The sequence below is a fragment of the uncultured Paenibacillus sp. genome (genome assembly GCF_963515335.1).
Classification (GTDB): Bacteria; Bacillota; Bacilli; order Paenibacillales; family Paenibacillaceae; genus Paenibacillus_I.
On record NZ_CAUPYC010000032.1, the window covers coordinates 1 to 44,522 of the forward strand.

General features: G+C 56.8%; 44 protein-coding genes. 32 read left to right on the top strand and 12 right to left on the bottom strand.

Features of this window, described 5'->3' with window-relative positions:
- Nucleotides 1-97: 97 nt before the first annotated feature.
- From RWM61_RS11690 to RWM61_RS11725, 8 genes are all read left to right on the top strand, one after another.
- Nucleotides 98-547, top strand: coding sequence for a cupredoxin domain-containing protein (locus tag RWM61_RS11690; RefSeq protein ID WP_314000876.1), 450 nt, complete (start codon nt 98-100; stop codon nt 545-547).
- A 15-nt stretch (nt 548-562) separates the two neighbouring features.
- Nucleotides 563-1,240 (top strand): hypothetical protein, encoded by a 678-nt coding sequence (locus RWM61_RS11695; protein WP_314000878.1) that lies wholly within the window; start codon nt 563-565, stop codon nt 1,238-1,240.
- 183 nt (nt 1,241-1,423) lie between these two features.
- Entirely contained in the window at nt 1,424-1,906 is a 483-nt protein-coding gene (gene greA / locus RWM61_RS11700; protein WP_314000880.1) for a transcription elongation factor GreA, read from the top strand.
- Nucleotides 1,907-2,576: 670 nt separating this feature from the next.
- Nucleotides 2,577-3,632, top strand: coding sequence for a 23S rRNA (adenine(2503)-C(2))-methyltransferase RlmN (gene rlmN, locus RWM61_RS11705; RefSeq protein ID WP_314000882.1), 1,056 nt, complete (start codon nt 2,577-2,579; stop codon nt 3,630-3,632).
- Nucleotides 3,633-3,942: 310 nt separating this feature from the next.
- Nucleotides 3,943-4,554: a TetR/AcrR family transcriptional regulator gene (locus RWM61_RS11710; protein WP_314000884.1), complete on the top strand. Its 612-nt coding sequence runs from the start codon at nt 3,943-3,945 to the stop codon at nt 4,552-4,554.
- Nucleotides 4,541-5,005, top strand: coding sequence for a cupin domain-containing protein (locus RWM61_RS11715; protein WP_314000886.1), 465 nt, complete (start codon nt 4,541-4,543; stop codon nt 5,003-5,005). Before RWM61_RS11710 ends, RWM61_RS11715 begins: the two co-directional genes overlap by 14 nt.
- Before the next feature lie 135 nt (nt 5,006-5,140).
- Nucleotides 5,141-6,907: a SulP family inorganic anion transporter gene (locus RWM61_RS11720; RefSeq protein WP_399538465.1), complete on the top strand. Its 1,767-nt coding sequence runs from the start codon at nt 5,141-5,143 to the stop codon at nt 6,905-6,907.
- On the top strand, nt 6,882-7,241 hold the full coding sequence (locus tag RWM61_RS11725; RefSeq protein ID WP_314000888.1) for a metalloregulator ArsR/SmtB family transcription factor: 360 nt from the start codon (nt 6,882-6,884) through the stop codon (nt 7,239-7,241). Before RWM61_RS11720 ends, RWM61_RS11725 begins: the two co-directional genes overlap by 26 nt.
- A gap of 27 nt (nt 7,242-7,268) precedes the next feature.
- Here RWM61_RS11725 and RWM61_RS11730 read toward each other — a convergent pair whose 3' ends face one another.
- Together RWM61_RS11730 and RWM61_RS11735 are read right to left on the bottom strand one after the other, a co-directional pair.
- The gene (locus tag RWM61_RS11730; protein ID WP_314000890.1) at nt 7,269-7,559 is read right to left on the bottom strand and encodes a hypothetical protein; all 291 of its coding nucleotides are present in this window, start codon (nt 7,557-7,559) and stop codon (nt 7,269-7,271) included.
- A 145-nt stretch (nt 7,560-7,704) separates the two neighbouring features.
- A complete protein-coding gene (locus RWM61_RS11735) occupies nt 7,705-8,769 on the bottom strand; it encodes a glycoside hydrolase family 15 protein (RefSeq protein ID WP_314000892.1) in 1,065 nt (354 codons plus the stop codon).
- A gap of 372 nt (nt 8,770-9,141) precedes the next feature.
- Between RWM61_RS11735 and RWM61_RS11740 the strand changes: the two genes are divergently transcribed.
- From RWM61_RS11740 to RWM61_RS11765, 6 genes are all read left to right on the top strand, one after another.
- Nucleotides 9,142-10,338 (top strand): ParM/StbA family protein, encoded by a 1,197-nt coding sequence (locus RWM61_RS11740; protein WP_314000894.1) that lies wholly within the window; start codon nt 9,142-9,144, stop codon nt 10,336-10,338.
- Between the two features lie 5 nt (nt 10,339-10,343).
- The gene (locus RWM61_RS11745; protein WP_399538482.1) at nt 10,344-10,820 is read left to right on the top strand and encodes a hypothetical protein; all 477 of its coding nucleotides are present in this window, start codon (nt 10,344-10,346) and stop codon (nt 10,818-10,820) included.
- Nucleotides 10,821-11,229: 409 nt separating this feature from the next.
- Complete coding sequence (locus tag RWM61_RS11750) at nt 11,230-11,790, top strand: ECF-type riboflavin transporter substrate-binding protein (RefSeq protein WP_314000899.1); 561 nt, start codon at nt 11,230-11,232, stop codon at nt 11,788-11,790.
- A gap of 58 nt (nt 11,791-11,848) precedes the next feature.
- A complete protein-coding gene (locus RWM61_RS11755; RefSeq protein ID WP_314000901.1) occupies nt 11,849-11,983 on the top strand; it encodes a hypothetical protein in 135 nt (44 codons plus the stop codon).
- Between the two features lie 240 nt (nt 11,984-12,223).
- Nucleotides 12,224-12,994, top strand: coding sequence for a TerC family protein (locus RWM61_RS11760; RefSeq protein WP_314000903.1), 771 nt, complete (start codon nt 12,224-12,226; stop codon nt 12,992-12,994).
- A gap of 109 nt (nt 12,995-13,103) precedes the next feature.
- Nucleotides 13,104-13,559 carry a hypothetical protein gene (locus RWM61_RS11765; protein WP_314000905.1) on the top strand — a complete coding sequence of 152 codons (456 nt, stop codon included), beginning with the start codon at nt 13,104-13,106 and terminating at the stop codon, nt 13,557-13,559.
- A 274-nt stretch (nt 13,560-13,833) separates the two neighbouring features.
- Here the strand turns inward: RWM61_RS11765 and rbsK are convergent, their stop codons facing one another.
- Nucleotides 13,834-14,760, bottom strand: a complete 927-nt coding sequence (gene rbsK, locus RWM61_RS11770; protein ID WP_314000907.1) for a ribokinase — start codon at nt 14,758-14,760, stop codon at nt 13,834-13,836.
- 167 nt (nt 14,761-14,927) lie between these two features.
- On the opposite strand from rbsK, the gene RWM61_RS11775 reads away from it, so the two are divergent.
- The 6 genes from RWM61_RS11775 (at nt 14,928) to RWM61_RS11800 (ending at nt 22,898) form a co-directional block, all read left to right on the top strand.
- Complete coding sequence (locus RWM61_RS11775; RefSeq protein ID WP_314000909.1) at nt 14,928-16,691, top strand: LytS/YhcK type 5TM receptor domain-containing protein; 1,764 nt, start codon at nt 14,928-14,930, stop codon at nt 16,689-16,691.
- Nucleotides 16,678-17,460: a LytTR family DNA-binding domain-containing protein gene (locus RWM61_RS11780; RefSeq protein WP_314000911.1), complete on the top strand. Its 783-nt coding sequence runs from the start codon at nt 16,678-16,680 to the stop codon at nt 17,458-17,460. The genes RWM61_RS11775 and RWM61_RS11780 overlap by 14 nt, the downstream gene beginning before the upstream one ends.
- A gap of 196 nt (nt 17,461-17,656) precedes the next feature.
- The gene (acsA, locus tag RWM61_RS11785; RefSeq protein ID WP_399538484.1) at nt 17,657-19,330 is read left to right on the top strand and encodes an acetate--CoA ligase; all 1,674 of its coding nucleotides are present in this window, start codon (nt 17,657-17,659) and stop codon (nt 19,328-19,330) included.
- A 23-nt stretch (nt 19,331-19,353) separates the two neighbouring features.
- Complete coding sequence (locus tag RWM61_RS11790) at nt 19,354-19,665, top strand: DUF485 domain-containing protein (RefSeq protein ID WP_314000915.1); 312 nt, start codon at nt 19,354-19,356, stop codon at nt 19,663-19,665.
- Nucleotides 19,666-19,671: 6 nt separating this feature from the next.
- A complete protein-coding gene (locus RWM61_RS11795) occupies nt 19,672-21,186 on the top strand; it encodes a cation acetate symporter (RefSeq protein ID WP_314000917.1) in 1,515 nt (504 codons plus the stop codon).
- Nucleotides 21,187-21,371: 185 nt separating this feature from the next.
- Entirely contained in the window at nt 21,372-22,898 is a 1,527-nt protein-coding gene (locus RWM61_RS11800; protein WP_314000954.1) for a cation acetate symporter, read from the top strand.
- A 600-nt stretch (nt 22,899-23,498) separates the two neighbouring features.
- On the opposite strand, the gene hxlB is transcribed toward RWM61_RS11800, so the two are convergent.
- Both hxlB and hxlA read right to left on the bottom strand, forming a co-directional pair.
- The gene (gene hxlB, locus RWM61_RS11805; protein ID WP_314000919.1) at nt 23,499-24,059 is read right to left on the bottom strand and encodes a 6-phospho-3-hexuloisomerase; all 561 of its coding nucleotides are present in this window, start codon (nt 24,057-24,059) and stop codon (nt 23,499-23,501) included.
- A 10-nt stretch (nt 24,060-24,069) separates the two neighbouring features.
- Nucleotides 24,070-24,705, bottom strand: coding sequence for a 3-hexulose-6-phosphate synthase (hxlA, locus tag RWM61_RS11810; RefSeq protein ID WP_314000921.1), 636 nt, complete (start codon nt 24,703-24,705; stop codon nt 24,070-24,072).
- Between the two features lie 161 nt (nt 24,706-24,866).
- Here hxlA and RWM61_RS11815 point away from each other — a divergent pair, with 161 nt between their 5' ends.
- The 3 genes from RWM61_RS11815 (at nt 24,867) to RWM61_RS11825 (ending at nt 27,627) form a co-directional block, all read left to right on the top strand.
- On the top strand, nt 24,867-25,229 hold the full coding sequence (locus RWM61_RS11815; RefSeq protein WP_314000923.1) for a winged helix-turn-helix transcriptional regulator: 363 nt from the start codon (nt 24,867-24,869) through the stop codon (nt 25,227-25,229).
- A 177-nt stretch (nt 25,230-25,406) separates the two neighbouring features.
- On the top strand, nt 25,407-26,753 hold the full coding sequence (locus RWM61_RS11820) for an MFS transporter (RefSeq protein WP_314000925.1): 1,347 nt from the start codon (nt 25,407-25,409) through the stop codon (nt 26,751-26,753).
- Nucleotides 26,722-27,627 (top strand): polysaccharide deacetylase family protein, encoded by a 906-nt coding sequence (locus tag RWM61_RS11825; protein ID WP_314000927.1) that lies wholly within the window; start codon nt 26,722-26,724, stop codon nt 27,625-27,627. Before RWM61_RS11820 ends, RWM61_RS11825 begins: the two co-directional genes overlap by 32 nt.
- Before the next feature lie 59 nt (nt 27,628-27,686).
- Here the strand turns inward: RWM61_RS11825 and RWM61_RS11830 are convergent, their stop codons facing one another.
- Nucleotides 27,687-28,688 carry an LLM class flavin-dependent oxidoreductase gene (locus tag RWM61_RS11830; protein WP_314000929.1) on the bottom strand — a complete coding sequence of 334 codons (1,002 nt, stop codon included), beginning with the start codon at nt 28,686-28,688 and terminating at the stop codon, nt 27,687-27,689.
- A 635-nt stretch (nt 28,689-29,323) separates the two neighbouring features.
- On the opposite strand from RWM61_RS11830, the gene RWM61_RS11835 reads away from it, so the two are divergent.
- From RWM61_RS11835 to RWM61_RS20280, 4 genes are all read left to right on the top strand, one after another.
- Complete coding sequence (locus RWM61_RS11835) at nt 29,324-30,013, top strand: futalosine hydrolase (RefSeq protein WP_314000931.1); 690 nt, start codon at nt 29,324-29,326, stop codon at nt 30,011-30,013.
- Nucleotides 30,010-30,849 carry a 1,4-dihydroxy-6-naphthoate synthase gene (locus RWM61_RS11840; protein WP_314000933.1) on the top strand — a complete coding sequence of 280 codons (840 nt, stop codon included), beginning with the start codon at nt 30,010-30,012 and terminating at the stop codon, nt 30,847-30,849. The genes RWM61_RS11835 and RWM61_RS11840 overlap by 4 nt, the downstream gene beginning before the upstream one ends.
- Nucleotides 30,850-30,992: 143 nt before the next feature.
- Entirely contained in the window at nt 30,993-31,280 is a 288-nt protein-coding gene (locus RWM61_RS11845) for an alpha/beta-type small acid-soluble spore protein (RefSeq protein WP_314000935.1), read from the top strand.
- A gap of 34 nt (nt 31,281-31,314) precedes the next feature.
- Nucleotides 31,315-31,848: a hypothetical protein gene (locus tag RWM61_RS20280; protein WP_399538474.1), complete on the top strand. Its 534-nt coding sequence runs from the start codon at nt 31,315-31,317 to the stop codon at nt 31,846-31,848.
- Between the two features lie 193 nt (nt 31,849-32,041).
- Here the strand turns inward: RWM61_RS20280 and RWM61_RS11855 are convergent, their stop codons facing one another.
- The 4 genes from RWM61_RS11855 to RWM61_RS11865 all read right to left on the bottom strand — a co-directional run bounded on the left by RWM61_RS11855 (nt 32,042) and on the right by RWM61_RS11865 (nt 35,123).
- Nucleotides 32,042-33,406: a TrkH family potassium uptake protein gene (locus tag RWM61_RS11855; RefSeq protein WP_314000937.1), complete on the bottom strand. Its 1,365-nt coding sequence runs from the start codon at nt 33,404-33,406 to the stop codon at nt 32,042-32,044.
- A 160-nt stretch (nt 33,407-33,566) separates the two neighbouring features.
- The gene (locus RWM61_RS11860) at nt 33,567-34,619 is read right to left on the bottom strand and encodes a phosphotransferase (protein WP_314000939.1); all 1,053 of its coding nucleotides are present in this window, start codon (nt 34,617-34,619) and stop codon (nt 33,567-33,569) included.
- Between the two features lie 35 nt (nt 34,620-34,654).
- The gene (locus RWM61_RS20285; RefSeq protein ID WP_399538477.1) at nt 34,655-34,906 is read right to left on the bottom strand and encodes a type II toxin-antitoxin system RelE/ParE family toxin; all 252 of its coding nucleotides are present in this window, start codon (nt 34,904-34,906) and stop codon (nt 34,655-34,657) included.
- A complete protein-coding gene (locus RWM61_RS11865) occupies nt 34,890-35,123 on the bottom strand; it encodes a hypothetical protein (protein ID WP_314000941.1) in 234 nt (77 codons plus the stop codon). Before RWM61_RS11865 ends, RWM61_RS20285 begins: the two co-directional genes overlap by 17 nt.
- A gap of 290 nt (nt 35,124-35,413) precedes the next feature.
- Between RWM61_RS11865 and RWM61_RS11870 the strand changes: the two genes are divergently transcribed.
- Nucleotides 35,414-36,913: an IMP dehydrogenase gene (locus tag RWM61_RS11870; protein ID WP_314000943.1), complete on the top strand. Its 1,500-nt coding sequence runs from the start codon at nt 35,414-35,416 to the stop codon at nt 36,911-36,913.
- 127 nt (nt 36,914-37,040) lie between these two features.
- Here RWM61_RS11870 and RWM61_RS20290 read toward each other — a convergent pair whose 3' ends face one another.
- Entirely contained in the window at nt 37,041-37,847 is an 807-nt protein-coding gene (locus RWM61_RS20290) for an HNH endonuclease (RefSeq protein ID WP_399538479.1), read from the bottom strand.
- Between the two features lie 218 nt (nt 37,848-38,065).
- On the opposite strand from RWM61_RS20290, the gene RWM61_RS11880 reads away from it, so the two are divergent.
- Both RWM61_RS11880 and RWM61_RS11885 read left to right on the top strand, forming a co-directional pair.
- Entirely contained in the window at nt 38,066-38,305 is a 240-nt protein-coding gene (locus RWM61_RS11880) for a YwbE family protein (protein WP_314000956.1), read from the top strand.
- Nucleotides 38,306-38,337: 32 nt separating this feature from the next.
- A complete protein-coding gene (locus RWM61_RS11885; protein ID WP_314000946.1) occupies nt 38,338-39,213 on the top strand; it encodes a DMT family transporter in 876 nt (291 codons plus the stop codon).
- 90 nt (nt 39,214-39,303) lie between these two features.
- Here the strand turns inward: RWM61_RS11885 and RWM61_RS11890 are convergent, their stop codons facing one another.
- Complete coding sequence (locus tag RWM61_RS11890; protein WP_314000948.1) at nt 39,304-39,459, bottom strand: DUF1540 domain-containing protein; 156 nt, start codon at nt 39,457-39,459, stop codon at nt 39,304-39,306.
- Nucleotides 39,460-40,034: 575 nt separating this feature from the next.
- On the opposite strand from RWM61_RS11890, the gene RWM61_RS11895 reads away from it, so the two are divergent.
- Nucleotides 40,035-41,777 carry an ABC transporter transmembrane domain-containing protein gene (locus RWM61_RS11895; protein ID WP_314000950.1) on the top strand — a complete coding sequence of 581 codons (1,743 nt, stop codon included), beginning with the start codon at nt 40,035-40,037 and terminating at the stop codon, nt 41,775-41,777.
- 336 nt (nt 41,778-42,113) lie between these two features.
- Nucleotides 42,114-44,216 (top strand): ABC transporter ATP-binding protein, encoded by a 2,103-nt coding sequence (locus RWM61_RS11900; RefSeq protein ID WP_314000958.1) that lies wholly within the window; start codon nt 42,114-42,116, stop codon nt 44,214-44,216.
- The last annotated feature ends 306 nt before the right edge of the window (nt 44,217-44,522 follow it).

Below are 44,522 nucleotides of genomic sequence, written 5' to 3' on the forward strand. Positions count from 1 at the left end.
CCACAAACCCTTGCTACATCAACACTTGGAAATAAATGTCGCCAAACTCGGGTTTCAATGATAAAATTTGGGTTGGAAATTTAAGGGGGTTATGCGGATGAAAGCAAGGAAAATGTCCTTTATCATTGCATTGGTGGTTTTATCCCTGATTGTAAGCGCCTGCGGAAACAGCGGCGGCGGAAACCAGAACAAGGGCGGCATGGACATGGGCAACAAAGATATGGGCAACATGGACATGGGCAACTCGCAATCGGGTTCGGATGCAGGTAGCGCCGGCGAAGTCACCGCGGTGGCTTCCAACTGGAAATGGGAATTGTCCCAAACGGAATTTAAGGTAGGGGAGACCGTTACGTTTTCCGTTCAGAGCAAGGAAGGTGTTCACGGGTTTTCAATTGAGGGCACTGACATCAATCAGCAAATCGCTCCCGGAGAAACCAAGACGGTAACGTGGACGCCCGATAAAGCCGGAGAATACACGATAGCATGCAGCGTGGCGTGTGGAGCGGGCCATAATGACATGGTACAGAAAATAACGGTCAGCGAATAGGAGTTAACTGCTGTTATGGCTCAGAATCAACAGCTTCATTTCAAGCGGCACATCTTGGTCGGCGCGGCAGGAGCGCTATTGGTGTGGTTTTTTTGGCTGACTCGTCCCGAATGGAGCGGCGAGATGAGAATGTGGCGCTCCTTCGGCGATGCTTCCCTGATCCTGTTGTTTTTCACACTGGCGATCGGACCTTTGTCCCGACTTTGGCCGGGCGCGGCTATTCTGCAGCGATACCGCCGCCAAGCCGGGATTTGGTTTGGTGTTCTCGCTTTGATCCACGGGTTTTTGATATGGGACGGGTGGGCGCGCTGGAGTATTTCCCGCTTTCTAGGGTATGAATTTATTCCCCAGCTGAATCGTGTGGTACGTTTGGAGCCCGGGTTCGGATTGGCGAACGTAATCGGCATGATCGTCTTGTTTTTTGCCGTCGTATTGATGGCTACGTCGTCCGAGCGTGCGCTCAAAGCCTTGGGACCTTCATGGAAATGGCTCCACCATAGCGCCAATACCATTTTTTACTTAAGTGCGGTGCACACCGGGTATTTCCTCTATATTCACTACACCGTATCCTTTCATAAAAATCCGGCACCGCCGAATTGGTTCAGGCTGCCTTTCTTAGCCCTGGTCGCCTTTTTATTGATGATCAAGCTGCTCGCCTTCATAAAGACCGTCAGAAAACGAAAAGCTGTGTAACGGGGCGGGCAAGGCGGCTCCGCCCGAATATAAGCGAGGAAAGGCTCGCGCCCGGCATCATCGCAGGATGGTGCTTTTTGCTGTGCGCATATGCGGTTCTCATCAATTGTTTACCGGGTATTTAACTGCTCCTGCTTCGAATAGGGTAAAATGATACGACTACAGAGAAATGGAGTTGGCACAATGAACAAAGATGAAGTGCTTTTGACGCAAGAGGGTTTGGCGAAAATAGAGGAGGAGCTTCGCGAGCTCAAGACCGTCAAGCGCAAGGAGCTGGCCGAGCGGTTAAAGGTGGCGATCAGCTACGGCGATCTCAAAGAAAACAGTGAATACCATTCGGCCAAGGATGACCAGGCATTCATGGAAACCCGGATTCTGATGCTGGAGCGGATGTTGAGAAACGCGCGGATTGTGGATGAGAAGAGCCTGAACTTGAACGAAGTGACCGTAGGATGTATCGTGATTTTGAATGACATTGAATTTGCCGAGCGGTTGGAGTACCGGATTGTCGGTCCTGCCGAGGCCAACGCGGCGGATAACAAAATTTCTTACGAAAGCCCGCTCGGGAAAGAACTTCTGGGCAAAAAAGTAGGCGATGTGATCAGTGTGAACGCTCCCATGGGCATCCTGCAATATGAACTTCTTAAAATCAAAGCGACCTCATAGCAACCGTGGCTTTCTCGCCAATCTGCGGAGTCGGGACTAGTCAATATCGGCATATAGGTCATCCTCATAAGGGATGGCCTTAAACTTGCGGTTACAGACAGTCCGGTCCTCAAACGGAAATGTAAAGCGCGGTGGTCAATCTTTACCTAATCCCAACTTGCCATCTCTTATCCATTATGGTTATGGTAAATCAGAAAAATTGGGATTTATGCTGATGCGCCGGTCTATGGCAGCATGCATGATCCTGTCTTTGATCGCAGTCGCGCCGCTCACGCTGATTCTGTATCCGATCTTGCGGTTGTTGTTCATTGGTTTCGGAATGGCAGGCATTCATTACTTGCTCATCATCCTTTTGCTATACGTTCCTTTGATTCTGCCGGCTGCGTTGTACCCAGAGTGGAAGAATTGATGCATGGAGTGCCTGGGAAGGTGGGGGCGATAAAAAAGTAATACGTTTAAGAAAGTATTACTTTGTATTTTTGGTAGTGATATGCTATTAGTAAATCTGGAGATCGAGGCAATCATTATGGTGGAAATACTGGTAAATCAGGGCACCCCTCATTTTATTTCGTAAAGTAGTGTGTCCCGCGAAAAAATGATTATGCAAGATGTTGGAGATATTATAGCGGCACGCGATTGGATTTAAAAGCTATGAAAAGAGGATAACGCAATGAATAAAGAGTCCATTTACGGATTGACCTTCGATCAACTGACGGTATGGCTTGCGGAACGCGGGCAAACGAAGTTTCGGGCATCGCAGGTGTGGGATTGGCTTTACCGGAAGCGGGTAACGGACTTCTCTGAGATGAACGACGTCAATGGAGAGTGCCTTCAACTATTGGCGGACCATTTTGTCATCCGAACCTTAAGCGAACACACGAGGCAGGAATCGGTGGACGGCACGGTCAAGTTCCTGTTCCAATTGCGGGACGGCAATCTGATTGAAACGGTATTAATGCGGCATAAATTCGGACTCTCGGTCTGTGTGACGACCCAGGTGGGCTGCAACATCGGGTGCAGCTTTTGCGCGAGCGGGTTATTGGCCAAAAGCCGCGATTTGTCCGCCGGCGAAATCGTGGAGCAAATTATGAAAGTTCAGTTTCACCTGGATCATGCGGGGCAGGATGAAAGAGTGAGCCACGTTGTGGTTATGGGGATCGGCGAGCCGTTCGACAATTATAACAATCTCGTTGACTTCATACAGGTTGTCAAAGATCACAAAGGGCTGGCTATCGGTCCGAGACATATCACCGTATCGACGAGCGGCCTTGCCGGCAAGATCCGTGAGTTCGCGGATAACGACCTGGGAGTCAATCTGGCGATCTCTTTGCATGCGCCGAACGATGAGCTGCGTACCCGGATCATGAAAATAAACCGCGCCATTCCAATCGGTCAATTAATGCAGGCCATCGATTACTATTTGGCAATAACGAACCGCAGAATTACGCTGGAATATATTCTGCTGAAGGATGTCAACGACCGCAAGGAACACGCCCTTGAGCTGGCCGGTCTGGCAGGCGATCGGCGGCAGCTCGTCAATGTCAACCTCATTCCCTATAATCCGGTGAATGAACACAGCCAATATCAAAGAAGCGAGCAGGAATCGATAAGCGCATTCTATGATACGTTGAAAAAGCAGGGCGTAAGCTGCAGCGTCCGCCTTGAGCATGGAGCCGATATCGATGCCGCTTGCGGGCAGTTAAGAAGCAAACAGCTGTCGGTTTGAAGCGAAAGAGGTGCCGTCATGCACAGTAGCTCGACGAAAAATGCTGACGTCGGCGAAATGCCAACGTCAGCAGCGTTAAATTCAAACTTGCCGCCGATCAGCTTCATATAAGCCGCAAAGCAACTTGCCAAGCAATAACAGTACTTGACATTACAATATTTTTCTAATTCAGAAACTCTAACCCAATCGGTTCGACTCGTTCTATCTTTTGTGAAAATTGAGTATAAGATAATAATATTTAATATTTACTTGTGTTAATTCGTGTATTGAGCCAGCACAGCTACAGACAACAGACTAAGGGTGAAATTCTTTGAGCAAAACAAAGCGCCAATATAACTCGGTGCGAAGGACGCAGGCGAAGCAGCAAACGATGCTGGATATCGTGGAGGCCGCGGTAACCATGCATTCCGCAGGGATTACTGCCGTTGAAGAAGTGGCGAAAGAGGCCGGTGTTTCAGCAGCCACCGTTCGCAAATATTTTCCTACCCAGGAAGATCTCTTTAAAGGCTGCACGCTGCATTTCTCCCGGAAATATAGTCCTCCGTCTCCGGAGCAGTGGGCCCAAATCGATGAGGCGTCCGAAAGAATAAGCGTTTGCGTCGAACAGCTGTATGCGTTTCTGGAGATATCCATGGGTGTTACTTGGCTGGCGTTTCGAACGCAAGACGAATCTCCTGTAATGAAACAAACACTCCTTCACATGGAGCAATACATAGATGTCGCAGTGAACGCCGTATTCGGCAAAAAACAACCGAAAGATGCCTTCGCAAGGAAGGCCGTGAGGTCCGTTTTACATCCTCTTTATTACCGCGCCCTGCGATTACATGGGGGATTTCAGCCGGATGAGTGCATCCGGTTTTCATCCAATACGATTGCAAGCATATTAAATAATGGAGGTATCGGGAAAAATGATTACATCTAATCTGAACACACTGGATCTGTTGGAATGTTGGTTTGAAAATGATCAAAATACAAGACAAAAAGCGGCATTTCCACTTTACAAAAGTACGGGCACCAATAACCTGGCGGTTGTTTACTTTGAAATAGAACCTGGTAATAACCTTGGTTCTCATACGGATAGTGCCGAGGAAATTATCCTCATCCTTGAGGGAGAAGCCGAGGCAACCGTTGGCGATGAACTAGGGAAGCTGTCTAAAGGGGAATTAGCTCTTATCCCCGCCATGTTGCCGCACGATGTTAAAAACACCGGTTCCGACACTTTAAAGGTTATTGGTTTCTTCTCGAGCCCTAATGTGGTTTCTACTTTTGTTGAACCGCTTATGCCTATCAATCAAAGAGCGGTAGGGACTCCTCCAATTGACAGTGAACAACCGCTGCCTTGGAACGAAATATTCAAAAAATTAATCGGATAAGCTGCACAACGAGCTGGCCACCCTACATCAGGGTGGCTTTTTGCAGGTTTTATCATTGACATAGAATCTGATTAGGGAGCATATTATTCTTGTATATTCAAAAATTCAAATATATCAAGATAAGAAGGGATCAATTTGTTTCCAGCAAAACGAAGCGGCAGATTTCACGGTTATTCTTCAGTCCATTTTCAGCGGGATTTGATCTCAGGTTTCACGGTGGCCATTATAGCTCTGCCGTTAGGGTTGTCCTTTGCTATCGCTTCTGGCGTAGCACCAGTGTACGGCATCTATACGACCATCATTGCCGGCATTCTGATTTCTTTGTTCGGGGGTTCGAGGTTTCAAATCGGGGGTCCCACCGGTGCATTTGTGCCCGTCCTGCTTGGTATTGTGTTGACGGAAGGGTATGAAAGTTTATTGCTGTCCGGGCTGATGGCGGGCGTCCTGCTGGTGCTGATGGGTGTATTTCGATTGGGGGCGCTGATCCGTTACATCCCTCGTCCGGTTACCGTCGGGTTTACGGCAGGCATAGCCGTCATCATTTTCGTCGGGCAGGTTGCGAATTTTCTCGGGCTAAGAGACATCGAAAAGCATGAAGCATTCCTGCCTAACGTCAGGGAAATCCTTGCAAATATTTCTACGATCAACGTATATAGTGTGCTGACAGGCGCGATCTGCCTTGCGGCCATCCTCCTTATTCCGAAAATGTCCCGACGATTGCCGGAGGCAATCATCGGGCTGGTCCTATCGACATTGGCGGCCGCATGGATTTATCCGGGCGAGGTGGCGACGATCGGCACAGTATTTGGAGCGATACCGAGCGAATGGCCGGCGATAAGTCTGCCTGCCGTAAGCGGGGAGAAAATCATCCGTTTGCTGCCTTTGGCCTTCGTGGTGGCCATGCTGGGAGCAATAGAGTCGCTGCTGTCCGCGGTTGTCGCCGACCGGATGGCCGGAACAAAGCATAACAGCAACCGTGAACTGATCGGACAGGGGATTGCCAATATCATAACTCCCCTGTTCGGAGGAATTCCGGCCACCGGAGCCATCGCCAGAACGGCGGCTAATATTCGTCATGGAGCCGCCACCCCTCTCGCGGGCATTATCCACGGCTTGGTCGTGCTCGTGATTTTACTGGTTTTTGCGGATTATGCCGCGAACATCCCTCTGGCGGCGATGGCCCCGATCTTGATGGTCGTCGCCTGGAACATGAGCGAGCGTAAAGAGTTCCGGCACTTGATCAGCGTAAAAAGCGGCGACTCGATCGTCATGGCGGTTACTTTTCTGCTTACGGTGCTTACGAGTCTGACGATAGCCGTCGGAGCGGGACTGGGTCTCGCGGCCATTCTGTTCATCAAGCGGATGGGCGAGGTGACCGGGATGACGAAGGCAGCTCCCGATCCGCATAGCACAAACCGCAAGGTACGGGCTAATCACTCGCACCCGGATCGGGAATGCCCTCAGCTGCAGATTTTTACGTTGGAGGGATCGCTGTTTTTCGGGGCGTCCGATCTGCTGGGAGAGACGGTGGCAAGCCAGTTGAGGAAGAACGCAAACGTCCTGATTTTGCGGATGGGCAGAGTGTTGTATATGGATATGACAGGGGAGTCCCAGCTTAGGCATACGGTTCGCGAATTGCGGAAACAGGGACTGGAAGTATACATTTCAGGGCTTCAAGCGCAGCCGAGGGAGATGCTTTCCCGCAGCGGGTTCATAACCGAAGTCGGGGCGTCCCGTTTTTTTGCGCACACGGGTGAAACGCTTGTATTTGCATTATCCCAAGGGATCGATCATGATAAGTGTAAAGGCTGTTCCCGAAACGTTTTTCAAGAGTGCGCCGGTCTGTCCAGATCCGCCGCGGTTACGGAGGTTGTGAATGAACTCAGAGCTTCAAAGGTTTAAAGCGGAGTTTTTTAAAGCGCTGGCCCATCCGTTGCGCATTCGGATTTTGGAAGTGCTGGCCGATGGCGTGAAAAGCGTCAATGAAATACAAGCCGTGCTTGGATCGGAAGGCTCGGCCGTATCCCAGCAGCTCAGCATACTGCGGTCTAAAAATATCGTACAGGGGCAAAAAGAGGGCAATCGGGTCCTTTATTCCCTTCGGGACCCGATGATTGTCGATTTGCTTACGATCGCGAAACAAATCTTCAGCAATCATTTGATCGATACGATCTCAATGCTGGATGAATTCAGCGAAGCGGCCTCGGATAAGACCGAGAGGCAGCCTGATGGTTAAGAGAGCGCCGCTGTCGGCGGGGACCATTCAAGCGATGTGATGCGGCCCCTCCGAATTGCGGGTTAATGGCCGTTTGTTCGTTCCGTCGGCATTTATTCGATACAGTTGGGTATTTCCGGCCGAATCCGGCGCGGCGAATAAAAGCGCCGTGCCCGAAGGGAACCACTGTGCGTCGGAAGCGCCCTCTTGGAAGATCGTGCTGCCGAAGCCGGTGAGAGTCCAATAAAGCCAAATGTCGAACATTCCTCCTTGGTCGGACGTATAGGCGATAGCCGATCCGGCTCCGCCGTCAAGCCGCGGTGTCTCATAACGATGCATCCGTAAATCCTCCCCCAATCATTTTCAAACCGTCATGCAGTTTATTCGGGGGCAAGGAAATGGGCGCACGGGCGCAGCAAAAAAACAAAACACCTCGCGGGTCGCGGTCGTCGCACGAAACCCGGCAAGGTGTTTTTCCATTCGGCTATTGTTCTTCAAACGCCTGTTTGGCGACGATGTACATCGCCTGCGTCCATGCGAGCGGGGTATTCCCGTTCCACGCGTTGGACCGGCTGTAGTACAGCTCGGGAATCGAGCCGTCTTCCAGCATCACTTCTTCTTGCTTGCGAAGGTAATATTCCGCTTTCGCCCGGTCGCCCAGCTGCATCCAGGCCAGCGCCAGGAAGGCAAATCCGAAGCACCATTCAGCCTCGGTTCCCCGGTAGCATTCTTCCGGCATATACCGTCCGAGTTCCTTCTCATACGTTGAATAATAGGAGTCGCATTCGTAGCGAATGACGCCTTTGTCCCGCACCAGCCGGTCTTCAACCTGTTTCAGCACCACCTCGGACATTTCATGCCCGAAAACCCGGTACGGATAGATCAGGCTAAGCTGAGCGAGATCGTATTTTCTCGTGGGCGTTTCGTATGGAAAAAGCTCGTATAGGGCGGTCATGCCCCTATCGATCATGGACTGCGGCACATCCACGATACCTTGTACGCTTCTCAGTCCCGCGACGCAAGCGGCGATGCTGCTCGATCGAACCTCGACATTTTCCTCCCAAGCGCCCGAATCCCCGCATTTCCAATACTCCAGTGTATGGAGGTATTGCACGAGCTTCTCGACGATCCGGACATCGTGGTCATCCCGAAGCGTCGTTTTGCCTTTCTTGATGCCCTCGCCGATGCCGAAAAGCAGGCCGCCGATCGCATCGTTCTGGGCATGGCCCCACGGCGTATGGATTTCCTGAACGTCCTTTGAATATCTGGCATGTATAAACTCATAAGGGTGAACCGGTTTTATGAGGCAATGGATATCGAGCTTCCACTCATATTCCTTCAGCATATCGAGCCAGCGGTGGTAAATGCCCTCATAATTACGGCAAGGCTTGTCCAGGTAAGCGAGGCTCACATACACGTTGTCCCGGATCCACACGTAGGCGTAGTCATTGGACGGCGCTGCCAGGAACAATCCGTTCTCCAATTTCAGGGTATCGAGAATCTCATAGGAACGGGCTATTTTGTCGTGCACCAACAGTTGAGTGTTCATGTCGGCATCCCCTCTCTCATTCACTCGCGATGCGTTTCGTGGTGATAGAGTGAAATATATCGTTATTATCGGTTCGACATCGTTCGACTTTTAGCGTTATGTAAATATTCGGCGATCCCGGACGATTCTAGCGTGTTTTTGAACGCTTAATACCAGTATGGGAAGTTTTGCTGAAAATGATACCTATGAATGATAGATAGTCGGTAATCCTGTAAAAAAGCAAAACCATTCCCGAGAACGGATAATATGGCCTGCTTGCGCCTTGGTTAAAAATCTTTAACCTCGGTCTGGGTCTAAAGCGGGATGCGGAATAACACTTCGTGTGGCAAAGTAATACCCGTGGTCAGTTGAGAACATGGGAGGTTCGTACCTATGAAATTCCATTTCTATGTGGGTAACGATAACGGCAACAGCGAGCACGATTTGATTATTGACGGGAAATTGATTCAGCAGCCGAACGTGAACTGCACGGTGGACGAGCTGCCGTGGAGCGAGGAGCAGTCGCCCGAGAGCTTTATTAAAAATCTGCAGGACCAGCTCGTCGTAACGGTCGATTCTCCGTCTGCGCGTCCCGGCATGTATTATGTCGGCAAGTTCGCGCTGGAAAGCGGACAGATTCTGGACAATCTGCAGATCGGCATCGATTTGAAAAGCGACATGGACCTGCCGGTGGTCAACACGCTGGCCCAGATCGCGGCGGTGGCCGTCCAGAAGGCGTACGAGGAAGAGAAGAAGATTCCGGACGGCATCGAGGTGGAGGCGGATATGGTGACGGCGCTGCCGGTGACGCAGCATACGGACGAAACCTCGGCCAAGTTCGAGAAAAGGTTCATGTCCGGCTCCCACAACGTGACGGTTCATCTCGGCATGCAGCGGGTGGGCGTCAAGATCGTTTTCCCGTTCGCGAAGGTTGTGCCGGAAGCGACGCCCGTTATTTTCACGCTTCAGAAGGATGCCGAAGGCAATTGGCGCGAAGGCGACATTTTTCAGGAATTCGTGCAGACGTATGAAATCGACAAAAAATTCAACGGCAGCTTTTTCAAGGATAAGCGTATTCTTCATGTCGACATCGGCGACGGATCGACCGAGTATCCGATCACGGAGGGGAACAAGTTTCTGCGGCAGTTCGTGTACGGGAGCCATCATGGAGCGGGGTATGCGATTGAGGAAGCGCTCGACGAGTTCAACCGGCTGATCCATCTGCCCGACAGCCCGCGGCAATTTTTCAGCGATGTGATCAAAAACCCGAAGCACAAGTATCATGCCCGCGCGATCAAGACGTTGAAAAGGCCGCTGGAGAGTCAGGTCAGGCAGATCGTCCAGAATGTAAAAAAGCAGCTGACCAAGGCGCGGAACGAAATCGACTTGATCTGCGTGTATGGAGGCGGCAGCATCCTGATGCGATCGATCCTGCATCCGCAGTTGACGGAGCTGTGCCAAGAGCGTGAAATGCAGCTGCTGTACATCCCGGCCGAGTACGCGGTTCAACTGAATGCGATGGGGCTGGATGCGTTCGTGCGCGGCAAAATCTACGAGGCATTGAAGAATAAAGCCGTTCAGCCTGCGTGATCGTGATGAAGAAGACCAAGCAGCCGGGCGACAACTTCAGCTTGAAAACGAAGAAAACGGAAGATCCGCTGGTCATGCAGTGGATTAACGCGCAAACGAATCTGATGGATTCGCTTCGATACCTCATCGAGAACGAAATCGTGGAAAATGGGGTGCGGAACCTTCAAGCCCATATTCCGACCGAAAGAAACGCGTTGAACGGAGGCTCCGCTTCGGAGCTTTCTCCGTTGCAGCGCGAAACGGCGGAGACCGACGTTCCAGCGGCTGCCCGGCCGTTGGAGACCGAACAGCCTGTAGAGCCGGAACAGCCGGTATCGGCCTCACATGATGACCCGACGCGGAAGGAAGCTCCCGCCGTGCCCATACGTGAGGAAACGCTATTGCCGGCGCAGCCGGCCGCCGACCATGAGCCGGAACCCGCCGAGCCCGAACCGCCGATCGAGGACGAAATCGACGACGAAGATATCGAGGCGTGGATCTGACATGAAAAAGCCCAAGCGTTGTTGTACGATGACAAATGCTTGGGTTTCTTTGTGCTTTTGCTCGATTTGTGTCATCTATCATTACATACCCTTCCTCTTTTTTCTGCACATAGACCGGTTTTGAGAGCTCGGCTTCCGCTTACAAAGTCATATCGAGCTATACAAAGTAGCATGAAGTCATGCTACATAATATAAAATAATACGTAGTAATACTTAATAATACTTGGCGTTACTCGGCAACTTCAACAAAATTGAGCATTCACCTTATCCAACAGGTGACTCGGTTCTGACCGGGCGCCTCCCAAGCATATAATCATACCAGCATATTCCATTGTCCCACCGTGTTGATATAATAGGCTTGGGAAAAATGTCGTTTTATATCGATAACCAATTCGGGGAGGGTTTGTGCATGGCAAACGGCAAGGGCATGTCCATCAAAACCATCGTGGCAATCGGCATCGGGTCGGCTTTATTCGTCATACTCGGACGCTTCGGTTCGATTCCTTCGGGCGTGCCGAACACCAACATTGAGACCGCATACGCTTTGCTCGCATTAATGGCACTGTTGTACGGCCCGGTCGCCGGACTATTGGTCGGTTTGATCGGCCACACACTGAAGGATGCCATTTTCTACGGTTCGCCCTGGTTCAGCTGGGTGATCGCTTCGGCAATCGTCGGCCTGATCATCGGGCTCGCTGCGCGAAACATCCGCATTCACGAAGGTGAGTTCGGCACCGGGGAGTTGATCCGGTTCAACATCTACCAGATTATCGCGAACGCGGCAGCGTGGTTCGTCATTGCGCCGGTGCTGGACATTCTCATTTACGCCGAGCCGTCGAACAAGGTTTTCACGCAGGGGCTTGTCGCCGGGGTGGCGAACATCGTGACGGTTGCCGTTCTGGGCTCTGTGCTGACGGTCGCTTACGCCAAGACGAGAACGAAGACGGGAAGCCTGACCAAACAAGCATAAAACGATGAGCCGGTGATCCAAGCACCGGCTTTTCCAATCTATCCAAAGGCTGTCGGAAATGGTGGGCACGGTGCTGCAGGACCCGGACAGGCAATTCGTCGGATTAACCGTGGCGGAGGACATAGCGTTCAAGCTTGAAATAAAGGCGTGCCGGCTGCAAGGCCCAGCTCGCGGCATGGGCGGATGGCCTTGATCATGCCGAAGCCGAAACGAACCGGCCTGCTTTGATTGAATTGGAGAATATTTGTTTCGGCTACGAAACGGACAAGCCGTGGCTCCTTGCGCTGAAGGAGCAGCTGTGGCTTTTTCTCCTTTGTACGTTTGGGATTTATGGGCTGACGTATGTATTGTTCCGATTCTGGTTTAATAAGGAATAGCGCAGCGCATAATATGCCCCATATGTTTAGAATTTGTCGAACAAGGAGTTGAACCGATGGACACGGGAATTTTGCTGGAATACGCATGGGTGCTGATCGTTCTGATCGGACTCGAGGGGATTCTGGCCGCGGACAACGCTTTGGTTATTTCAATCATGGTCAAGCACTTGCCCGAGAAGGAAAGGAAGAAGGCGCTGTTCTACGGCCTGGCCGGCGCGTTCGTATTCCGGTTTGCGTCTTTGTTCATCATTTCGTATTTGGCGAATGTATGGTATGTGCAGGCGATCGGCGCCGCCTATTTGCTGTATATTGCGATCAGCCATATGGTGAAAAGGCTGTTTGTCCGCCAGGAGAAGCATATGAAGGAGGCCGAGAAAAAGCCGGAGAACTTCTGGTTTACGGTGCTTAAGGTCGAGCTGGCCGACATCGCCTTCGCGATCGACGCCATCCTGGCGGCGGTCGCGCTGGCGATTACGCTGCCGGCAACCGATCTGCCGCAGATCGGCGGGCTCGACGGTGCCCAATTCCTCGTTATTTTGGCCGGCGGCATTATCGGCCTGGTAATCATGAGGTTTGCCGCATCCTACTTCGGCAATCTGCTGGTCAAGCGGCCCGGCCTGGAGACGGCGGCCTTCGCGATCGTCGGTTGGGTAGGCGTCAAGCTGGCCGTCTACACGCTCTCCCATCCCGATGTCGGGGTGCTGGATAAATACTTTCCGAAGAGCGCGGCGTGGAAAACGATTTTCTGGGGCGTGCTGATCGCCATAGCGGTCGCAGGCTGGTTCCTGTCGAAGGAACGGAAGACCGCGGAAGCCGACAGAATGTAACAAAATATAATGAGAAGATCTTCATGATTAAAAGCGTCTCATAAAACCCACAACCAGGACGCTCCCTTCGTATGCTATTATCGTATGGATGCGAAGGGAGTGTTTGTTTGTGGCGACCGATCAAGCGCAAGCGGTGCGCAATTTTACGGTGTCTACGGATATTTTCTATCAGCCGGATCTCGATATTTATGCCCAGATGATCTACATCGTGCTCAGCTCCAGCACATCCGAGAGCTCGATGCCGACGTTGTCCGCGATCGCGGCCAAAGGCCGGATGACGCCGAAGCAGGCGGTGAAAGCGATGCAGACGCTGGTCAAGCTCAAGCTGATTCCGCATAAGCTGTTCCGGCAGATGATCGGCGAATTCCAGGACGATCGGCTGTCGTGGGCGGCGAAAGGTTTGCTTACATACTGCAGGAAGCAGCCGACGATTACGATCGCCGAGCTGCTGGAGCTGTGCGACCAGTCGGGCGAGGACGAGCAAAGCATCCGGCGAGCGCTGGTCGAGCTGAGGGATGCGGGTTATCTGGAGGAGTATCCGGAAATCAGCAAGCTTGCGAACTGAATGGGAGAAGGAAAGCGGCGATAACGGGACATGGAGCCCGTTCTCGCCGTTTTTTTGTGACAAAACGCCCTTATGAAAATTAAGCTATCAAAACAAAGTTAAAACTGTAAAGTATAGTTTACACTTTAACGTAGTGCACCGAGAATTCCCCTTCCTCTACAGGTGGTGGGATGAATCGGTGCCATACAGAGCGACGGGATCAAGCAACGGTCAGGCACCTCCATTGATCCCGCACAAAAGGCATCCCTCGGATGCCCTTTCTTTCTGCATGGTTTTACAGGATGCACGTAAATTCGTCCACGTCTTTCCTGAAGGGCAGGGAGGGCTGCGCGCCCGGTTTGGTGACGGCAAGGGCGGACACTTTGACTGCGAACCGCACCGCATCGGGAAAGCTCAGCTTCTCCGCCAGCCCGACCGCCAACCCCGCATTAAAGGAATCGCCGGCGGCCGTCGTGTCAACGACCTCCACCTTACAGGCCGGCACGAAGCCGATTCCGTCCTCCGTCTGATAGGCCACGCCGTCTCCGCCCCGCGTCAGCAGCGCTTTGCCGACGCCGAGGCGCTGCAGCCCGGCGATGATTTGCTCGGGACTTAGCGCCTGCCGCACATCTCCGGCCGCCAGCAGCATCCCTTCGGTCTCGTTCGGCGTAATGATGTCGGTCAACTCATAAATCTCGGCAGAGAGTGTCTTGGCCGGCGCCGGATTCAGGATCGTGACGACATTGTGCTTCTTGGCGGTCGTTAAAGCCGCTTTAACGGTTTCGATCGGAATTTCGAGCTGCACCATGAGCACGTCCGCGTTTTTGATGAGGTCCTCGCCTTGCGCGATATGAGCCGGCGTCAGCTGCATGTTCGCGCCCGGAGAAACCACAATGCAATTGTCCCCGGTATCGGTGACGGGAATGAAGGCCATGCCGGACGGATATTCCTCCAGTACGCTGATAGGGTCGGTCACGATGCCTTCCATCTGAAGATGCTCCAGCAACTGCCGGCCGAACGGGTCTTGCCCGAGACAACCGAACATGACGACATGGGCGCCCAGCCTGCTGGCCGCAACAGCCTGGTTGGCGCCTTTGCCGCCCGGTACGGTCGTATAGTTCCCCCCCAGTACCGTCTCCCCAATTACCGGCAGCTTGGGGGTTTGGATGACCATATCCATATTGATGCTGCCGACGACCACAATGTTCGCTTTCGGTTTCATTGTTATTCCGTCCTTTCTTTATAGACAAATATGGCATTTGCCTACTTGTTGACTCTATCATAACGGATTGCCGCATATTTTTGGCGGGAAATTATGAAGGCCGCCCCTCATTTGGAGACAACTCATTTGGCGGGTTATGCTAGAATGAAGGGCAGGGAGGGATGGCCGTGCAGGATCTTACGCTGCTTTTGTTTGAACGGATGGGCATTTTTCTGATGCTGACCTTCATTTTCACGCGCATCCCTCTGTTTCGCCAGCTGCTGGACCGCAAAATTTCATGGATGAACCGTTTGTATTTCTCGTGCCTTTTCGGGTTGTTCGGTATATTGGGCACTTACGCGGGAGTGGTCGTTCGGGACGGAACGGTATCCTCTTCGTTCTGGATGCTGCCGCTCGCGCAGGATGAAGCGATCGCGCATTCCGCGCTGGTCGGCGTCGTCATCGGCGGGTTGATGGGCGGTCCTTACGTCGGCATCGGATCGGGCTTGATCACCGGAGCGCTTATGGTGTATATGGGCGGTTTCGCTGGGTGGGCGGGCGGAATCGCCGCGTTGGCCACCGGCATCCTGGCGGGAGGGGTAGCGCGGTTTTTCTCGCAGGAACGGGTCATTTCTCCGGTGAAAGCGCTCTTTATCGGCATGTTCGCCCCGATCCTGCTGATGGGCGTCATCCTGATCTCCGCCGCTCCGCCCGACGAGGCGATTCAATTGGTGAACCTGATCGGCATCCCGATGGTGCTGACCAACAGCGTGGCGATTGCGATTTTTACCACGATGCTGCATGTCGCTTTAAGGGAAGAGGAGCGGACCGCGGCGTATGAAACACAGCGCGCGCTCTACATCGCGGAAGCCGCGCTGCCGCATTTGAAGCAGGGACTCACGTTCAAGACGGCGGCGGCGGTGGCGGGGTTGCTCATGCGGGAGTTGAAAGCGGCTGCCGTCGCGATTACGGACAGGGAGCGCATTCTGGCGCACGCCGGTATCGGGACGCAGCAGCATGTGCCGGGCGAGAGCATCAAGTCCGAGCTGTCGCGCAAAGCCATCGAGACGGGGGAGCAGCAAATCGCTTACAGCCATGAGCAAATCCAGCCGCATCACGCCTCGCTCGGAGCCGCTATCATCGTTCCGATCACAGAGGGCGGCAAGGTCGCCGGGCTCATCAAGCTGTACTTCCGGCGGCCTCAGGACATTCGCTCGGTGGAAATCGTGCTCGCGCAAGGCCTGGGCCAGCTCATATCCTATCAATTGGGCGCGGCCATGCATGAAAAAATGACGCACCTGATGAAGGAAGCCGAGCTCAAGGTGCTGCATGCGCAGATCAACCCGCATTTCCTGTTCAACACGCTCAATTCGATCAACTCCCTGATCCGGATGGACCCGGATTTGGCGCGGCATGTCACGACGCAGCTCGGCACGTATATGCGGCTTAATTTGAAGGTGACGTCCTCGCAATGGATTTCGTTCCGGCAGGAAATGGAGCTGCTGAAGGCGTATTTGGAAATCATGAAAATCCGTTTCGAGGACCAGTTCGCCGTCGAATGCGACATGGATGCGGAGCTCGAGACGTGGCTGATCCCGCCGGCGACGATTCAGCTGCTGGTGGAGAACAGCGTCAAGCACGGCTTGCGCAACCGGAGAAGCGGCGGCCTGATCCGGATCGGGCTGCGCCGCAGCGGCGGCCGCGCCGAGGTGAGCGTCGAGGACAACGGCACCGGCATCCCGCCCGATTTGCTGGGTAAGCTGGGCGCCAAACCGGTGGCCAGCCGGAGCGGCAACGGCATCGGCGTTTATAATATCAACCAGCGTTTAATCGGTCTGTTCGGCGATGAGGCGAGGCTGCATATCGAGAACAAGGCCAAAGGCGGGTGCCGCTTTATGTTTTCCATTCCCTATATGCATGCGGAAGGTAGTGAAGCCTTTGAAGCCCATTAAAGTGATGATCGCGGAAGACGAACGGCTGGCCCGGGAGGAGCTGTCCTATCTGCTCCGGCAGGAAGAGGATCTGGAGCTTCTGCCGAGCGCGGCTAACGGAGCGGAGCTGCTGGAGCTCGTGCGCGCATGGGCGCCCGACGCCGTTTTTCTGGATGTGCAGATGCCGGAGATGGAAGGCATACAGGCGGCCCGGATGCTCACGGCTTCGCCGTCGCCGCCGCTGTTCGTGTTCACGACCGCCCATGAGGATTACGCGGTGGAGGCGTTCGGGCTGAACGCCGTCGATTATTTGCTCAAGCCCTACAGCCACCTTCGGTTAAAAGAAACGCTGCACCGCATCCGCGGCAAGCTGCGGACGGAGCCGGCAAAGCCGTCCGCCGTTGCGCCGTCCGCGAAGCCGCAGCCGTCCGCTTCCTCGGGCGTCGGCAAATGGAACCGCCTCCTGATGGAGGACGGGGAGAAGCATGTGGTGATCGACCCGGAACAGATCGTCTACGCGGTGCGGGAGGAACGGGTCGTTCTCGTTCATCTGGCGGACGGGACATTCATCACATCGAAACAAACGCTGCAGGAGCTTGAGGACAAGCTGGAAAGCTTCGCTTTCTTCCGCCCGCACCGAAGCTATCTGGTCAATCTGAATCGGATCGAAGAGGTCGTGCCGTGGTTTAACGGCGCCTATAATCTGACGATGCGGGACCGCAAGCAAACGCCGATTCCTTTATCCCGGGAGGCGGCCAAAGAGCTGTTCAGGCTGCTGAAAGGGGAGTAGGCGGTGTCCAAACAGTCCGTTCGGGACTGTTTTTTTGCATTTCGCGCATCGATCGTGACGGTTTGCGCAGTAAATCGCTTCCTCAAACGCAATTATGATTATAATCACAGTAAAGCGCTTTCATTACATGTGAGGAGCTGATTCCGTGACCGTCCGACACATTGAAACGATTCCCAGTGTCCCAGGCAATCCTAATATGCCGTCGTATGAATCGGCCCGCCGCTCTTTCCGCTGGGAGGAGGTCGAGCAGCATTTCACCTGGCACCGGACAGGCAAATGCAATATGGCCTATGAGGCGATCGACCGCCATGCCGAAGGGGCGCTGGCGAACAAGACCGCCCTGATCTATGAGGATGACGACCGGAAGGAGAGCTACACCTTCGAGCAGCTCAGCAAGCTGTCGAACCGGTTCGGGAATATGCTGAAGGAGCTTGGGATCGGCAAAGGCGACCGCGTCTTCTTCTTCATGCCGCGCACGCCCGAGGTCTATGTGGGCATTTTCGGTACGCTCAAGGTCGGGGCGATCGTGGGGCCGCTGTTCGAGGCTTTCATGGAAAGCGCCGTGGCGGACCGGCTCTCCGACGCCGGGGCGGCGGCGATCGTCACGACGTCCAGGCTGAAGCACCGCATAGCGCGCGACAAGCTCCCTCATCTGAAGCATGTCATCGTCGTGGATGAGCAGACGGAGTGGCTGCCCGGCGAAGTCGACTTTCATGTCGCAATGGCGCAGGCGTCCGAAGAGTTGGAAATGACGTGGGTCGACCGCGAGGATCCGCTCATCCTGCACTATACGTCGGGCTCTACCGGAAAGCCGAAAGGCGTGCTGCACGTTCACGGCGCCATGGTGCAGCACTACCTTACCGGCAAATGGGTGCTGGATCTCAAGGACGACGACATCTACTGGTGCACCGGTGATCCGGGATGGGTGACGGGCACCTCCTACGGCATATTCGCTCCGTGGCTGAACGGCGCGACGAACGTGATTCGCGGCGGGCGGTTTTCGCCCGAACGCTGGTACCGGACCATAGAACAATACAAAGTCACCGTATGGTACAGCGCGCCGACGGCGTTCCGCATGCTGATGGCGGCGGGCGACGAGGTGACGCAAGCCTGCGATCTGTCGAGCCTGCGCCACGTATTATCGGTCGGAGAGCCGCTCAATCCGGAAGTGGTCCGGTGGGGGATGAAGGTATACGGCCGGCGCATTCACGATACGTGGTGGATGACGGAAACCGGGGCGCATATGATCGTGAATTACCCGTCCATGGCTATACGGCCGGGCTCGATGGGCAAGCCGCTGCCCGGCATTGAAGCGGCGATTATCGACGATAAAGGCAATGAGCTGCCGCCCAATCGTTTGGGCAATCTCGCGATCCGTACCCCATGGCCGTCCATGATGCGCCAGATATGGAACAATCCGTCCAAGTATCAGGAATATTTCCGCCTTCCGGGCTGGTATATATCCGGGGACTCCGCCTACCGGGATGAGGACGGCTACTTCTGGTTCCAGGGGCGCGTCGACGACGTGATCAACACCTCCGGCGAACGGATCGGACCGTTCGAGGTGGAGAGCAAGCTGGTCGAACACCCGGCCGTTGCGGAAGCGGGCGTCATCGGCAAGCCCGATCCGATCCGGGGCGAGATCATCAAAGCGTTCATCGCTTTGCGGGAGGGATACGCGGAAACGCCGGAATTGCTCGAGGAAATACGCGTATTCGTGCGCAACGGATTGTCGGCGCATGCGGCGCCGCGCGAAATCGAGGTGCTGGGCAAGCTGCCCAAAACAAGATCGGGCAAAATCATGCGCCGCGTGCTGAAGGCGCAGGAGCTGGGGCTCCCGACCGGAGACCTGTCCACGATGGAGGATTAACAATAGCGATGGAGGGATGCGGCATGGATGGAAAGCAAAGAAGCGGCGGCTACGCCGAAGTGTGGCAGTCCGAGAAGTTTAAGGCGCTTATTGCGCGCAAGAGGCGGTTTATTATCCCGATGACCCTCTTTTTCCTTGTGTTCTATTTCACGCTCCCGGTCATGACCTCTTACTCCAAGGTGTTGAACGAACCGGCATTCGGGCAGGTGTCATGGGCGTGGGTATTCGCTTTCGCGCAGTTTGTGATGACCTGGACGCTTTGCATGATTTACTCCAGGAAGTCGGCGCATTTCGACCGCATGGTGGACGATATCAAGAAAGACGCGGGGGTGTAGGCGGATATGGCGATTGCCTTGTTTTGCGCCATTGTATTTCTTACGCTGGTCATTACGTATTTCGCCGCCAAGAAGACCAACAATGCCAGCGAATTTTATACCGCAGGCGGCGGGCTGAAGGGCTGGCAGAACGGCACGGCCATTGCGGGCGACTACATGTCCGCAGCTTCGTTCCTCGGCATCGCCGGAACGATCGCGCTCGCCGGCTTTGACGGGTTCTTCTACAGCATCGGCTTTCTTGTCGCCTATCTTGTCGTTCTCTACTTGGTCGCGGAGCCGCTTCGCAATCTCGGCAAATATACGGTGGCGGACATGATCGCGGCGCGCTTCTCGGACAAAAAGATCCGCGGCGTCGCGGCGCTCAACACCATCTCCATCTCGATCTTCTACATGATCGCCCAGCTCGTCGGCGCAGGCGCGCTGATCAAGCTGCTGCTCGGCATCGATTATACGACCTCCGTCCTGATCGTGGGCATTCTAATGACCATTTACGTCGTTTTCGGGGGCATGCACGCCACAAGCTGGGTCCAGATTACCAAAGCGGTGCTGCTCATGGCAGGCACGTTCATTATCTCGATCATCGTGTTCGCCAAGTTCGGCTTCAGCATTACGGCGATGTTCGATCATATGAAGACAGCTACGCCGCTTGGCGAAGCGTTCCTGAATCCGGGCAACAAATACAAGGTGCCGCTTGAGACCATTTCGCTCAATCTGGCGCTTGTGCTCGGCACCGCGGGGCTGCCCCACATCCTGACCCGTTTCTTCACGGTCAAAGACGCGCCGACCGCCCGCAGCTCGGTCGTGTACGCCACCTGGATTATCGGCATTTTCTACATCATGACGATTTTCCTCGGCTTCGGCGCCGCCGCCTTCGTCGGAGCGGAAGGCATTACAGCCGTCGACAAGGGAGGCAATATGGCCGCGCCGCTGCTGGCCAGAGCATTGGGAGGAGACTTCCTGTTCGCGTTCGTCTCGGCCGTCGCATTCGCCACGATTCTGGCCGTCGTTACGGGCCTCGTGCTTGCCGCGGCTTCGGCGTTCGCGCACGACTTCTACGGGCACATCATCCGGCGCGGCCAAGCGACGGAGAAGGAGCAGCTGCGGACGGCTCGCTGGGCCTCGATCGGCGTGTCGGTGCTGTCGATCCTACTGGCGCTGTTCGCGCAGAAGCTGAACGTCGCGTTCCTGGTGTCGCTGGCTTTTGCGGTTGCCGCCGCCGCGAACCTGCCGGTTATCCTGTTCACGGTATTCTGGAAACGCTTCAACACAACCGGCGCGGTTGCCGGTATGCTCGTCGGCTTGTTCAGCACGGTTATTCTGGTTGCGATCGGGCCGAACGTCTGGTCGCCGGAAGCGGGCAAAGCGATACTGGTCGGCGAGCCGCTTTTCAGCATGGCGAACCCCGGCATCATCTCGATTCCGCTCGGCTTCATTGCCGCCTATGCGGGCACGCTGCTGTCGAGCAGCAAGGACGAAGTCAAGTACCGGGAGATTGTGGTCAAGGCGAATACCGGCGTGTAACGTCGGCTTGTGAAGGTGTGCAAGCAGAGAATGGGGCTGTCCGGAAGCGGAAAACCGCTTGTCGGGCAGGCCCGTTCTTTTATTTGGAGGCGGCTTGTGGGATGATGAGGGAAGAAATGCCGGGCGGGGCGGGCGGACAAGGCTGCCGCCGCTTGCGGACGGTCGGAGAGGGGCTGGGACGTGACGTGAATCAATCGGGGTTCGTATTTTTTCTGGCAGTCGTCGTCGGCACGCTGGCGATTACCTATTATGCGGCGAAACGGACGTCGAATACGAACGATTTCTATGCGGCTGGCAGCCGGTTGACCGGTCTTCAGAACGGGCTTGCGATTGCCGGCGATTATATGAGCGCGGCCTCGTTTCTCGGGATTACCGGCTCCATCGCGCTGTACGGCTTTGACGGCTTTTATTATTCGATCGGATTTCTCGCCTCTTATGTGGTCGTGCTCTATCTGACCGCCGAACCTCTTCACAATTTGGGGCGGTATACGATGGCCGATGCGATAGCGGTCCGTTTCCGGCATAAGGCGCTCCGCGGCGCCGTTGCCTTCAACAATATCGTCATTACTGTATTCTATATGATCGCACAGTTGGTCGGCGCCGGGGGGCTGATCCACCTGCTGCTCAATATTCCGTATTCGTCGGCGATTCTGCTTGTCGGGGGCTTGATGACGATTTATGTGGCGTTCGGCGGCATGCTGGCGACATCGTGGGTGCAGATCGTCAAGGCGATTCTGCTTGTGTCGAGCACTTTTATCGTAAGCCTGATTGTGCTGTCGCGATTTGAATGGGACGTCACGGGATTGTTCTCGAGCATGTCGGACGCGACGCCGCTGGGAGACCGGTTTCTGCAGCCGGGCAACCTTTTTCAAGGACCGGTCGATACGCTCTCGTTCAATCTGGCGCTCGTGCTCGGCACGGCGGGCCTGCCTCATATCATCGCCCGTTTTTATACGGTGAAGGATGCGCGAACGGCGCGAAGCTCGGTTGTGACCGCAACTTGGGTGATCGGCGTCTATTATGCGATGACGATCTTTCTCGGGCTTGGAGCGGCAGCCCTTGTGAGCTGGGAGCAGCTGTCGGAGAGCAACAATCTCGCCGCGCCGCTGCTCGCCAAGGCGCTGGGCGGCGATTTTCTGATGGCGTTCATTTCGGCCGTGGCGTTCGCCACGATTCTGGCCGTCGTCTCCGGACTGGTGCTTGCGGCATCGTCCGCTTTCGCGCACGATGTATACAGCAGCATCATTCGGCGCGGGCAAGCGACGGAGGCCCAGCAGATGCGCGTTGCGAAAATGTCGGCGGTCGCCGTCGGCGCGGTGTCGATCGTGCTGGCGCTGGGCGCGCAGAACCTGAACGTCGCGTTTCTCGTCTCGCTGGCGTTCGCCGTGGCGGCCTCGGCCAATCTGCCGGTCATCCTGCTCACGCTGTTCTGGCGAAGGTTTAATGTGTACGGCGCGTTGACGGGGCTGTTCACGGGGCTCGTGTCGTCGGTGCTGCTCGTTGTGCTGAGCCCGAACGTGATGGATCCGGCTGTCGGCTGGATCCGGGCGGAGGCGATTTTCCCGTGGATGAATCCCGGCATCGTGTCGATCCCGCTCGGTTTTCTCGGGGGCATCGTCGGTACATGGCTGACATTCAAGGCGGACACGGCTGGCGCGGCGCGGTTCGACCATATGCAGGTGGTCGCGCATGTGGCGCCCGAAGAGAAGTGAGCAACGCCATTGCTGCTGATGCCGCACGGACCCTGCGTTGTTAAAACGATGCGGCGGGACATGTGGTTGACCGCCGACACGCGGCGGTATCTGGCGCGGGGAACCAAGCGAGGTGCCGAAAGCAGCCTGCATTGGAAACCATCCAACCAAATCGCCTCTTCCCGCTGTAAGGCGGGATTATGTTGGAAAGCGTCCAACGAAATCGACTGTTTTCTCCTCGAAACCGCTGTTGCTGCTTCATTTGACTGCATAGAATCCACTATACCGAGGAGAAGAGGTTAACGGCTTGATTTGTGTTGGATGAAATCCAACAGGGCGTGCGAACTGGGTCGGATTCGGCGGACTCTGGGACAGTAGGCGGCGGCCGGACGGGTGTTTTACCGGATTAGAAGGAGGAACACGGAGCGAGTGGCACAGTTGGAGACCCGAGTAGACCCGAGCAGACGGAGCGGACCGGAGCGACCCGGAGCGGACCGGAGCGACCCGGAGCGGACCGGAGCGACCCGGAGCGGAACCGAGCCGACCGGCCCGCGACCCGAGCGGCGTGAAAACAACGACAAGGCTGTTGAGTCGCAAGGACTCAACAGCCTTGTCTCGTGGCTATTCGAGGTTCGCGTGCTTGCCGTACATGCTGCCCGAGTCTTGTCCGCGCTTGTCCATCAGCCGCAGGATCGCGGCGTCGAGGAACAACAGCAGCGTTTGCTCGAACAACGAGCCCATCGGCTGGATCGTCTTGTTCGGATCGGACGCCGCATCCTTCACGGCGCCCGGCAGCTGTGCGACGATATCCGCCCGCTGCCCGATAGAGGAGCCGGGCTCGATAGTCACAAGAGCCAATGTTCCGCCAAGCGTTTTGACCTTGTCGGCCATGGCGATCAGGCTCTTCGTCTCCCCCGACCCGGATGTGATCAGCAGCAGATCGCCGGCGTCGAGCCCGGGCGTCACCGTTTCGCCCACCACGTGCGCCGAAATGCCCAGGTGCATCAAACGCATCGCGAACGCCTTTGCCATGAGGCCGGACCGGCCGGCTCCGGCGACGAACACTTTTCCCGCGCCCGCAACCGCCTCGACCAGCCGCTCCGCCCCCTCCGACGGAAGCTGCTCTGCAGCCCGCCGCAGTTCCTCAACGATCTTCCCCGCGTATTCCGCCGTTGTGTGCATGACGCCGCCCTTACGCGCCCGCGCCGATCAACTGCTTCATTTCGGCTGCCATCGCGCGCTTGTCGTCCTGCCCGGTAATACCGCCGCCGACGATAATCAGATCCGGATTCGCTTCAATGACCTGCGGCAGCGTGGCAAGCTTGATGCCGCCCGCCACAGCGGTTTTGGCGTTTTTCACCACGCGCTTGATCGTGTTCAGCTGCCCGAACGGGCTTTCGCCGGCCGCCTGCAGGTCATAGCCCGTGTGCACGCAAATATAGTCGACGCCCAGCGCGTCCACTTCCCGGGCACGCTGCTCGAGATCCTTCACGTTGATCATGTCCACGAGAATTTGCTTGCCGTGCTTCTTCGCTTCTTCGACCGCGCCTTTGATGGTGGAGTCATCCGCAGCGCCCAGCACCGTGATGATGTCGGCTCCCGCTTCGGAAGCTTTCATCACCTCATACGCGCCGGCGTCCATAATTTTCAGGTCGGCCAATACTTGCAAGGACGGAAAAGCTTCCTTGATTTCCTTAACGGCCCGCAAACCTTCGTTAATGACGACCGGGGTGCCGATTTCCACGATATCGATATAGTCCTGAACCTGCTTGACGACTTCTTTCGCTTCCGGAATGTCGACAAGGTCCAATGCCAATTGTAATTTCAAAATGATGGCCTCCTTTGTGTTGTCTTACACGGACGAGTATACCCGCATAGGTGCAGCTATTGTAAGTAGGCACATTTTTATTATATAGTGTTTAAAAGTATACTGTTTGCGTCATCAACGTCGGCAATGTTTAGCATAGCGAAGAAAAGGGGCGATCAAGCATGACGAGAAATGCCGGAAAAGTGTTCAACTGCGAGAAGGAGTTGACGCTGTCGATTATCGGCGGCAAATGGAAAATGATTATTTTGTGGCACCTCGGCAAAGAGGGTACAAAAAGATTCAATCAACTGCGGGCGCTCATACCGGACATTACGCAGCGGATGCTGACGACACAGCTGAGGGAGCTGGAGGAGGACGGCATCGTCAACCGCAAGGTGTATGCGGTCGTTCCGCCCAAAGTGGAATACAGCCTGACGGAGCGGGGGGAGAGTCTTATTCCGATTCTCGACCTTATGTACGATTGGGGGAAGAATTATATGGTGGAAGTGCTCGGCGATCAGGCCAGCATCCGGACCGTGAACTAACCGCAGCCGCACAAGCACAAAGAGTAGTATTCGACACGGCTTGGCGCCGTATGCGATGCGATAAATAGCGCAACCGGTACGGGCATCCGCCGATGGGTGCCCTATTTTTGCCGGAATCATGTATAATAGTGCCAGTACATGGAAAATGAAGATGTCATGTGGAGGAGAACGATCGGTATGCGCGCAAAGCTGCTCAATTCCCCGCTGGCTTACGCCTGGGGAATGCTGGCCATGATGATTCCGGTACAGGCGTTCAGCTCGTTTTACAGCTATTATTATGTGGAGAAGCTTGGCCTCGGTCTCGCGCTCGCGACGGTGGCAAGAACAATCTATATGGTCTGGGACGCCGTCGACCAGCCGATCTTCGGTTACCTGTCGGACCGGACGCGAACCCGATGGGGAAGAAGGAAGCCGTGGATCGTCGGCAGCATGCCGCTGTTCATCCTTACGTTCATCATGATCTTCTCCGCGCCGGAGGGCGCGGGCGAGTTCAATTTGTTCCTGTGGTTTCTGGCTGCGCTGATGCTTTTTGAGACCGTTTCCACCATATTATGGGTGAACTACGGCGCCCTTTTTCCCGAGCTGTTCCGGGGCGACCGGCTTCGGGCCAAGGCTTCGGCGGTCCAGCAGGGCTTCCAGATCGTCGCGCTGCTGATCGGTTCCGCGCTTACCCCCATTCTGTATGCCGCGTACGGATTCACCAACATGGCGGTCATTTTCTCGCTGGCCTTTACCGTCTTTATGCTGCTCTGCGTGCTATTTACGAGGGAGAGTGAAGAGGCCCGCAAGGAAGCGCCGCTCAGGCTGAAGGATGCGTTCCGCGAAACGCTCAAGAACAAGGATTTCTGGATTTTCAATCTCGCCAACTCCTTCGCCCAGACGGTGAACGGCTTGCTCGGCTCCATCATACCGTTCTATGGAAAATATGTGCTGCGCATCGAGGAGTCGCAGGTGTCGCTTCTATTGGCGTCGGTGTTCGTGTCCGTCATTCCGCTGGTCGCGGTCTGGTACTATATCATGCGCAAGCTCGGCGGGGTGGCGAGCTGGCGGTTGGCGCTGGCCGTCTACGCCCTGTCGGTGCTGCCTTTATGGTTCGCCCAAGGGCTTGGCGGCGGAATCGCAGCCGGGATTGTTGCCGGGTTCGGGCTGGCGGGCTTCCTGGTTACCCCGGCGCTGGTCAGCGGACAGATTATCGACCGTGACGCCCGGGCGACGGGCCGAAGAAGGGAAGGGATGTATACCGCCGTGGCCGGGTTCATTACCCGCTCGAGCGGCCTGCTGGCGGTTATGGCATTCTGGCTTGTCGGCATGTGGTTCGGCTATGAGAGCGGGGAGAAGCCGGGCGACAACCCGGAAGCGGCTTTCAAATACTTGATCAGCCTCATTCCATTCTGCCTGCTGGTCATTGCTTTTGTTTTGTCCTTCTTTCTTAAAAGCAATCTCGGCACCGGCGATAGCGGCGAAAACGACTGTGAACCGGAGGATGAACGCCATGAACCGGTATCTGATTCTGAATTGCGATGATTTCGGCCAGAGTCCTGCGGCCAACAGGGCCATCATGCATTTGCTTGAGGAACGGAGGGTGTCTTCCGCGACGATCATGCCGCCTGCACCGGCGTTTGAGGAAGCGGCGGCCTGGGTGCGGGGGCGGGCGGACCCGAGGGTCGGATTGCACTTGACGCTCACCAGCGAATTACCCGGCCATCGCTGGAGCAGCCTTACCGGACATCCTTCTCTCCACGACGAAACGGGCGGCATGCACCTGACCGTTGCCGATTTCGAGAAGCTCGCCGATCCGAAGGCCGTCAGGGCCGAAATCAATGCCCAATTCGATCAAGTGAAGGACGCCGGCCTGCCGATCACCCACGTGGACAATCATATGGGGAGCCTGTACGGGATCGAGACGGGGCGCAGCTATTTGCCTTACGTGTTTTGGCAGTGCGGGCGGCGGGGTCTGCCGTTCCGGATTTTCCGGCACATTCATCCGAGGGACACGTTTCTGAATTCGATTGCCGGCGCCAAAGAAGCGCTCGCCAAAGCGGTGGCGCTTGCGGATACACTGGGCGTCGCGATGCCGGATTATTTGCTCACTCACCCGTATCACATCGTCGAGGGCGAAACCTACGACAGCTTTAAAAGCTCGATCATCGCCAAAATATACGAGCTGCCGGAAGGGGTTAGCGAAACGTATATCCATCCGGCAGTCGAAGACGATCATATGCAAACCATCATTCCGTCATGGGACAAAAGGGTCTGGGAGTACAAGCTGGTGCTGGATGACGATTTCGCCTACGCGCTGAAGGACGCCGGCGTTCAACTGGTTGACTACCGCTATGTGCGGGACAACCTGAAGCGTTCCAGGCTGAAGGCGGCATGGTCGTTGTTTAGGCGGCTTTGAGATTTGTATCTTGGCCCTTGGGCTTGGAACTTGGAGCTTTGAGCTTGAGCGTCGGCGGCTCAACGGCCTTGCACGACCTCGGCCAGAATCTCGTAGGAGCGCAAACGGGCCTGATGGTCATAAACCTGCGCGGTCACGATGATTTCGTCGGCCTGCGTTTCTTCCAGAATCGCCGGCAGCCGCTTCCTCACCGTTTCCTTGCTTCCGGCAATCGTATAGCTCAGCTGCCCGCGCACGATCGCTTTCTCCTGCGCCGTCCACAGCTCATCCATGTCGTCGACAGGCGGATTCAGCTTGCCGGTGCGGCCCCGGATCAGGTTCAGAAACTGCTGCTCATGCGAGGTGACGAGCTTCCGGGCCTCCTCGTCCGTGTCGGCTGCGATGATGTTGAGGCCGACCATGGCATACGGCTTGTCCAGTTCCTCAGAAGGACGGAAGCCGCTGCGGTACAGGTCCAAGGCCGGCAGCAGATAATCGGGAGCAAAGTGGCTGGCAAAAGCGAACGGCAGCCCGAGCGAGGCCGCCAGCTGCGCGCTGTAGCCGCTGGAGCCGAGCAGCCAGATCGGGATGTTCAGGCCTTCGCCGGGAATGGCTCTGACGCCGGGCCCGGCGGAATCGCGCTCCGGTTGAAAATAAGCGCGGAGTTCGCTCAGCTGCTCCGGGAAATCACGGCCGTCGCTGCCCGTGCCGCGGCGCAGCGCATGCGCGGTGCGCTGGTCGGAGCCCGGAGCCCGGCCGAGACCGAGGTCGATGCGTCCGGGATACAGCGATTCCAGCGTCCCGAACTGCTCGGCGATGACGAGCGGCGCATGGTTCGGCAGCATGATGCCGCCGGAGCCGACGCGGATTTTCTCGGTGCCTGCGGCGACATGCGAAATGACGAGCGAGGTGGCCGAGCTGGCGATGCCCGGCATATTGTGGTGCTCGGCCAGCCAATAGCGGTGATAGCCCCACTTCTCGGCGTGCTGAGCCAGATCAAGCGTATTCCGGAACGAGTCCGCCGGCGTTCCCCCCACGATGACCGGGGCCAGATCCAGGATGGAAACGGGAATGTCAATCATGCGATATTCTCCTCCTCACTTCCGGCTCCATGAGACGCGAAACGCCTGGAAGCCTTGGCAAACCGCTTTTGACCTATTGTGAACCAATCGGCTTCAATGTTCAAGGGCACGGCTTCCAGCGGCCGCGCGCCGGGATTGGTATACCGTGCCGCTAACTCTGTGGTGAAGCGTCGCAGACCCGCTCTCGCGCGAGTTAGCGGCATACGGTGCCGCTAACCGCGGGCAGAGACGCGAAGACGCCCAATTAGCGGCACGTGGTGCCGCTAACTCTGTGGCGAAGCGCCGCAGACCCGCTCTCGCGCGAATTAGCGGCATACGGTGCCGCTAATCGCGGGCAGAGGCGCGAAGACGCCCAATTAGCGGTACCTCGTGCCGCTAAATCTCTGCAAAAGTCGAGATCCGTATACCCCCCGTTCCGCATCCTGCATTAAGATGGGGCGGGCGGGTTGTTTTTATACGCGGGGAAGATTTCGGTCGGTCGGAGCGGCCGCTTGACGCTTCAGCGGTATGTGGAATCGGAGACGGATTGAACCTGACGACCTCCGCAACCGATTCCCGCTGACCCTTGCCTTGATGAAAGCATGAAATCATGGTTCACTATATAGGACAGGCATTGCACGCAGAAGGAGAAAAAGATGCGGAACATCGAACCGTCACATAGGCAAAAAGCGGCCAAACGCGTCCTCGTGATGACCGCCGTCGAGGCGGAGCGGGAGGCGGTTCTGCGCGGACTGCGCGGGGCCGAAGGAATTGAGGTCATGCTGGCCGGCATCGGGGCGGCGTCTGCCGCCGCCCGCACGGCGCGGGCGCTGGCGGCGTGCGGGCCGTACGGGCTGGTCGTGAGCGCCGGGATCGGCGGGGGCTTTGCCGGCAAGGCGGAGCCCGGCTCGATCGTCGTGGCGGACGCGATCGTCGCCGCCGATCTGGGCGCGGAAACGGCCGAAGGGTTCAGCAGCCTGGACGAGCTGGGGTTCGGCGCGACGCGCGTGCCGGTTGAGGCAAGGCTGGCCGACAGGCTGTGCGGGGCGCTGCTCGAGGCGGGGCTGCCGGTGTGGTCCGGTCCTGTGCTCACCGTGACGACCGTGACGGGAACCGCGGAGACCGCCGCGGAGCTGTCGGCCCGCGTGCCGGGCGCCGCCGCCGAAGCGATGGAAGGTTACGGCGTGGCCGCCGCGGCCGCCATTTTCGGCTTGCCGATGCTTGAGATTCGCACAATTTCCAACCTGGTCGGCCCGCGGGACCGGTCCGCCTGGCGGATTCCGGATGCTCTGGCCGCTTTGGAGACGGCAAGCTCAATCTTAGGGGAGGTATTGCTGCAGCCATGAACATCGCTTATTCACCTTGTCCGAACGATACATTCGTCTTCCATGCCTGGACGCACGGCTTGATTCCGGGCGCGCCGGCGCTGGACGTCACCTATGCGGACATCGATATTACGAACCGTTTGGCGGCCGGCACGGACGGGCCGGAAATCCTGAAAATTTCGTACGCGGCGCTGCCGTGGGTGCTCAACGACTACGCGCTGCTGCCATGCGGCGGGGCGCTCGGCCGGGGATGCGGACCGCTGGTGCTGACCGCGGGCTCTCCCGGTTCGGCCGACCCGGCATGGCTGGCCGGGCGGCGTGTGGCGGTGCCGAGCGACCGTTCGACGGCCTACCTGCTGTTCCGGCTGTGGGCGGCGCAAAATGTGCCCGTCGGCGTAGGCGAAATCGTCGTCATGCCGTTTCATGAGATTATGCCGGCGGTCCGCGACGGGCGTATCGATGCCGGACTCGTCATCCATGAGGCAAGGTTCACGTACGGCAATTTCGGGCTGGCGCTCATGGCCGATATGGGCAGCTGGTGGGAGTCGGATACGGGCCTTCCGATCCCGCTCGGCGCGATCGTCGCCCGCCGCAATCTGGATTTGGCGGCGATTGCGGGCTGGATACGCGCATCGGTCGAGTATGCGTGGGCGCACCCGGAAGCGTCGCGGTCTTATGTGCTGCGGCATGCGCAGGAGATGTCCCCTGACGTGGCGCAGGCGCACATCGACCTGTACGTGAACGAGTTCACCGCCAACCTGGGCGATAAAGGGTTTGAAGCGGTGTATGCCCTTCTGGGCCGAGCCGCGCAGGAGGGCCTTGTGCCCGAAGTGGATTTGGCGAAGCTGCGCGGGTAGGCCCGGGTGAGCAAAAGCATGAGCTCAGACAATAAACCGAAAGGCGCCCTCGACAGGCGTCTTTTTGCCGTGGATCGGTATCCATTCCTCTTCGTGCGGGCATGCTACCAAGTAGTGAATTTACAGCGTAAGGCGGTGTCCGCATGTCGCGAAAAAAAGGCCGCAGGCCGCTTGTGCCGGGTGCTGAGGACGGGTTGAACCGATTGAAAACGGAGGCGATGCGGCAGGAGGGATATGCCGTTAATCCCGCGCGTCCGGACGATGTGAAGTACGAGGTGGCGCAATCGTTGGGCGTGCCGCTCCGGCCCGGTCAGGGCGGCCGGTTGACGACGGAGGAAGCCGGTCATGTCGGGGGCCGGATCGGCGGGGCGATGATGAGCCGGATGATCCGCATGGCCCAGGAGCAGCTGGCGAAACGGCCGCCAACTTGACAGTTAAGAAAATATGTTGGGCAAGAAGGTCCGCATGGCAGCCGAACAGGTTCAGGGCGGATCTTTTTTGCTTATTGGACGATATGAGATGACGATGGCTTTTGTGGAGCACGAAGGAAGGACGAAGCGAATAACTTCTTCTTTTTCGCAGGGCGTTTTGAAAGGCAGGATTTCGATTAATAAGTTTGTGGGCATCATCTCGACGGCGAACGCCAGGCTATTCGGGCTGTTTCCGCGGAAAAGGACGATCGCCGTCGGCAGCGACGCGGACATCGTCCGGGAAGCGGTTCGACAGACCCGATCCATTGCCGTTGAAACAACCAACGATTGGAGGCGTACTCTGATGTCGGCTTTCAAAGCATACCGGAATGAAAAACAGAAGATCGACGCCTTGCTGAACAACGGGTTCGTTATCGCAGGTACACGGGAAGATCAGGACGGCACGGCCGTTCGGTTCAAGCGAATCGGCTCCACGACGGAGATCGCCGATCTTCAATTGCTGACGGCGGATGCGCGCAAATACGTATCCGGCCTGATTTTCGCCCGGCTCAAAGAAACGGGAAGCTAGGGCATATAAGCAACAGACAAGACAAGAAACCCCTTTGCCGTCCGGCGGTGCTTGCACGACGCACCTGCGGTCACGGCGGAAGGGTTTTTTACAGCAGTAATACCTATCTTTGAACGCGGCCGCTCGTGATCGAGAGGCGCCGATCGAGGTTTTGTCACGGTCTGCGGTTTCAACGGCGGGAAGCGGGGTGCGATCAACCGATCGTGATTTTGCCCTCCGGGTAGCGGTACAGCTCCTTTTCCGGCCTCGGCTGCAGCGTGAATGCCAGCGTGATCGGCCCGACGCGGCCGATGAACATGAGCAGCATGAGCATGATTTTGCCGAAATCGGTTAAATACGGCGTCACGCCGACGGACATGCCGGCCGTGGCATACGCGGACGTCGCCTCGAACAGGATGGCGAGGAACGGGAACGGCTCCGTAAGCGACAAAATCATGGCGGCAAGCACAACGAAGAAAAACGACAGAAACGTAAACGTGATCGCCTTGTGGATCCGGTCTTTGGCGATCCGGCAGCGGAACAGGACAATGTCTTCCTTGCCGCGCACCATTGCCAGCATGGCGCCGATCAGGATGGCGAAGGTCGTCACCTTGATGCCGCCCCCGGAGGAGCCCGGCGCGGCGCCGATAAACATCAGCAGCACGATGAAAAATTGCGTCGCCTGGCGGAAAGCGGCCGTGTCTACCGTGTTAAGGCCCGCAGAGCGGGCGGATACCGACTGGAAGACGGCGCTGAACGTTTTTCCCCCGATTGACAGAGGCTGCAGCGTTAAACCGTTCGTGTATTCAAATAAAAAGATAACGAGGGCGCCCACCCCGATAAGGCCGCCGGAGAAGCTCAGAACGACCTTGCTGTGCAGCGACAGTTTGCGGTTTTTCGGCAAGGACAGCAGGTCGGCGATGACGATAAATCCGATGCCGCCCAATATGATCATAATGATGGTGACGATATTGATGTAGGGATCCTCCACGTAATGCATCAGGCTGCCGGGCCGGTCGCCGAGTCCGCCGAACAGCTCGAAACCGGCATTGTTGAAAATCGAAATGCTGTGAAAAACGCCGAAATATGCCGCCTGCCTGAACGGCATTTCCGTCAACCAGCGCGCCGTCAGCAGCGCCGCCCCGATCAGCTCGATGACGAACGCATACAGAAGCACCCTGCGAATCAGGCGCACGATGCCTTCGGGAGTCGTTTGGTTCATTGCTTCCTGCAGGATGAGGCGTTCGCGGTAAGAGATGCGTCTGCGGAAGGCGAGGGCGATTAATGTTGCCATCGTCATAAAGCCGAGTCCGCCGATTTGGACGAGCGATATGATGACAAGCTCGCCGAACAGCGAGTATTGTTCGCCGACATTATACAGGGTAAGGCCCGTTACGCAGACGGCGGAGGCGGCCATAAACAGCGCATTGATGTAGGAATCATTTACCCCCTCCTCATGCGCGGCGGGCAAGTACAACAGAATGGAGCCGATGAAAATAAGCGCGATGAACCCTAACGCCATGACCTGCGGCGGATTGGGCTTGTACCGGGACGATCGAAGCATGACGGTTTTCAGCATATTTCCTCCGCACATCCGTTTTCGCCCATTGTAGTATTTGAGCCCGCCGATGTAAAGCGTTTCCCGTTCAATTATGGTCCGGTTTGCTACTGTTTACTGCGGGCGTTATTTTATCGTTGATGTCTTTGATTTTGAAAAATTATGTGGAAAACTTCGTCACTTAGACGGATAAACGCCGCGAGCACCTTGCCGTCAGTTCCGCTCCATGCTTCCGCAGCCAGTCGGACATGTCCGCCAGGCTGCGGAGCTGGTGGATGACGATCGCCGCATCGCCTTCGATCCCGTCCCGGTACCGGCCGAGGAAATGCAGAAACACATCGAGGCGCCGAAGCAGCACGACGAGCGGGACCGCTTCGATCTCCCCGGCGGTCAGCTTTGCTTCCTGCCCATAGCCTGTTAGAAAAGCGTCGACCTTCGGCCATATCGACGCCGCATCGGCGCCGGGGCGGATGAATTCCGCCAGACAGACGGCTGGCTCCATGACCCGGATGTCGCGCGTGACGAACTCGAAATCCAGAACGGCGCATATTTCTCCCTCCGGATCGGCCAGCACATTCGAAGCGTTCAGGTCGCCGTGAACAAGCTGGTGCGGCAGCGACCGCAGCTTGGGAAGGCCAGCTTGCACATTCGCAACGACCGCACTGACCGAAGCCAGCTCGGCCTCGCAGCCGACGAAATCAGACGGCGGGTGGGCGCAGAAGCTCAGCACGCTATCAAGCGGGCATCGAGGATGCGCGTTTTCGATTTCATAGTATGGAGGGTAGGCGGGCTCGCCGTCTGCCCGTATGCCGGCAAGCGCCTTAGTAAGGCGTCCGGCGGCCCGGCCGAACGAGCGCAGCTCGGCATCGGTATCGAGTGTTGGATTGCTTCCGTCGACGTAACGGAACAATGCGGCGATTTTGCCGGAAGGCAGGATGCAGACGGTTTGTCCGTCCATGGCGGGTACGGGAACCGGAACGCGGAAAGGCAGCGGTTCCTTCGACAAGGCGAGGAGAACGCGATGCTCGTAATCGGCCTTGGCCCGATCCCGGTGCGTCTCGTAAATGCGCAGTACATAAGTTTCGTTGCCCGTCTCCACGAATCTCGTCGTATTGTTCATGCCGGTGGCGCCCGACCGCGCCCTCGCCGTGCCTTCAGAAAAATAGCGGTTAAGCAGCCGGTCGATATCCCCGTTCATCGTTTGCTTGCGCTTCACTTTTTGTTCCCCCGTCATTCGATCGTTGCTCCATCCAGCGTCGCGCCTTTCTACTACGACTGGCCGGTCGAATGGACGCTGACAATGACAAGTATTTCATCTTCAATTGAATAGAGTATCCTATAATTTCCAATCCGAAGTCTATATAAAGAAGAATCACCCTGTAACTTTTTAATGTTAAGTTCAGGGCGTCGAGGGTTTTCTGAGAGCATTAATAAGTGATCAGAGATTCGTTTCTTTGTCTTTTGATCGAGTCTATCGATGTACTTGTAAGCTCTTTTTGAGAACTCAATTTTGTAATTCATGTTCAATATCCTCGAACTTTATAGTCTTTCCTTCACCAAATTCTTTGCGCGCTTCTTCGATGGCTTCAATGTCATCTTTGGTTAAAGGTTCATCATCATACGGAATATTATAATCGGCCGGATGAATTAGTCTTTTTATCAAATTGGCAACGAGAGGAATGTCTTTATCGGAAAGCTTATCAATTAATTCGGTTAGTTCTTTTTTGCTTTTAACCATGCAAACTCATCTCCCTTATTAAGGATATGGTCAAAGACATCGATTTTCATACATTATAACATATCAGTTGCTTTTGAACTGGAGTGACCTGATATGATACATTACATTTCGCATCTCACCCGTAAGAGGCTTAGAAACGGCAGGGCTGTTAAATTCGACCGCCTCTCCGCTTTGCCGAGGCAGCGTGGTTTTTGCTGTGTTCAGACATGAGGTGTTCAGACCGCTTGACCGCTTCGCGGTACGGTGATAGAATTGATGAAATTTACGCACCGATCGGAGGAAGATATCAAGTGGCAACCTATTATACGGAGCCTTCAAGGACGTTCAGCGAGTATTTGTTGATTCCGGGCCTGACGACCAAAGCGTGCACGCCGGCGAATGTTCATCTGAAGACGCCGCTCGTGAAATTCAAGAAGGGCGAGGAGCCCGCTATCAAGCTTAACATTCCGTTCTCGTCCGCCGTCATGCAGGCCGTATCGGACCACCACATGGCGGTGGCATTGGCCAGAGCCGGAGGCATTTCGTTTATTTTCGGCTCGCAGTCGATCGAGGAAGAAGCCAGAATGGTCAGCAAAGCCAAGTCATGGAAGGCGGGTTTCGTCGTCAGCAAGTCGAATCTGACGCCGGAGCACACGCTGGCGGATGTGCTCGAGCTGAAGGAGCGGACGGGACATTCCACGGTGGCGATCACGCACGACGGCACGCCGAAGGGCAAGCTGCTCGGCATCGTGACGAGCCGCGATTACCGGATCAGCCGCGATGCTCCCACGAAGCAGATCCGCGAGTTCATGACGCCGTTCTCGTCGCTCGTATACGGACAATCGGGCCTGACGCTCGGGGAATCGAACGACCTGATCTGGGAACATAAGCTCAATTGCCTTCCGATCGTGGACGACGACCAGAACCTGGAGTTTCTCGTGTTCCGCAAGGACTACGACGCGCATAAGGAAAACCCGCACGAACTGCTTGACGAGAACAAGAGCTACATCGTCGGCGCGGGCATCAATACGAAGGATTACGAGGAGCGCGTACCGGCGCTGGTGGAAGCGGGCGCCGACGTGCTGGTCATCGATTCCTCGGACGGCTACAGCGAATGGCAGTCCGGTGTTCTCCATTATGTGAAGTCGAATTTCGACGTTAAGATCGGCGCCGGCAACGTCGTCGACCGTGAAGGCTTCCGCTACCTGGCGGAGGCGGGCGCGGACTTCGTCAAGGTCGGAATCGGCGGCGGCTCGATCTGCATCACACGGGAGCAGAAAGGGATCGGACGCGGCCAGGCGTCGGCCGTCATTGAGGTGGCGGCAGCGCGTGACGAGTATTTCCGGGAGACGGGCATCTACGTGCCGATCTGCTCCGACGGCGGGATCGTGCACGACTACCATATCACGCTCGCGCTTGCGATGGGCGCCGATTTCGTCATGATGGGCCGCTATTTCGCGCGCTTTGACGAGAGCCCGACGCGCAAGCTGAAGGTGAACGGCAGCTTTGTGAAGGAATTCTGGGGCGAAGGCTCCAACCGGGCGCGCAACTGGCAGCGGTACGACAGCGGCGGGAAGTCGAACCTGCTGTTCGAGGAAGGCGTCGACTCATACGTGCCGTATGCCGGCAGCCTGCAGGAGAACCTCGATAAGACGATCGGCAAAATCAAGTCGACGATGTGCAACTGCGGCGCGCTCTCGATTGAAGAGCTCCAGCAGAAAGCGCGCATCACGCTCGTGTCGGCCACGAGCCTAGTCGAAGGCGGAGCGCACGATGTTATGCTGAAGGAAAGCGGCATCTCGAGCGATTGACCTCCGAAACGATCCGGGAGATCGGCGGAGCGGGAGCATGCGGCCACGATGGTTCGCCACAAAACAAAGAGCACCACGATAGGTGCTCTTTGTTTTGTGGCTTCGTCGCTTGCTATCCTGTCCGGTTCTAATCCTCCGCGCTCATGAATTCGTCCAGATCGCGGTCGGCTTTGCTTTGATTGCACAGGTTGCAGGCGGTGACGCAGTTGACCGGCGTCGTGTGGCCGCCTTTGGCCCTCGGCAGCACATGGTCGATCGTGTCGCCGTATTCGCCGCAGAAATGGCAAGTGTAGCGGTCACGCGTCAAAATGTACTTGCGGAACGCCTTGTTGCTGTAAAGGCGGCGAATCGTGTGGCGATTGACGACGACCGCCGCATGCTCGTTCACGAGCGTAACCGCGGTCTCAAGATCCGTCTCCTGATTCCAGCGCCGTCCCTTGTCCGTTTTGCCGCGCATACGGATGATGCCTTGCCGTGTCGGCACCAGCACCGAGGCGTCCGGTCCTTCCGGCCGCGGAGGAGGCTCCGGCATCGGTCGCACCGTCCGTGTTCTGGGGATCGTCGTTGTTTCCCTATCAACGGTCGTTTTCCTGCGTGAGCGCCGACGCCGGCGTTTGCGTTTCCGTTTCGGCGCAGGCGCTTCCTCCTCGTTCTCCCAGGACGGCAGAGGGTCCCGGTGAGGCTCCGGCACATCAGTGTCAGGTGCCGTCGGAATCGCGTCAATTCCGTAGGCGCAACCGTTGTCCGACCCTATCGGATCTTGCTCTATAGCTGAAAGCGATTCTGCTTTTCTGCGTTTGCGGCATTCACGGCAGGCCCCGCGGCGGGAGCTTGTGCCGGACCGTCTGCCTGTGCGCCTGAGAAAGTCGGATAATGGCTTGGGCTCACCGCAATAAGCGCATATTTTAATGGGTATCGTCATCGTATCGTTCATCGGCGTATCGGCGATCGGACTGCCGCCCGTCCCTGTACGTCACCTCAAGTTTCCTTATATTGATCGAGCAGCAGCTTTATTATACCGAAATACGGCCGATAATCCCACCCCCCTGTCCACCGCGCCGCGGTGCAAACCTCAGCCTATCTTGACTTGGGAGTCGGGCTTATGCTACTTTTGTGCCCATTGATAAAAAGGAGACGATGGATCGCATGAGCATGGACGGACAGAACCGCAGCCGGATTCGACCCGGTTTGGAAGTGGATATCGTGCTGAAGCAGGATCAGCGCACGGGCAAAACGACGCGCGGCGTCGTAAAGGATCTGCTTACGAAGTCGCCGACCCATCCGCATGGGATCAAGGTCAGGCTGACAGACGGCCGGGTGGGTCGTGTGAAACGGATCGTGACCGGCGAGAACCCGGAGCAAACGGGCCAAACAGAGGAGCAGCAAAGCTAAGCCAAGCTGCCGGCAAAGTGGGGAGAAACCATATGAAACGATACCAATACGCATTGCTGGTTGTCGGCACCACCTTCCTGATGGGGGTAGCGTTTCCGATCGGCGGCATCGGCATGCGTTATGCCTCGCCGCTGCTTCTGATGAGCCTGCGCTTTCTGGTCGCCGGCGTCCTGATGGCCGCGTTCGTCGCGGCCGCACGCCGCCGGCAGCCGAACGGGCTGAAGCAATGGCTGCGGCTGCTTGTCATCGGGTGCTGTCAAACGGCAGGGGCCATGGGCTTCGCTTATTATGCGATGCAATGGATTACTTCCGGCGAAGCGGCGATTCTGACGTTCACCAACCCGCTGCTCGTAATCGTGCTGAGTACGCTTCTCCTCGGGGCGCGCTACCGGATCGCCCAATGGTTCGGTGTGGTGCTCGGCCTGCTCGGTGTGGCGGTTACGTTCGGATCGAACCTCAGTCTGAAGCCAGGCATGATCATCGGCTTTATGTCCGGCGTCTCGTTCGCAGCCGCTACTCTGTTTGTCCGGCGATGGGGCAGCGGGTTCGATACGTGGGTGATGACGGCCTATCAAATGATGCTCGGCGGACTGGTGCTTCTGGCAGCGAGCGTGCTGCTGGAGAAGCCCCATTTTACGCTTGCGTGGACTTCCGTTATGGTTGTGCTTGGGTTGGCTGTGTTCTGCTCCATCGTGCAGTTCTCCTGCTGGTACTACCTGCTCGGCATCGGCGATCCGGGCAAAACAAGCTCGTATCTTTTTCTCGCTCCGATGTTCGGCGTGCTCTCCGGGTGGGCGCTGCTCGGCGAGAAGCTGGAATGGTACGTCGGCGCGGGCGCGCTGCTCATTTGTGCCGGCATTTACCTCGTAAACCGGCCGCGAATCACGGCTTCAGTCAATTCTCAGTGATAATCATGCTCATTTACGGGTATAGTATAGTTAGACGCATAAAAAGAGGCAGCCCCGCCAGGCTGCCTCCGCTTCACATATGGGCTTGTGTCAAATCTTCGGTTCGAACGTTTTGCAATCCGTTTCTTCCGAATTGTGCGCCTGTTTACCGCTGCGGTTGACTACATAAATCGAAGTGGCGTTGCATTTGTTCCCCGTGCCCCAATATTTGCACGAGTTTACTTCGCACAGAACGTCTTTAGCCATGGTTCTCACCTCCTATCCCCTTAGGATGGACCAGAATGAGGGCTTATTATACTTTACCCCCTTGTAAACCCCTTTACGCGCACCGAATCACCACGAGCGCATGCAGAAGCCTATATGAACCCGGCCGGCGGATTCCTGTTCCTTCAGGCGCTGAAGCGGGGTCCTTGCGACGTTCCCCAAAAATGTCGTTGACAACGGTTTGTCCCGCATGTTACCGTACGAAGTATCGAAACCGGATTCAAAATCTTGGAAGACGAAAGGAGCGGCCAGAGCGATGATGAACAACGTATTTCGTACCGTCCACCGGAATGCCGGGCGTAACCGCAGCGGGAACGGCTTACAATTTCATATTGCTCGTGACCTCCTTGACGTTTCGCCGACCCTGGCGGCCGGCTAAGGGCGGCAGCGCTCCGGCGCCTGTTCGCATCGATCGTTTTCAAGGCGCAGGTCACGATCACTCGTGGCATGCGCTTTTTCATTTGGTTATGACCAAAGCACATCGCTTCCGGGGCGGTGTGCTTTGGTTTTTCATTCATAGATATCCTAGCTGGGAAAGAGAGAGAGGGGATAATCTCATGCTTGCGGTGCTGCACAAATTGGGCTGGTTTTTCAAGCTGGAGAAAAAAAGATACGCGGCCGCGATCATGCTGCTCACGCTGACCGGCATCATCGAAGTGCTTCCACCGATGCTCGTCGGCAAGACGATTGACGCCATTCAGCTCGGCACGATCGGACGGGAGGGGTTGACGACGACGATCCTGCAGCTCACGGTGATCATGGCCGCGTCTTATGGGCTTAGTTATGTGTGGATCTATAAGCTGTTCGGCGCCTCATTTGTCGCGGAGCGGCTGCTGCGGTCGAAGCTGATGAAGCATTTTCTGCGGATGACGCCTTCCTTCTACGAACGCAACCGCACGGGCGACCTGATGGCGCGCGCGACGAACGATCTTCAGGCGGTCGGCAATACGGCCGGCTTCGGCATTCTGACGTTCGCCGATTCGACGCTGTGGATGGCGACGCTGCTGGTCACGATGACCGTGTTCGTCTCGTGGAAGCTTACCGTGATGGCGATTCTGCCGCTGCCGATCATGGCGGTGCTTGTCGGCCTGTACGGCAAATGGATTCATAAACGGTTTTCCGACGCGCAGGATGCGTTCGGGGATATGAACGACGGCGTGCTGGAGACGGTTTCCGGCATCCGCGTAACCCGCGCATACGTTCAGGAGCGGGCGGCCGAACGGCGGTTCGCCGAGGTGACGAACGATGTATTGACCAAAAATATCGCGGTCGTCCGCATCGATGCGCTGTTCGAGCCGACCGTCAAAATTTTCGTCGGCGCCAGCTACCTCATCGGGCTCGGCTACGGCGCTTACCTCGTCTACCGCAACGAGCTGACGATCGGGGGGCTCGTGTCGTTCAACGTCTATCTCGGGATGCTGATCTGGCCGATGTTCGCGATCGGGGAAATGATCAATATCATGCAGAGGGGCAACGCTTCGCTCGACCGGGTCAACGAGACGCTCGGCAGCAAGCCGGACGTGCCGGATCCGACCGACACGGTGCCGGCGGCGGAGCCGGGAACGATCGAGTTCAAGGACTTGACGTTCCGGTATCCTTCGTCCAAGACGGACAATTTATCGAACGTGTCCTTCAAGCTGGGCAGGGGGCAGACGCTCGGCATCGTCGGGCGGACCGGCAGCGGCAAAACGACGCTGATCAAGCAGCTGCTGCGGGAATACCCGTCAGGCGAAGGTTCGGTGACGATCGCCGGCGTTCCGATCGAGCGGATCGACGCGGACCGGCTGAAATCGTGGTACGGGTATGTGCCGCAGGAGCAGTTTCTTTTCTCCCGCACGGTGAGGGAGAACATCGCCTTCGTCCGGGAGAACGCGCACGAGGAGGAGGTGGAAAGGGCGATCGTCTCGTCCGCGTTCCAGAAGGATCTCGGGTTTCTGCCGGACGGCCTCGAGACGCTGGTGGGCGAGAAGGGCGTCGCCCTGTCGGGCGGCCAGAAGCAGCGCGTCTCCATCGCGCGGGCGCTGATCGCAAGTCCCGAGATTCTGATGCTGGACGACGCGATGTCGGCGGTCGACGCGCGGACGGAGGCGGAAATCATCGCCAATATCCGGCGCGAGCGGGCAGGCAAAACGACGCTCATCGCCACTCACCGGCTGTCCGCCGTGCAGCACGCCGACTGGATTATCGTGCTCGACGACGGGAGGATCGCCGAGGAAGGAACGCATGGGATGCTGATGGAGGCGGGCGGATGGTACAGGGAGCAGTACGAGCGCCAGCAGATGGAACAGGCGAACGAGTAAATGAACGGACGTGAATCGGTGAATCGATGAATGAACGGTGAATCGATGAATCGACGAATCAACGAATGAAAGAATCAAGAATGAAAGAATCAAGAATGAAAGAATCAAGAATGAATGAACGATCGAATGAACGATCGATCGATCGGATGAACGATCGATCGGAGAACCCTCGCCTGCGACGGCAGCTTTGCGGCATGCGGATATGGAGCGCGGGTGCAACTATAGAGGCGGTGAAAACAGGTGAGCCAGGAAATCGATTGGGAGCAGCTTGATTTGGATATCGACCGGTCCGCGGGAAGCAAGCGCGAGACGGTCATAAGGCTGATCCGGTATGCGATGCGGGTCAGGGTGCAGCTGCTGCTCGCGCTGCTGATGCTGACGGTCGCCGTCGGAACCGAGCTTGCGGGGCCGTTCGTGGCGAAACGGCTGATCGATGTGCACATTTCCGGCATTGAGCAGCCATGGTATGCGGTGAGCGGGAGCGTTGCCGCCGGCGACCGGTATGCGGTCGAATACGGCGGCGGCGTCTATAAGCGGGCGGATCATTTTGCCGAAGGCGAGGCGAGGGGGAAGGAGATCCGCGTGCTGCAGGCCGGCCGGGACTACTATTTCATTCCGTCCGGAATCGGGTTCGACGGTACCCGGACGGGCGGCGGCGATCGTGCGATCACGATCGCCAAGGACGGGCTGGCCGTGACGTATGAGGCCGCGAAGCTGAGCAGGGGCGAGCTGTACCGCTTTTTCCGGCCGGAGATCGGCGGCATGCTGCGGCTGAGCTGGTATTACTTCGGCCTGCTTCTGCTGTCGGCGGCGTTCTCTTACGGGCAGCGATATTATCTGCAGGCGTCGGCGAACCGGATTATCCGCAGCATGCGCACCGACGTGTTCGGGCAGATCAACCGGCTGCCGGTGCGGTATTTCGACAATCTGCCCGCAGGCAAAATCGTCTCGCGCATCACGAACGATACGGAATCGATCCGCGAGCTGTACGTGACGGTGCTGGCGAACTTTTTCACGGGGACGATCTATATGGCGGGCATTTTCACGGCGCTGTTCCTGCTGGACGTTCGCCTGGCGGCGATCTGTCTGGCTATCGTGCCGATTCTGTTCGTCTGGGTCGCCGTATACGGCCGATTCGCGAAGCGGTACAACCGGATCGTCCGCTCGACGCTGAGCGAGATCAACGGCCGGGTCAACGAGTCGATCCAGGGGATGGCGATCATCCGGGCGTTCCGCAAGGAGAAGAAAATCGAGGCCGAGTTCGAAGCGTTCAATATGCGGAACTACATCTACAAGAACAAGCTGCTCAGCCTGAACGCGCTGACGGGGCACAATCTGGTCGGCGTGATTCGGAACCTGGCGTATGTAGCGCTGATCTGGTATTTCGGCGCCGGGTCGCTCACCGGACCGGAGGCGATCGTGTCCGTCGGCGTGCTGTATGCGTTCGTCGATTATTTGAACCGGCTGTTCAATCCGATCGTGAACATCGTCAATCAGCTGCCGAACCTGGAGACGGCGCTCGTATCCGCGGAGCGGGTGTTTGTGCTGCTCGACGAGCAGGGCGAGGACGTGGCGGATGCGTCGATGCCGCGCTGCCGCGGCGATGTGGCGTTCGAGGACGTGTGGTTCGCGTACAAGGAAGGCGAGAACGTGCTGAAGGGCATTTCGTTCGAGGCGAAGCAGGGACAGACGGTCGCGCTCGTCGGCCATACCGGTTCGGGCAAAAGCTCGATCATCAACCTGCTGTTCCGGTTCTATGACGTGGACCGCGGCCGCGTGACGATTGACGGCGTCGATGTGCGGAATCTCCCGCGGCAGACGATACGGCGGCATATGGGCATTGTGCTGCAGGACCCGTTCCTGTTCACGGGCACGATCGCCTCGAACGTGTCGCTGGACGATCCTTCGATCACGCGCGAGAAGGTGGAGAAAGCGCTGGCCGACGTCGGCGCGGAGCGGGTGCTGCGGCATCTGCCGAGGGGCATCGACGAGCCGGTCATCGAGAAGGGGGGCACGCTGTCCGCGGGCCAGCGCCAGCTGATCTCGTTCTCCCGCGCGCTGGCGTTCGACCCGGCGATCCTGATTCTGGACGAAGCGACCTCCAACATCGACACCGAGACGGAGGCGATGATCCAGGAGGCGCTTGAGGTCGTGAAAAAAGGGCGCACCACGTTCGTCATCGCCAATAGGCTGTCGACGATCCGGAACGCCGATCTGATTCTCGTGCTCGATCACGGTGTCATTGCCGAGCGGGGCGACCATGAGACGCTGATGGCGCTGCGCGGCAAGTACTTCCAGATGTATCGGCTGCAGTCCGGCGAGAAGGCCGGCACGGTCAGGGCTGCGGCAGCGAGTGCGGCGGATCCCGGGCAGGCAGCGGCGGAAACGACGGGTGAGAAGGCGACGTCGTCAAAGGCAGCGGCTGCGTCGCGGAGGTAAAGGTTGGCTGCGAAGGTGTCGGCAAGGGCTGCCGCTGAAGCTGCATCGAGGAAATAGCGCTACGAGAATGCGGGATTGCGCGTGAAGTTTCAATTGGATTTTTTGAATCGGCAAGCGGGCATCCTCTTGGGAGGGTGCCCGCTTGCTCAATGTTGCAACGTATACGGGGAAAGGCCGCTCATTCAGCAAACGCCGGCCGACCGCCTGATTTTGACCGCATAGCGGCACGGCATGCCGCTAACGGTGGCCAACTATGCGAAAACGCCTCGCTAACGGCACGCAGTGCCGCTAATCCCGCAAACGCCG

Bases quoted from the DNA above. Each gene is read 5' to 3' on its own strand.
- RWM61_RS11855 (WP_314000937.1), bottom strand. From the start codon at position 33,406: ATGCTGAAAACCGTCATGCTTCGATCGTCCCGGTACAAGCCCAATCCG.
- RWM61_RS11730 (WP_314000890.1), bottom strand. From the start codon at position 7,559: ATGCATCGTTATGAGACACCGCGGCTTGACGGCGGAGCCGGATCGGCT.
- RWM61_RS11895 (WP_314000950.1), top strand. From the start codon at position 40,035: ATGCTTGCGGTGCTGCACAAATTGGGCTGGTTTTTCAAGCTGGAGAAA.
- RWM61_RS11835 (WP_314000931.1), top strand. From the start codon at position 29,324: ATGCGGAACATCGAACCGTCACATAGGCAAAAAGCGGCCAAACGCGTC.
- RWM61_RS11735 (WP_314000892.1), bottom strand. From the start codon at position 8,769: ATGAACACTCAACTGTTGGTGCACGACAAAATAGCCCGTTCCTATGAG.
- RWM61_RS11795 (WP_314000917.1), top strand. From the start codon at position 19,672: ATGGCGATTGCCTTGTTTTGCGCCATTGTATTTCTTACGCTGGTCATT.
- RWM61_RS20280 (WP_399538474.1), top strand. From the start codon at position 31,315: ATGGCAGCCGAACAGGTTCAGGGCGGATCTTTTTTGCTTATTGGACGA.
- RWM61_RS20290 (WP_399538479.1), bottom strand. From the start codon at position 37,847: ATGAACGATACGATGACGATACCCATTAAAATATGCGCTTATTGCGGT.
- RWM61_RS11865 (WP_314000941.1), bottom strand. From the start codon at position 35,123: ATGGTTAAAAGCAAAAAAGAACTAACCGAATTAATTGATAAGCTTTCC.
- hxlB (WP_314000919.1), bottom strand. From the start codon at position 24,059: ATGCACACAACGGCGGAATACGCGGGGAAGATCGTTGAGGAACTGCGG.
- RWM61_RS11715 (WP_314000886.1), top strand. From the start codon at position 4,541: ATGATTACATCTAATCTGAACACACTGGATCTGTTGGAATGTTGGTTT.
- RWM61_RS11745 (WP_399538482.1), top strand. From the start codon at position 10,344: ATGAAGAAGACCAAGCAGCCGGGCGACAACTTCAGCTTGAAAACGAAG.
- RWM61_RS11690 (WP_314000876.1), top strand. From the start codon at position 98: ATGAAAGCAAGGAAAATGTCCTTTATCATTGCATTGGTGGTTTTATCC.
- RWM61_RS11725 (WP_314000888.1), top strand. From the start codon at position 6,882: ATGAACTCAGAGCTTCAAAGGTTTAAAGCGGAGTTTTTTAAAGCGCTG.
- greA (WP_314000880.1), top strand. From the start codon at position 1,424: ATGAACAAAGATGAAGTGCTTTTGACGCAAGAGGGTTTGGCGAAAATA.
- RWM61_RS11790 (WP_314000915.1), top strand. From the start codon at position 19,354: ATGGATGGAAAGCAAAGAAGCGGCGGCTACGCCGAAGTGTGGCAGTCC.
- RWM61_RS11740 (WP_314000894.1), top strand. From the start codon at position 9,142: ATGAAATTCCATTTCTATGTGGGTAACGATAACGGCAACAGCGAGCAC.
- RWM61_RS11890 (WP_314000948.1), bottom strand. From the start codon at position 39,459: ATGGCTAAAGACGTTCTGTGCGAAGTAAACTCGTGCAAATATTGGGGC.
- RWM61_RS11815 (WP_314000923.1), top strand. From the start codon at position 24,867: ATGACGAGAAATGCCGGAAAAGTGTTCAACTGCGAGAAGGAGTTGACG.
- RWM61_RS11825 (WP_314000927.1), top strand. From the start codon at position 26,722: ATGAACCGGTATCTGATTCTGAATTGCGATGATTTCGGCCAGAGTCCT.
- RWM61_RS11820 (WP_314000925.1), top strand. From the start codon at position 25,407: ATGCGCGCAAAGCTGCTCAATTCCCCGCTGGCTTACGCCTGGGGAATG.
- RWM61_RS11845 (WP_314000935.1), top strand. From the start codon at position 30,993: ATGTCGCGAAAAAAAGGCCGCAGGCCGCTTGTGCCGGGTGCTGAGGAC.
- RWM61_RS11880 (WP_314000956.1), top strand. From the start codon at position 38,066: ATGGACGGACAGAACCGCAGCCGGATTCGACCCGGTTTGGAAGTGGAT.
- RWM61_RS11900 (WP_314000958.1), top strand. From the start codon at position 42,114: ATGCGGGTCAGGGTGCAGCTGCTGCTCGCGCTGCTGATGCTGACGGTC.
- rbsK (WP_314000907.1), bottom strand. From the start codon at position 14,760: ATGAAACCGAAAGCGAACATTGTGGTCGTCGGCAGCATCAATATGGAT.
- RWM61_RS11755 (WP_314000901.1), top strand. From the start codon at position 11,849: ATGGTGGGCACGGTGCTGCAGGACCCGGACAGGCAATTCGTCGGATTA.
- acsA (WP_399538484.1), top strand. From the start codon at position 17,657: ATGCCGTCGTATGAATCGGCCCGCCGCTCTTTCCGCTGGGAGGAGGTC.
- RWM61_RS11885 (WP_314000946.1), top strand. From the start codon at position 38,338: ATGAAACGATACCAATACGCATTGCTGGTTGTCGGCACCACCTTCCTG.
- RWM61_RS11760 (WP_314000903.1), top strand. From the start codon at position 12,224: ATGGACACGGGAATTTTGCTGGAATACGCATGGGTGCTGATCGTTCTG.
- RWM61_RS11860 (WP_314000939.1), bottom strand. From the start codon at position 34,619: ATGACGGGGGAACAAAAAGTGAAGCGCAAGCAAACGATGAACGGGGAT.
- RWM61_RS11695 (WP_314000878.1), top strand. From the start codon at position 563: ATGGCTCAGAATCAACAGCTTCATTTCAAGCGGCACATCTTGGTCGGC.
- RWM61_RS11750 (WP_314000899.1), top strand. From the start codon at position 11,230: ATGGCAAACGGCAAGGGCATGTCCATCAAAACCATCGTGGCAATCGGC.
- RWM61_RS11840 (WP_314000933.1), top strand. From the start codon at position 30,010: ATGAACATCGCTTATTCACCTTGTCCGAACGATACATTCGTCTTCCAT.
- RWM61_RS11830 (WP_314000929.1), bottom strand. From the start codon at position 28,688: ATGATTGACATTCCCGTTTCCATCCTGGATCTGGCCCCGGTCATCGTG.
- rlmN (WP_314000882.1), top strand. From the start codon at position 2,577: ATGAATAAAGAGTCCATTTACGGATTGACCTTCGATCAACTGACGGTA.
- RWM61_RS20285 (WP_399538477.1), bottom strand. From the start codon at position 34,906: ATGAATTACAAAATTGAGTTCTCAAAAAGAGCTTACAAGTACATCGAT.